This is a genomic window from Lysinibacillus sp. NPDC092081 (genome assembly GCF_044755845.1).
Lineage (GTDB): Bacteria > Bacillota > Bacilli > Bacillales_A > Planococcaceae > Lysinibacillus.
Genome location: NZ_JBIVRU010000007.1, coordinates 77,319 through 134,989, shown reverse-complemented (window position 1 = coordinate 134,989; position 57,671 = coordinate 77,319). Strand labels below are relative to the sequence as shown.

The 57,671-nt window shown below is 34.4% G+C and carries 38 protein-coding genes and 9 pseudogenes (1 of these 47 only partly in view); 34 read left to right on the top strand and 13 right to left on the bottom strand.

Features of this window, described 5'->3' with window-relative positions; genetic code table 11:
• Nucleotides 1-1,069: the end of an NEAT domain-containing protein gene (locus tag ACIQLB_RS12970; protein ID WP_400726178.1), read on the top strand. The gene continues 2,450 nt to the left of window position 1, outside the view; the window shows 1,069 of its 3,519 coding nt (coding positions 2,451-3,519); the start codon falls outside the window, past its left edge; it ends in the stop codon at nt 1,067-1,069.
• 665 nt (nt 1,070-1,734) lie between these two features.
• Here ACIQLB_RS12970 and ACIQLB_RS12965 read toward each other — a convergent pair.
• Complete coding sequence (locus ACIQLB_RS12965) at nt 1,735-2,061, bottom strand: antibiotic biosynthesis monooxygenase (RefSeq protein WP_400726176.1); 327 nt, start codon at nt 2,059-2,061, stop codon at nt 1,735-1,737.
• 210 nt (nt 2,062-2,271) lie between these two features.
• On the opposite strand from ACIQLB_RS12965, the gene ACIQLB_RS12960 reads away from it, so the two are divergent.
• The 4 genes from ACIQLB_RS12960 (at nt 2,272) to ACIQLB_RS12945 (ending at nt 6,213) form a co-directional block, all read left to right on the top strand.
• Nucleotides 2,272-3,246 carry an ABC transporter substrate-binding protein gene (locus ACIQLB_RS12960; protein WP_400726173.1) on the top strand — a complete coding sequence of 325 codons (975 nt, stop codon included), beginning with the start codon at nt 2,272-2,274 and terminating at the stop codon, nt 3,244-3,246.
• A 23-nt stretch (nt 3,247-3,269) separates the two neighbouring features.
• Complete coding sequence (locus tag ACIQLB_RS12955; RefSeq protein WP_400726171.1) at nt 3,270-4,298, top strand: FecCD family ABC transporter permease; 1,029 nt, start codon at nt 3,270-3,272, stop codon at nt 4,296-4,298.
• Complete coding sequence (locus ACIQLB_RS12950; RefSeq protein WP_400726169.1) at nt 4,285-5,076, top strand: ABC transporter ATP-binding protein; 792 nt, start codon at nt 4,285-4,287, stop codon at nt 5,074-5,076. The genes ACIQLB_RS12955 and ACIQLB_RS12950 overlap by 14 nt, the downstream gene beginning before the upstream one ends.
• A 222-nt stretch (nt 5,077-5,298) precedes the next feature.
• The gene (locus ACIQLB_RS12945; RefSeq protein ID WP_400726166.1) at nt 5,299-6,213 is read left to right on the top strand and encodes a ferrochelatase; all 915 of its coding nucleotides are present in this window, start codon (nt 5,299-5,301) and stop codon (nt 6,211-6,213) included.
• Nucleotides 6,214-6,526: 313 nt separating this feature from the next.
• On the opposite strand, the pseudogene ACIQLB_RS12940 reads toward ACIQLB_RS12945, so the two are convergent.
• Nucleotides 6,527-7,453 (bottom strand): annotated as a pseudogene (locus tag ACIQLB_RS12940) (IS30 family transposase).
• A 168-nt stretch (nt 7,454-7,621) separates the two neighbouring features.
• On the opposite strand from ACIQLB_RS12940, the pseudogene ACIQLB_RS12935 reads away from it, so the two are divergent.
• Nucleotides 7,622-8,684 (top strand): annotated as a pseudogene (locus ACIQLB_RS12935) (M42 family metallopeptidase).
• A gap of 72 nt (nt 8,685-8,756) precedes the next feature.
• On the opposite strand, the gene ACIQLB_RS12930 reads toward ACIQLB_RS12935, so the two are convergent.
• The 3 genes and pseudogenes from ACIQLB_RS12930 to ACIQLB_RS12920 all read right to left on the bottom strand — a co-directional run bounded on the left by ACIQLB_RS12930 (nt 8,757) and on the right by ACIQLB_RS12920 (nt 10,428).
• Nucleotides 8,757-9,140 carry a 4'-phosphopantetheinyl transferase family protein gene (locus ACIQLB_RS12930; RefSeq protein WP_400726163.1) on the bottom strand — a complete coding sequence of 128 codons (384 nt, stop codon included), beginning with the start codon at nt 9,138-9,140 and terminating at the stop codon, nt 8,757-8,759.
• 27 nt (nt 9,141-9,167) lie between these two features.
• Nucleotides 9,168-9,422, bottom strand: a pseudogene (locus ACIQLB_RS12925) (4'-phosphopantetheinyl transferase family protein); the annotation flags it as partial.
• A 46-nt stretch (nt 9,423-9,468) separates the two neighbouring features.
• Nucleotides 9,469-10,428, bottom strand: coding sequence for a helix-turn-helix transcriptional regulator (locus ACIQLB_RS12920; RefSeq protein ID WP_400726161.1), 960 nt, complete (start codon nt 10,426-10,428; stop codon nt 9,469-9,471).
• Between the two features lie 171 nt (nt 10,429-10,599).
• Between ACIQLB_RS12920 and ACIQLB_RS12915 the strand changes: the two genes are divergently transcribed.
• The 17 genes and pseudogenes from ACIQLB_RS12915 to ACIQLB_RS12845 all read left to right on the top strand — a co-directional run bounded on the left by ACIQLB_RS12915 (nt 10,600) and on the right by ACIQLB_RS12845 (nt 38,510).
• The gene (locus ACIQLB_RS12915; protein WP_400726158.1) at nt 10,600-11,208 is read left to right on the top strand and encodes an MptD family putative ECF transporter S component; all 609 of its coding nucleotides are present in this window, start codon (nt 10,600-10,602) and stop codon (nt 11,206-11,208) included.
• A gap of 16 nt (nt 11,209-11,224) precedes the next feature.
• Nucleotides 11,225-11,959: an energy-coupling factor transporter transmembrane component T gene (locus ACIQLB_RS12910; protein ID WP_400726156.1), complete on the top strand. Its 735-nt coding sequence runs from the start codon at nt 11,225-11,227 to the stop codon at nt 11,957-11,959.
• Nucleotides 11,953-13,413, top strand: a complete 1,461-nt coding sequence (locus ACIQLB_RS12905) for an ABC transporter ATP-binding protein (protein ID WP_400726154.1) — start codon at nt 11,953-11,955, stop codon at nt 13,411-13,413. The genes ACIQLB_RS12910 and ACIQLB_RS12905 overlap by 7 nt, the downstream gene beginning before the upstream one ends.
• An 87-nt stretch (nt 13,414-13,500) precedes the next feature.
• Nucleotides 13,501-15,252, top strand: coding sequence for an ABC transporter ATP-binding protein (locus ACIQLB_RS12900; RefSeq protein WP_400726151.1), 1,752 nt, complete (start codon nt 13,501-13,503; stop codon nt 15,250-15,252).
• 67 nt (nt 15,253-15,319) lie between these two features.
• Complete coding sequence (locus tag ACIQLB_RS12895; protein ID WP_400726148.1) at nt 15,320-17,032, top strand: ABC transporter ATP-binding protein; 1,713 nt, start codon at nt 15,320-15,322, stop codon at nt 17,030-17,032.
• A 39-nt stretch (nt 17,033-17,071) separates the two neighbouring features.
• A complete protein-coding gene (locus ACIQLB_RS12890) occupies nt 17,072-18,715 on the top strand; it encodes a (2,3-dihydroxybenzoyl)adenylate synthase (RefSeq protein ID WP_400726145.1) in 1,644 nt (547 codons plus the stop codon).
• Nucleotides 18,712-24,621 (top strand): annotated as a pseudogene (locus ACIQLB_RS12885) (amino acid adenylation domain-containing protein); the annotation flags it as partial. The gene ACIQLB_RS12890 and the pseudogene ACIQLB_RS12885, both read left to right, overlap by 4 nt.
• A gap of 45 nt (nt 24,622-24,666) precedes the next feature.
• Nucleotides 24,667-26,184 (top strand): annotated as a pseudogene (locus tag ACIQLB_RS24640) (amino acid adenylation domain-containing protein); the annotation flags it as partial.
• A complete protein-coding gene (locus ACIQLB_RS24635; RefSeq protein ID WP_427495234.1) occupies nt 26,173-26,511 on the top strand; it encodes a phosphopantetheine-binding protein in 339 nt (112 codons plus the stop codon). The pseudogene ACIQLB_RS24640 and the gene ACIQLB_RS24635, both read left to right, overlap by 12 nt.
• The gene (locus ACIQLB_RS12880; RefSeq protein ID WP_400726139.1) at nt 26,508-27,476 is read left to right on the top strand and encodes an ABC transporter substrate-binding protein; all 969 of its coding nucleotides are present in this window, start codon (nt 26,508-26,510) and stop codon (nt 27,474-27,476) included. The genes ACIQLB_RS24635 and ACIQLB_RS12880 overlap by 4 nt, the downstream gene beginning before the upstream one ends.
• A gap of 15 nt (nt 27,477-27,491) precedes the next feature.
• Nucleotides 27,492-28,250, top strand: a complete 759-nt coding sequence (locus ACIQLB_RS12875) for an ABC transporter ATP-binding protein (RefSeq protein WP_400726136.1) — start codon at nt 27,492-27,494, stop codon at nt 28,248-28,250.
• Nucleotides 28,234-28,995 (top strand): ABC transporter permease, encoded by a 762-nt coding sequence (locus ACIQLB_RS12870; protein ID WP_400726133.1) that lies wholly within the window; start codon nt 28,234-28,236, stop codon nt 28,993-28,995. The genes ACIQLB_RS12875 and ACIQLB_RS12870 overlap by 17 nt, the downstream gene beginning before the upstream one ends.
• Nucleotides 28,996-29,009: 14 nt before the next feature.
• Nucleotides 29,010-30,047: a methyltransferase gene (locus ACIQLB_RS12865; RefSeq protein ID WP_400726130.1), complete on the top strand. Its 1,038-nt coding sequence runs from the start codon at nt 29,010-29,012 to the stop codon at nt 30,045-30,047.
• A gap of 1 nt (nt 30,048) precedes the next feature.
• Nucleotides 30,049-35,562 (top strand): amino acid adenylation domain-containing protein, encoded by a 5,514-nt coding sequence (locus ACIQLB_RS12860; protein ID WP_400726127.1) that lies wholly within the window; start codon nt 30,049-30,051, stop codon nt 35,560-35,562.
• The gene (locus ACIQLB_RS12855; RefSeq protein ID WP_400726124.1) at nt 35,546-36,667 is read left to right on the top strand and encodes a saccharopine dehydrogenase NADP-binding domain-containing protein; all 1,122 of its coding nucleotides are present in this window, start codon (nt 35,546-35,548) and stop codon (nt 36,665-36,667) included. The genes ACIQLB_RS12860 and ACIQLB_RS12855 overlap by 17 nt, the downstream gene beginning before the upstream one ends.
• Nucleotides 36,664-37,746 (top strand): Gfo/Idh/MocA family oxidoreductase, encoded by a 1,083-nt coding sequence (locus tag ACIQLB_RS12850; protein ID WP_400726121.1) that lies wholly within the window; start codon nt 36,664-36,666, stop codon nt 37,744-37,746. The genes ACIQLB_RS12855 and ACIQLB_RS12850 overlap by 4 nt, the downstream gene beginning before the upstream one ends.
• Complete coding sequence (locus ACIQLB_RS12845) at nt 37,737-38,510, top strand: thioesterase II family protein (protein WP_400726118.1); 774 nt, start codon at nt 37,737-37,739, stop codon at nt 38,508-38,510. The genes ACIQLB_RS12850 and ACIQLB_RS12845 overlap by 10 nt, the downstream gene beginning before the upstream one ends.
• A gap of 455 nt (nt 38,511-38,965) precedes the next feature.
• On the opposite strand, the gene ACIQLB_RS12840 is transcribed toward ACIQLB_RS12845, so the two are convergent.
• The 5 genes from ACIQLB_RS12840 to ACIQLB_RS12820 all read right to left on the bottom strand — a co-directional run bounded on the left by ACIQLB_RS12840 (nt 38,966) and on the right by ACIQLB_RS12820 (nt 43,812).
• Nucleotides 38,966-39,463: a DUF4358 domain-containing protein gene (locus ACIQLB_RS12840; RefSeq protein WP_400726115.1), complete on the bottom strand. Its 498-nt coding sequence runs from the start codon at nt 39,461-39,463 to the stop codon at nt 38,966-38,968.
• Nucleotides 39,464-39,485: 22 nt separating this feature from the next.
• The gene (locus tag ACIQLB_RS12835; protein WP_400726112.1) at nt 39,486-40,625 is read right to left on the bottom strand and encodes a DHHW family protein; all 1,140 of its coding nucleotides are present in this window, start codon (nt 40,623-40,625) and stop codon (nt 39,486-39,488) included.
• A gap of 52 nt (nt 40,626-40,677) precedes the next feature.
• Nucleotides 40,678-42,084, bottom strand: a complete 1,407-nt coding sequence (locus ACIQLB_RS12830) for an MBOAT family O-acyltransferase (protein WP_400726110.1) — start codon at nt 42,082-42,084, stop codon at nt 40,678-40,680.
• 90 nt (nt 42,085-42,174) lie between these two features.
• Nucleotides 42,175-42,861: a GDSL-type esterase/lipase family protein gene (locus ACIQLB_RS12825; protein ID WP_400726108.1), complete on the bottom strand. Its 687-nt coding sequence runs from the start codon at nt 42,859-42,861 to the stop codon at nt 42,175-42,177.
• Nucleotides 42,862-43,143: 282 nt separating this feature from the next.
• The gene (locus ACIQLB_RS12820) at nt 43,144-43,812 is read right to left on the bottom strand and encodes a GDSL-type esterase/lipase family protein (RefSeq protein ID WP_400726105.1); all 669 of its coding nucleotides are present in this window, start codon (nt 43,810-43,812) and stop codon (nt 43,144-43,146) included.
• Between the two features lie 383 nt (nt 43,813-44,195).
• On the opposite strand from ACIQLB_RS12820, the gene ACIQLB_RS12815 reads away from it, so the two are divergent.
• Both ACIQLB_RS12815 and ACIQLB_RS12810 read left to right on the top strand, forming a co-directional pair.
• Nucleotides 44,196-44,876, top strand: coding sequence for a response regulator transcription factor (locus ACIQLB_RS12815; RefSeq protein WP_400726102.1), 681 nt, complete (start codon nt 44,196-44,198; stop codon nt 44,874-44,876).
• A complete protein-coding gene (locus ACIQLB_RS12810; RefSeq protein ID WP_400726099.1) occupies nt 44,873-46,705 on the top strand; it encodes a sensor histidine kinase in 1,833 nt (610 codons plus the stop codon). Before ACIQLB_RS12815 ends, ACIQLB_RS12810 begins: the two co-directional genes overlap by 4 nt.
• 78 nt (nt 46,706-46,783) lie before the next feature.
• On the opposite strand, the pseudogene ACIQLB_RS12805 reads toward ACIQLB_RS12810, so the two are convergent.
• Nucleotides 46,784-47,431: pseudogene (locus ACIQLB_RS12805) on the bottom strand (N-acetylmuramoyl-L-alanine amidase family protein).
• Nucleotides 47,432-47,774: 343 nt separating this feature from the next.
• Between ACIQLB_RS12805 and ACIQLB_RS12800 the strand changes: the two are divergent.
• The 9 genes and pseudogenes from ACIQLB_RS12800 to ACIQLB_RS12760 all read left to right on the top strand — a co-directional run bounded on the left by ACIQLB_RS12800 (nt 47,775) and on the right by ACIQLB_RS12760 (nt 56,058).
• Nucleotides 47,775-48,608, top strand: coding sequence for a polysaccharide deacetylase family protein (locus ACIQLB_RS12800; RefSeq protein ID WP_400726096.1), 834 nt, complete (start codon nt 47,775-47,777; stop codon nt 48,606-48,608).
• Nucleotides 48,609-48,901: 293 nt separating this feature from the next.
• Complete coding sequence (locus ACIQLB_RS12795) at nt 48,902-49,417, top strand: hypothetical protein (RefSeq protein ID WP_400726093.1); 516 nt, start codon at nt 48,902-48,904, stop codon at nt 49,415-49,417.
• A 473-nt stretch (nt 49,418-49,890) separates the two neighbouring features.
• Nucleotides 49,891-50,025 (top strand): annotated as a pseudogene (locus ACIQLB_RS24630) (6-phospho-beta-glucosidase); the annotation flags it as partial.
• 250 nt (nt 50,026-50,275) lie between these two features.
• Nucleotides 50,276-51,718, top strand: a complete 1,443-nt coding sequence (locus ACIQLB_RS12785) for an ABC transporter permease (protein WP_400726088.1) — start codon at nt 50,276-50,278, stop codon at nt 51,716-51,718.
• 11 nt (nt 51,719-51,729) lie between these two features.
• Entirely contained in the window at nt 51,730-52,461 is a 732-nt protein-coding gene (locus tag ACIQLB_RS12780; protein WP_400726087.1) for an ABC transporter ATP-binding protein, read from the top strand.
• 344 nt (nt 52,462-52,805) lie between these two features.
• A pseudogene (locus ACIQLB_RS12775) lies at nt 52,806-53,118 on the top strand (transposase); the annotation flags it as partial.
• 51 nt (nt 53,119-53,169) lie between these two features.
• Nucleotides 53,170-53,735, top strand: a pseudogene (locus ACIQLB_RS12770) (MFS transporter); the annotation flags it as partial.
• A gap of 517 nt (nt 53,736-54,252) precedes the next feature.
• Nucleotides 54,253-55,794 carry a thiol-activated cytolysin family protein gene (locus ACIQLB_RS12765; protein ID WP_400726085.1) on the top strand — a complete coding sequence of 514 codons (1,542 nt, stop codon included), beginning with the start codon at nt 54,253-54,255 and terminating at the stop codon, nt 55,792-55,794.
• Between the two features lie 9 nt (nt 55,795-55,803).
• Nucleotides 55,804-56,058 (top strand): DinB family protein, encoded by a 255-nt coding sequence (locus ACIQLB_RS12760; RefSeq protein ID WP_400726082.1) that lies wholly within the window; start codon nt 55,804-55,806, stop codon nt 56,056-56,058.
• 131 nt (nt 56,059-56,189) lie between these two features.
• Here ACIQLB_RS12760 and ACIQLB_RS12755 read toward each other — a convergent pair whose 3' ends face one another.
• A complete protein-coding gene (locus ACIQLB_RS12755; protein WP_400726079.1) occupies nt 56,190-56,804 on the bottom strand; it encodes an exosporium glycoprotein BclB-related protein in 615 nt (204 codons plus the stop codon).
• Nucleotides 56,805-57,128: 324 nt separating this feature from the next.
• Nucleotides 57,129-57,671, bottom strand: a 543-nt coding sequence (locus ACIQLB_RS12750) for a hypothetical protein (RefSeq protein WP_400726076.1), incomplete at its 5' end; no start/stop codon positions are given.

Here is a 57,671-nt window from a genome sequence, read left to right as displayed (position 1 = left end):
TGAAACTGATACACTAGATAACCTTGTTTTTGAAGCCGCAACGACGGATAAGGCAATTTCCACAAATGTAACAGCAACGACGACAAAGACAAATGAAAAGAATACTCGTCAGTCAATTACGTATAAAATGAAGGCTGATCCAAACGGTAATATGGCTGATTTTATTACAAACTACCTAGCACCATACTTCACGAAAGCTGAATTAGTTACGATTGACGGTAAACGTTACATTGAAATGACACTAATTGGTAAGGCTTATGGCTTTGAAACGCTTGCTTATATTGATGGAAATGGTAAGCAACAAAATATTGAAGTGATTAGTTCTACAGGTGAAACAATGGATCAAGTACGTGTTGTACGTCTACCATTAGTTCGAGATAGCAATGGCGTAACGAAAATATTTGTCGATTCAGGGAGCTTAGGGTATGGCGCGTACACATTATTCTTTACGTTTGATGTGCCAGCTTTAGAGGAAGAAACAAATAACTCTATTAATTCCAATAACTCTACTGATAATATTAAAAATCCTTTTACAGATATCGATAATGTATTCAGTAAGGATGAAATTTTAGCTTTATACGCTGCTGGGATTACAACAGGTACAACAGCAACAACATTTAGTCCGAATAAAAATATAACTCGTGCACAATTTGCAGTGATGATTGCTCGAGCTCTAAATATTCAATCAGCTAAAGAAACTGCATTTACGGATGTTAAAGGTAAATGGTATGAAAATGAAGTACAAGCACTTGCAGAGGTCGGTATTGTAACAGGTGTAAATTCAACAACATTTAACCCAACGGCAAATATTACACGTCAGCAAGCAGCAGCAATGATATTACGTATGCTTGAATATAAAGGCTATAAAGTAACAGTTGATAAAAATGCTTTTTCGTACAAAGATGCTAGTAAAGTATTTGACTACGCAAAGCAAGCAGTATCGGAATTACAAGCACAAGACATCATGACAGGGTCTAATGGTTATTTAAACCCACAAAATAATTTAACACGTGCTCAAATGGCGAAAATTTTAAAACGATCACTAGAATTAGTAAATTTAATTGATTAATGATTAAAGTAAGGTACTATTACTATCCCATAAACCCTTTTTAAAAGTTGGATGAGGTGACTACGCTTTGTTGTGCTCCTGGAAGTATTCAGCTCAAGATATTGCCATAGGAGTCTTGCACCCGTTGCCTCATCCAATAAAAAATGCAATTCAAGTTGAATTTGAATTGCATTTTTTAAAATTTTTAAACAGCCTATTTTTTTGTGAATTTGGAAAAACCTAAAATCGTACACATAAATTCAAGCGTGTACTTTTCTTGGTTAAGTTTATGGAAAATGCATGTGAGAAATAATTTTTTTATTTGCACCTGTGAAGAGAAGCGTTCTAAACACAAAATTTGACCAATAAGATATCTTGCAAAAGTTGAAAAACGCTTAATTTATTTTGAAATCTTAAGTCCATCAATACTTAAGTAACGCTCAGTTAAAACTGTGTCTTTAAAGAAGGATTCATAATATCTATTGTAGATGGGTTTTATAAGAGAATTTTAAAAGCGTTCTTAAACGCATCGAGTTAGGATATTAGGCCTGTAAACCCGATAAATAACGTCTGAGAACGTGTAGTTATGATTCTTGTATTTTTACTGACATGTGTAATGTTAATCTCAAAGATTTGATTTAGACATTGGAACATCTTCAGCCTTTTAAGAGATTCATATACTGATATTACTTTACTAAAGTAGCAGCAATTTCAGAAATAACAACTCGGTTACCTATTATTGGAGACGATTCGTTGTTTTCTTTGTTACCGATTGCTTCACGGCGGTGTAAATTTTTAAAGTCATCAGATTCGCGCCAAGCTTTGAATTGCTCGACTGTATCCCAGAACATCATAACGTTCATTTCATCGTGATCTTCTGGTTCTGAGCAAACGTTCACTTCAACTTTATTAAATCCTTCCCAGTTCAATAAAGTTTTATCAGATATAAATAATGGTGCCATTTTATTAGCAACGCCTTTTTTTACTAAAAAACGGTTAGTAACTGTAATCATTTATAATTACCCCTTTATGATGTTTTAATTGATATTGATTATCATTATCAATTAAAACATACATTAATTGGCTGTGCAATAAAAAAATATAAAAAAACAATAAAAAACCGTTTGTTGACAATCATTGTTATTTAAAATAGAATCATAAACAATCATATGAGAATGATTATCAATTATAATTTTTAATAAAAAGAAAAGGTTGGTAGTAAAATGAAAAAGTTAAAATTTTTATTAATAGGTGCTTTAGCATTATCATTAGCAGCATGTGGAGAGGAAAGCAAAACAGCAGATGTTAATACTTCAGCAGACCAAGTAGAAATGGAACAACAAACACTTAAAAATGGGGGAACGGTAACATTAATAGATGACCTTGGAAATAAGCATGAGTTTGAAGCAACGCCGGGGTCAGTTGCAACGTTAAATCCAGGAATGATGGATATTTTGCTTGAGTTAGGTGCAAACGTTACTGGTCGCCCAACGATTACATCCGATATGGAGAAAGAAGTAAAAGCTATTCAAGAGATAGGTAACCCACATGAACCATCATTTGAGCAAATTGCTGCATTGAATGCGGAAATACTTATTGTGCCTCCAAGCTTTCAGCAGTTCGCTACAACGGTAGAAGCAACAGGTACGGAAATTGTCTATTCAAACATGAATTCAATAGATAATATTAAAAAAACGATTAAAAAGTATGGTGCGTTATTTAATAACACAGCAACAGCAGAAAAATTAGTTGCACAAATTGATGAGAAAATTGCAGAAGGTGCTACAAAATCAACGTTAGATGCTCTAATAGTTTACGGAGCACCAGGTACATATTTAGCTGCGCTTGATAATTCGTTATACGGAGATATTTTAAATAATGCAGGTGGTAAAAATATCGCAGCTGATTTACCAGCGACAGATAAATATCCAACTTACGCAAATTTAAGTGTAGAGAAAATTGTTGAGCGTAACCCAAAAGTCATCATGTTAATTACACACGCGAATCCAGCAACAGTAAAAGAAGGTTTTGAAAAACAATTGAAAGAAAATGCAGCATGGAAAAATCTTGATGCAGTAAAAAATAATCAAATCATCATTTTACCAGCAGAATTGTTTGACAATCCTGGCACGCAAGTCGTAGAAGCCATTGACTATATGCGTGGCGTTTTAAAGACAGCTGAAGAAGCAGTGAAATAATTTTTTATAGTGGGGAAATAACAATGATAGCAGAAGAGAAAAAATATGCACACCCTCTTGCTAAGAAACGAAGAATGGCGCTAATTGTATTACCAATACTCTTAGTCATAGTGAGTGTCAGTAGCCTTATGATAGGGCAGGTTTCGTTTTCAGTAAGTGAAGTGTTTAGTGGGATTTTTAGTTCAGAAGATACAATGGCACGACGAATCGTATGGGAAATCCGTATGCCCCGTATATTAACGGGTATCATTGTTGGTGTTTGTTTGGCTATTGCAGGTTCGATTTTACAAGGTGTCATGCAAAATCCATTAGCTGATCCGGGGGTTATTGGGATTACTTCTGGTGCTGGAATTATGGCTGTAGCAGTTATGGTTGTGTTTCCTGGCTATACTATCTATTTACCTATTGCAGCTTTTTTAGGTGCTTTTGTAGCTGCAATGATTGTATATTCATTATCGGTGAAAAAAGGCGGTACATCCCCAATGCGAATTATTTTAGTAGGGGTAGCCATTAATGCACTTTGCGGTGCAGGAACAAATGCACTAATGATTCTTTATAGCGATCGTGTACAATCTGTACTGCCATGGTTGTCTGGAGGTTTAACAGGTATTGGTTGGGTGCAATTTGATATGATTATTTACTATGTCATTGTAGCAATTATATTATCAATTTTTGCAATCAAGCATATTCGTATAATGCGTCTAGGAGATGAAATGGCAAGTCTTTTAGGACACAATGTTGAACGAAGTCGATTCTTTTTAATTGTATTGAGTACGTTATTAGCAGGGATTGCAGTAAGTGTTGCTGGTTTAATTGGTTTTGTTGGTTTAGTTGTACCGCATATTTTACGACTGATTATCGGTGGAGATCATAAGTATTTATTACCAGTTTCAGCATTGGCTGGTGGCTTACTTGTTGTTTTCGCTGATACAATTGCGAGAACCGTATTTGATCCTATTGAGGTTCCTGTTGGTATTTTATTAGCATTCATCGGAGGACCATATTTCCTCTATTTAATTCATAGAAAGGGGAATTCCATTGCTACGAACTGAGCACATTAATTATCAACATGAGTTTACCAATTTCCAGTTAGATGATATTACCTTGAAAATTAATGAAGGAGAAGTTGTTAGTTTAATAGGACCGAATGGCTCGGGGAAATCAACCTTATTACGTGTGATATCACGTCTTTTAAAACCGAATAGTGGTACAGTATATTTAGATGAGCGAAACATTCATGAAATGAAGTCTAAAGAAGTGGCTAAAACACTAACGATGCTCCCACAAATGAATAGTCATCAATTAGATTTAACTGTGCGTGAGTTAGTAGAGTTTGGGCGTCATCCGCATAGCGGAGGGAAAACAGTCCTGAAAAAAGAGGATATAGAAATTGTCGATTGGGCAATTGACGTAACTGGGTTGAAACACTTACAAAACCGGGTATTGCCTTCGATGTCTGGAGGAGAACGCCAACGTGCTTGGATTGCAATGACTGTAGCACAGCATCCCAAAGTGTTGCTACTAGATGAACCAACAACATATCTAGATATTGCACACCAATTAGAAGTGATGGAGCTCGTAAAAGAGTTAAATCATAAATACAAGATGACCGTTATAATGGTGTTACATGATATTAACCAAGCTGCACAAAATAGCGAACGTCTGATTGTACTAAAGAAAGGGAAAATACATTATGATGGTTCACCACATCGTGTATTATGTAAAGAAATGTTCCAATCAATTTTTGAAATTGATGCTGAAATTTATATGCAAGGTGGAAATCCAATCTTTACCCCGGTAAAATTGTGCTCAAGTCCTCCTTGTAAATAATGTGTTTCCTACGATCATAGGATGTTTCTATATAGAAATAGTATCCTAAAATCTATTGAACAACTGCAACAAACATCACCTGAATTAAAGTAAAAGCTATTTTAGACAGGTTTATATCCACGAATATAAACGCTACACTAAACAATATTTTTAGTTTATTAAGATGGAATCGAAAAAAAGCTTAAAAATCAACTTATTACAATGAAGTAAAGGAGCATATAAATGATTGGTATAATTTATTACGCGTATGGAGCACCGAAATCTTTAGACGATGTTACACCCTATTTTTCACATATTATGAACGGTAAAACGCCACCACCCCAAATGATTGATAAAATTACAGCACAATTTAAAAAATTAGGTGGTGTTGATCCATTAGCAGCAAATACCAGCCGTATCGCTAAAGGGTTGGAACATGCTTTACAGCACCGCTTAACACAAACTGTAAAAGTATATAACGCATACAAGCATACTGAACCTTACATTCCAGAGGTTGTTGATACAATGCTTGAAGACGGAATCACAACATTCATTACGCTACCTGTGAATCCAATTATGTCTTTGACAGGTGCTGGCGCGTTTTATGATGAAGTAAGTGCGTTACTAGCTTCTCATGATGTTACTGTCATTCATGCGAAAAGTTGGCATTTAAACTCTGAATTACTGGCTGTCTATAAAGATCGCATTCAACGTGCTTACGAATGGATTCCTGCTGAAAAACGAGCTCAGACTCATGTTTTATATACTGTGCATAGTCAGCCAATTAATCCTGAACGTAACGAAATATACGTACGTCAGTTTTCCGAATTATCAGAAGCCATTTCAAAAGCTGCTCAAATAGACAACTGGCATATTACATATCGAAGTGGTCATGGTAAAGTTGACTGGCTTGGCCCAGATGTAAAAGAGATGATTTATACATTATATGAAGAGGGGGCTCAAGGTTTCGTCACATGTGAACTTCTTTCGCTTTCTGCAGATATTGAGTCCTATTTTGAAATCGGAATTGACTGTCTGAAAATTTGTGAAGGATTTCAAGTTGACTTTGCCCAAGCAGAATTTCCAGGTGATAGCTACGATACTATTCAAGCTTTAGCTGCCATTGTCGAATCATTTATTCCAGCAGAAATGCGGTGAAAAGCCCGATCACGTCTGACAGCTGCTTACGAGACCGAAGCAAAAGTAAACAATCATCATTTTTACTCGGGGTACGAAGCGCTCTTGAGGATGTAATGCTTAGCCTAGACGAGATAAAAATGCCCTAGTTTAAAAATGGAGTCCTCCTGTGTGATGATGAGTCAATTGCCGTTGACACTCATGTATCATACAAGAGGACTTTTTTAAACTATATAAAAAATGGTAAACCAGAAATATAAAATGTACCCTATAAGATAGACACTTTTAAAAAGGTTATCTTATAGGGTATTTTTGTTTATAATGAGATGATTTGTCAAATTAAGTGCAACAGTTGCTCATTAAAAGCCTCGTTTACAGTTTTCCAACCAAGACATTTTCTTGGTCGGTTGTTGATATAGTTTAATGCCTCTGTTAGTTCTTCTGGTGATACTTCATCGAAATTTGTTTGCTTAGGGAAAAACTCGCGAAGTAACCCATTTCCATTTTCGTTACTTCCACGTTACCAAGAAGAATAGGCGTCCGCAAAATAAACATCAATTTTTAAGTCTTTTTCTAACACTTTATAGTAGCTAAATTCTTTACCTCTGTCTGTTGTGGCTGTTTTTATAGTGCCTTTTGGTAATTTAGTATGAAGTAGACGTACTGCTCTTTCCATTGATTGAGCTGAGCGATCCGGTATCAAAAAACCAACATACCACCGTGTCATTCGCTCAATAAATGTTGCTACACAACCTTTTGCTTTCCCACGTCCAGATACAACTGTATCTAACTCCCAATGTCCAAAGGTTTCACGTTTACGCACTTCTTTTGGGCGTTTAGAAATTGGTGTACCAATGTTAAATCTTCCTCTTGTTTCGCGGGGCTTCTGGCGCTTTCCTTTTTGACGGAGAACGGTTATAGGCACTTCTAAAATCCAGCGATAGATGGTTTTAAAACTCAGCTGTCCTTGATACAAGCGGGCGACAATTTGTTCAGGCGACCAAGTATCCCGCAACTTTTCTTGAACAGCTTCTTTTACTTCTGGCGTACATTTTGACTTGGCACCACAGTTGGATTTATTTTGGTGATAACGTACTTGCGCTTCGTTAGCCGTGCTACCGGCGTGAAGGCGTTTTATTTCTCTGGAAATCGTAGAAGGTTGACGATTTAAGAGTTTCGCTATTTTACGAATCGGATAATCAAGTTCCAGGTATGTTTCTATTTTTACACGTTCTGATATGGTAAGATGGGTATAGCTCATAATGATTCCTCCATTTGAATGTTGGTGTGGTAACTACATTCTACAAGAGGTCGTTATGGGCTTCCTTTATATTGACTTCTGGGTGTTGCACTTAATATTACAATCCGTCATATAAAAAAGCTGTAGTGTCGTCACTTGCTACTGAAAACAAATGAACAATATGAAGACATTGTCCATCAAGATTTAACAGATGCGAATGGTATTGCAGGTAATGAACGTGCCACCACGCGAGGTCATGAAAAAATACATTGGTCCATATGCAGACTTAGTTGAGACAGATAATTTAGGTAGCGTCATTGCTAAAAAAAGTTGGCGATGAAAATGGTCCAAAAATCATGGTTGCAGTCCACTTAGATGAAGTAGGCTTCATGGTTACTCAAATCGATGACAAGGGCTTTATCAAGTTCCAAACTGTAGGCGGCTGGTGGGGCCAGGTTATGCTTGCACAACGTGTCACAATTACAACACGTAAAGGCGATGAAATTATTGGGGTTATTGGTTCAAAGCCTCCTCATATTTTACCAGTAGATGTGCGTAACAAAGTAGTAGACATTAAAGATATGTTTATTGATGTCGGTGCAGCTTCAAAAGATGAAGTGCTTGAATGGGGCGTACGTCCTGGCGATATGGTAACACCATATTTCGAATTCAATGTGATGAAAAACGAAAAATACTTATTAGCAAAAGCATGAGATAACCGCATTGGTTGTGCAATTGCCATTGATGTTATGAAAGCATTGCAAAATGAAAAGCATCCTAACATCCTTTATTTTGTAGGGAATGTCCAAGAGGAGGTAGGGCTTCGTGGTGCGAAAACTGCTACGCATAAGATCCAACCAGATATTGGCTTTGCTGTCGGTGTAGGTGTAGCAGGAGACACACCAGAACTGCTAAAGAATCAACTAGTAAAATGGGCGCAGGTCCACCAATTGTTGTTTACGATGCATCAATGGTATCACACCGTGGCTTACGTGAATTCGTATTAGATGTGGCTGATGAGCACAATATTCCATATCAATTCGAAGCAATGGCTGGTGGCGGTACAGACGCTGGTTCTATCCACGTAACTGCAAATGGTATACCTGCACTATCAATCGGCATTGCAACACGTTACATCCATTCACATGCAGGTATTTTACATCGTGATGATTATGATAATGCTGTAAAATTAATGGTGGAAGTTATTAAAAAATTAGACCGTGATGCAGTGAATAAAATTATTTTTGACTAAGAAAAGTAAAACAACCCTCAAACGAATAAAGTTTGAGGGTTGTTTTATTATATGAAAAATAAATCATTCATCTTATTGCTGAAAAAAAGTTGCAATAGTATGTAAAGAAATTTGTTCAATAGCATTCGCTTCAATTTGCTCATTGGAACAGCAAGCTATAGAATACTGCTGTTCAACACGGGTGCTTAAAAAATATAGAGAATCCAATTGGTTTGTAGAATATAAATGAATGCCACCACCATTAATTTTAAAAAAGAAGGATTGAAGTGGCAAAGACAAGCCTACACCACAATATTTAATATAGGCTTCCTTCAATGTCCATAGTTTATAAAAATAATCTAATTGATTTCTGTCAGATAAAACTATTAAATCTTGATATTCCTCTGGAGCAAAAATATGTTGAGCGAGGTTGAGATCCAGTATTTTTTGCTTTTCAATATCGACGCCGATTTCCATATTACTGATACCACAAAGAACATAATTTCCTGAATGTGAAATATTAAAAAAGGCGTAAGGTAGATTTTTTACATATGGTTTACCATATGGATTAATGTCAAATTCAATAGCTGATGGGGCTATATTAAAATTTGTTGAAATTAAATATCTAGCTAGTATGTCAGCTAATAAACCTCTCTTATAGTCATCTTTGAAATGGAATCGCTGAAGTTTATTCTGTTTGTCATTTGAAATGAAAGCTGTAAGTTTTGAATGGTATTTATCGAAATACGAATCTGTAATGGACAGTAGAGCAAGTTTTATGATGATCAGTAACCCCCTTTTATGTTTAACCTCTAAATATTTGCTGCCTATATTCCTTTGGTGTTAAATCGGCATAGCGTTTAAATAACTCTGAAAATCTACCTGCACTTTGATAGCCTACTGTTCGAGCAATTTCGTTAATAGGGAGCTCTGTATGAGCTAGTAATTTCTCAGCCTGATGAACACGTTGTTTTTGAATATACTCGGTAATTGTGCAATGATACACTTCTTTAAATAATTTTTTTAATTTTGTAGCACCCATGCAAGCAATTTTAGTTAAATGATCTAAAGTTAGTTGTAGGGCGTAGTACTTTTCTATATGAGTGGCTACATGTTCAATTTGGTGAATATCTTCTTTAGAAATTTGTGAGCAATGACAAGTTTCATTGAAAAGTACACGTTCCATTATAAGGGCTAATGCTTCATATACTTTCCCTTCATAAAAAAGTGCAGAGGTCAGATCAGCACCACGATAAGCCGCTATTTGTCGAAGTAGGATTACCATTTCTGGAAAAGTAGCTGTGGCTTTTAGTGTTGTTAATGCTTGACGTGGATTCACATATTTTTCACCATATTTATGTGCTAGGAATTGATCACAAAAAATAGGGGTAAACTCAATACCGATTGATTGTACTGGAATGTTTTTATGAATAATAGCGCTATATTTTTCTCCTTTTCCCCAATAACTTTTAATATAACCTGGCTTTAATGGATGGTAAGGGTTAAGCTCCTCACCTGAAATAGATTCATAGTATGTGACGGTTAAAAGTTCAGGCATTGTTAATTCTAACTGATAATCCTCAAAAAAATAAAAATCATGAATGAGAATAGAAAACATTTCCTCAAAATGGTATATCCAATAATAACCTTTACCTAAAGTTGGATCGATTGTATATGTAGTACCTACTGAGTTATATTTGCTCATTTGGTCAAATTTTGAAAAACCATTTTCTAATAACAGAGGTTTAAAATGATGAGATGTCATCTGATTTCTCCTTTCCTCAATTAGACTTTCCTCTTCCTTGATTGGACGTAAACGTAGTGTAGTTATTTTTTTATGCACTACTATTTATTATAATAGATAATGATAATCATTATCAATAAAATATAAGAAAATATAGTAATAATTACTACAAAAAGGAAGGTGGATGTAGATATGTATTCTCAAACAATGCAGCAAAAATCTCTAACTATTAAAGATTTAATTACAATCGGTATTTTCTCAGCACTGTTCTTTATATTCATGATGATTGGATCAGCCTTTTTTGCTCCCAATCCTGTATTAACGTTTTTAATGCCAGCTGGCGCAGCTCTATTAACGGGACCTATTTATTTATTAATGATTGCTAAAGTACCAAAATTTGGTCCTATTCTTATTTTAGGAATATTGTTAGCGATTATTACATTTGTTACAGGGATGTACTGGTTATGGTCATTAGCTTGTATAGGAGTAGCTATAATTGGTGAATTAATAGCAGCGATTGGTAAGTATAAAAATATTTCAATAAATATATTAAGCTATATTGTTTTTGCACTTCATCCAATGGGTTCTTACGTAATGTTGTGGTTTAATCAACAAGCGTATAAGGAGTATTTGGTAGGTCAAGGAACAGAACAAGCTTATATGGATACGATGTTAACAACTGCCCAAAATTGGATGTTACCAACAATGTTTGTTGGCACAATGCTATGCGCTTTGATCAGCGGTTTATTGGGAAAAAAATTATTGAGAAAACAGTTTGAAAAATCAGGAGTGCTTGCATAGGTAGGGCGGTGAAATTATGAATAAGGGAGAAGAATTGCAGGACAATATGCATATGCATGTTTTCACCGTCAAACTTGATCCAAGAACGAAAATATATCTACTACTGTTAGTAAATGCAGCGGTTTTTTTGTCACCTTCTTTTCAATTTGAACTCATATTAATGGCCATAATATTTAGTCTTTGCTTTCTATTGGGAATGTTTTCTTTTTCATTGAAAATGATGCTTGGTTACGGGTTAATTTTAGGAGTTCACTTAGTAAGTGAAATGTTTTTGTCAGGTGCGTGGGAGCTAATGTTTGTATCATTTACAATGTTTATTAGGAAAATATTCCCGTGCGTTGTAATGGGTGGATTGTTAGTTGGAACAACAAAAATAAATGAATTTATGACGGCTTTAGGAAAAATAAAAATTTCCAAAAAGGTAATTATTCCATTAGCTGTAATGTTGCGCTATTTTCCAATGATTGGTGAGGATTGGCGATATATAAAGGATGCTATGAAGTTAAGAGGCATCTCACCCTCCATAATAGGTTTTCTAAAAAATCCTGTGCAAACGGTTGAATGTATTTACGTTCCTTTATTGATGGCAGCCTCAAAAATTGCTGATGAATTATCTGCTGCTAGCATAACGAGAGGGATTGAAAACCCGAAAGAGCGTTCTTGCTTTCAACATGTATCATTCCAATTCAGTGATAGTATTGTAATATTTATATTTACATTTTTTGTGTTCGGAGGAGTGTTCATATGTTGAAAGTCGAGCAATATTCATTTCATTATACAGATGAGAAAAGTGAAGGTATAGAAAATATAAATATTCATGTTAAAAAGGGACAGTGCATTTTACTGTGTGGTAAAAGCGGCTGTGGTAAAACAACTATTATCCGAGCAATTAATGGTTTAATTCCTTATTTTTATTCTGGAATGCTTAAAGGGCAAGTGTTGTTAAATAATCAACCTGTAGGAAATAGGAAAATGTATGAATTAAGCGAACAGGTTGGAACGGTTTTCCAAAATCCGAGGTCACAATTCTTTAATGTAGATACTGATAGTGAAATTGTATTTGGAATGGAAAATATGGCATATTCAAAAGAAATGATGGAAGAACGAATGCGGCAAATTACGTCTGAGCTTCGTTTAGAAAGGCTTCGTCGACGCAATATTTTTCATTTATCAGGGGGAGAAAAGCAAAAGATTGCTTTTGCAAGTGTGTATGCTGTAGCACCGGATATTTTTGTATTAGATGAACCTTCCTCTAATTTAGATGCGGCTGCTATTGAGGATTTAAAAGACATGATTGCATTACTAAAAATGCAAGGTAAGACAATTATTGTATCGGAGCATAGACTTTACTATTTAAAAGAATTAATTGATAGAGCCATTGTATTAAATAAGGGACAAATTGTATCAGCATACTCACAAAAGGATTTTTTACAGCTTTCAGATCTTCAACTGAGGCAATTAGGACTCCGCACACTTTATTTAGACAATGTAAAATTTCAACATAAACTGCTGCCTGCTGAACAAAAAGTTCATGAGCTTGTTGTGAAGGATGTCACTATATCGCACAAAAAAAGAAAGGTATTAGAAAATATTCAATTCACAGCAAAAAGCGGAGAAATAATTGCAATCACGGGACATAATGGTGCAGGAAAAACGACCTTTGCTAGAGCGATATGTGGTCTACATAAACTATCATCTGGAAATATTTATTTTAATAAACAAAAACTAACATTGAAAAAACAGGCTCAGCTTTCCTATATGGTAATGCAAGATGTCAATTATCAGTTATTCGCAGAAACGGTTGAAAAAGAATGTGTATTTGGGGTGAAAAATCCCAATCCGAATTTAGTACGAAAAGTATTGGAGGAAATGGATTTATTAGAGCTGGTCAATCGACACCCGAATACATTATCAGGAGGACAAAAACAGAGACTTGCTGTAGCTGCAAGTTTAATAAGTGAAAAAGAAATTATAGTGTTTGATGAACCGACAAGTGGATTAGATTTTGACAGTATGCAAAAGGTTTCTAGTATTTTACAGAACTTAGCGGAGGCTAATAAAATTATTTTTGTCATTACACATGACCTAGAATTTATAGCATCCTGCTGTCATCGTATACTTCGCTTCGGAGATGGAAAGAAGCAAGATGATTATAAGTTAAATAAAGAAAATCATCAGTATACAATTGAAACTTTCACTAGATAGCAGGGAATGGATCTAACGTAACTGACCTGCAATGTGCAGAGAAATGTACAATACAAAATTACGATGCAAGGAAAGGGCTGAACGATAATGGGGAAAGTTGTAAAACAAAATAAAAATCCAATCTTTACGCTTCTTTCTTGGGCTGGAAAGGATAAAAAATTTTTATATTTGTCTGTTTTATGTTCTTTAATTAGTGGTCTTTCGACAATTGTACCTTATTTCATTATTTATCAAATAATTGAGCAAGTCTATCACAATAATTTAACAGAAGCTTTGTTAATTCAAAATTTATTGATTTTGGCTATTTCGATAATTGTTCGATTTGGGCTCTTTGCTATTTCTGGTACTCTATCGCATAAGGGTGCCTATCGAACGTTATTTAAAGTGCGTTGTCAAGTAACAGAGCATATGGCGCAAGTTTCACTAGGTTCTTTAAATGAACGAAATACAGGAGAAATTAAAACACTATTAAATGAAGAAATTGAAAAGCTAGAGTTATTTTTAGCACACCATTTACCAGAATTAGTGTTTTACTTGAGTGGTCCAATTGCTGTCTTCATCTATTTGTGTACAGTTAACGTACCGTTAGCGCTTATTTCGTTTATTCCATTAATTGTTGCAGTGGCAGTAATGGCAATAATGTTTCGAGGGACGAATCAATTAATGGATCGAGGAGCACGTTCCATAGCCAATCTAAATGCAATCATTATCGAATATATTCAAGGAATGCGTTTAATTAAGGCATATAACATGAGTAGTTCATCATTTAAAAAGTTTACAAACGCAGTAGATGATGAATTCAATATCTGGAAAGAAATGTCTTTAAAGATGGGTCCACCATATGCGAGCTTTGTCATTATTATAGAATGTGGCTTACTCCTTATGGTACCTATTGGTGGAATGTGGTTTTTAAATGGTAGTTTAACAGGAAGTGTCTTTATTCTTTTTGCATTTGTAGGCTCATTGTATTTAACAGAATTACGACCTTTACAGGAATTAGGTTCAAACTTTGCACAGGTTTTAAATGCTGTAAAGAAATGCGTAGCCTTTTTAGAAACACCTGTTTTTGGGCAAGGGCAAGCATTTCCGAAGAATTACAATATCGAACTAAGAAATGTCAATTACTCTTATGATGGGCAAAAAGAACATTTAAAGAATGTGAATCTGTCTATTGCTGAAAATGAAAAAATAGCTATTGTAGGTGACTCAGGTTCTGGGAAAAGCACCATTGTACAGTTGATTTCACGCTTTAATGATGTTCAGCAAGGAGAAGTTTTGATTGGTAATCAAAATGTGAAGGATATTGATTATGAGGGATTATTGAAAAATATAACAACAGTATTCCAAAAGACCTTTTTAACAAGTGGTACAGTGTTTGAAAACATTGTCATGGGCTCTAATGCCACACTTGTTGAGGTAAGAAATGCGGCGAAAAAAGCACAAATAGATGATTTTATTATTTCATTACCTGATGGCTACGATACGAGGGTAGGGAGTTTTGGAACTAGATTTTCTGGTGGAGAAAAACAGCGAATTGCTATTGCACGTGCCATTTTAAAAGATGCACCGATTTTAATATTAGATGAAGCAACATCCGCAGCAGACCCAGAAAATCAGGCCGAGATTGATCAAGCCATTGCTGAACTTTGTGTTGGTAAAACAGTAATTATCATTGCACACCGTCTTGGTATTATTAAGCATTGTGATCGAGTGGCAATTGTAGAAAATCAAACACTACAAGCATGTGGAACGCATCAAGAAATGCTAGAAGAAAGCCCTTCATATAAAAAGACTTGGCAGAATTATAGTAAAGCTAGAGAAATTACGTATGAATTTTAACGATGTTGTACTTGTAGAAAAAGAAGGGTCTTTCAAGGGAAAGCCTATTTATGAAGGAGACTTAAGTATGGACAAAAAAAATGCATTTACAAAAAATGCTTCTTTTTATCTTTCTATTATTTTCAATGTCATCGAGGGTATGCTAGCTGGTTTTAATTTTATCGTACTATATTACACGATTAATGCTTTGATAACAGAGCAACTAACGATGAACGTGTTAACTCGAATTCTGTCATTGTTAGGCGCTGTTTTTGTTATTCGTTTAATCATCTACGTGTTTGGTTATACGAGAGGGCAAATCGGAGGTGCCCAGATTAGTAGAATTCTTCGCTTGACACTGGGCGATAAAATGAAAAAAATACCGCTTTCCTCCTTTACGAAGGCACAAACAGGAGAGTACATTAATGCAACGACAACAAGTGTCAATAATTATGAAAATATTTTGACTCATAAAATAGGAGATATTATAAAAAATTCTTCATTTACTTTACTGCTAATTGGCTTTATTTCGACTATTTATATACCTGCTGGAGTAGTTCTGTTATGTCCAGGTTTATTGTTAATACCAACTCTTTACTTGTCTTTTTTAATGGTAAAAAAATACGGAAATCAAAAGAAAAATATTATGACAAGTAATACAAGTGCTGTAGTTGAGTATATAAATGGTATTCAAACGTTGCGATCATTTGGTTTGGGTGGTGTTAAAAATAAAGCAACAACCTCCTCAATGAAGGACTATAGTGATGTTAGTTATTTATATGAGATTAAAGTAATTCCAATTGGTACAACGTTTAGTATTTTGTGTTGGCTAAGTTTACCGATTGTTCTTTATTTAGCAGGACATCAATGGCTGGAAGGGAATTTAGATGCGTCTTCTTTCTTTCTAATTAGCATTTCCCCTTTATTTACATGCAAATTATTTGGCACACTTTTTATTGATTTAACCTCTTATAAAAACTTAATGATTGCAAAAAGACAAATTGAGTGTGTCATAGAAGAGGTGGAGGAGTTATCAAATGAGACTTCTTTTGAACCTGAACAGTATAGTATAGCTTTTCAAAATGTGAATTTCGCTTATAACCAAGGGGAACCTATACTACGAAATGTCAATTTTGAAATTGATTCTGCACAGTTTGTGGCGATTGTTGGACCATCGGGTTCGGGAAAATCAACTATTTTAAATTTATTAACAAAATACTATGAGCCTGAACGCGGTGATATATTAATCGGTCAGCAAGTTATTCAATCGATTGCTTCTGAAAAAGTATTGCAGAAAATTTCACTAGTCGACCAAGATATATTTTTGTTTAATGATACGATTTTAAATAATATTCGCTATGCAAAGCCAGAAGCGACAGAACAAGAAATTATTAATGCTGCGAAAGAAGCAAACTGCCATGATTTTATTGAGAAATTAGAGTATGGCTATGACGCAATTGTTGGAGAAAATGGTAATAAGCTATCGGGCGGTGAAAGACAACGTATATCCATTGCACGTGCTATTTTAAAGGACAGCCCAATACTTTTATTAGATGAAGCAACAGCATCGTTAGATATCGAGAATGAGCTGGCTGTAAAAGAAGCGATTAAAAATCTTTTGAAAAAGAAAAAAACGGTTGTGATGATTGCCCATACGCTTTCCATTATAAAAAATGCAGACAAAATCCTAGTTGTTAATGAAGGACAAATCGTAGAAGAAGGTTCACATGAAAAGCTCATTGCTAAAGAAGGCAAATATGCAGCAATGTGGAGAAAGGAACATCAATTAAGTAGCGTATAACAAATGTATTTTGTAGATGAGAGGATGGGAGCGAAAAGCATGTCTTCACAAATGGATTGGTATTTACATGAGGTTGAACGATATGAGCAATTGGGTTTTTTAAGAAAGAAAACATTAATGGAGGAGCTAGAAATTATCACTGAACAATTTCCTCAAAACATAGCAGTTGTGGAAGGAAATCGACACCTAACTTATCAAGAATTGCTTCAAGAAATTGAGCAATTATCGACAGGCTTTTTATCATTAGGTTGGCGGCAGGGTGATCGGGTTTTATTACAATTACCAAATACAATTGAGTTTATTACTGTATTATTTAGTCTACTAAAAATAGGTGTGCAACCTGTTCTGATGTTACCTTCTCATAGAGAAATAGAAATTGATACAATCGCAAAGATGGTACAGCCAATAGCTTATATATGTTGCAACGCTCATCTTGGTATTCAGTATGAGTGCATGGCTGCACAAATCATCCCTCTGCATAAAAGTATTCGATATATTGTGACGGTTGGTAAATCTACCGTACAGTGGCCAGCAACTTTTACACATGTAACATTAGATCAGCTTAAAGAAAGTAGCTATTCATTAGTGGTTAGTGATTTACCACATTATAGAGATACTGCGTTATATTTATTGTCTGGTGGCACTACAGGTATTCCGAAAATTATTCCGAAAATCCATGAGGCGTATGCTTACAATGCACTAGCCTCTGCTGAAAAATGTGGGATGACTCCTGAAACTGTATACATGGCAGTACTATCTATTTCACATGATTATCCGTTATGCTCTCCAGGCATATTAGGCACTCTTTTTACAGGAGGTAAAGTGGTATTATGTCAAACTTCTAGCTTTGATGAAGCATTTCAAGAAATAGAAAAGGAACGTGTGACACATACCTCAATTGTACCAACAATAGCTAGCTTATGGTTAGAAGCTTTTGAATGGTATGAAGAATTGGATATGTCGAGTTTAGAGGTTGTTTTAATTGGTGCTGCTCACATAGAGCAAAAAACAGCTATTCATTTTATGGATAAATTTCAATGTAAAATACAACAAGGATATGGATTAGGGGAAGGAATAACTTGCTTCACAGCATTAAATGATCCTATAGAAACTGTTACGAGCTGTCAAGGGCGAGCAATTTCTTTAGGTGATGAAATAAAGATTATAGATGAGCTAGGAAGAGAAGTTCCTCAAGGTGAGCTTGGGGAATTGGTGGCAAAAGGACCGTATACATTTGGGGGCTACTATCAAGCACCTGCTTTAAATGCTGATATTTTCACAATAAATTATTTTTTACGTACTGGTGATAAAGCACGTATAACACCAGAGGGGAATATACAAATTGTTGGTAGAGTAAGAGAACAAATTAATCGTGCAGGTGAAAATATTATACCCTCTGAAATCGAAAGCTTTCTACGAGCACATCCAATTATAAAAGATGTAGCTGTTATCGGTTTGCCAGATAAAGAGTTAGGAGAGAGCATTTGTGCATTTTTAGTTACGGATGGACAAAGAATTGAACGAGATGAGATATGTAGTTTTCTAATCCAACTAGGGGTTGCTCAATATAAACTTCCAGATCAAATCATATATGTAGAGCGGTTACCATTTATAAATGTAGGGAAGGTTGATAAGAACAAATTAAAACAGATTACTATAGAAAGAGAGGCGTCAAAGTATTGAGATTAAAGAATGATCTAGATAATATCCAAAGTCTAGCGTTGGAAGTCAATCATCTACTCGGTATACAGAAAGAAATACATGAGGATCAAAATTTATTAGAATTAGGCTTAAACTCCTTACAAGTGATGAAATTAGTTGGCAAACTAAAAAAAGCTGGGGTAACAATTACCTTTAAAGAATTAATATCCGAGCCGTATTTAAGTGCTTGGAATAAATTAATAAATAGAGATTATGTATATACAATTAATAATGATAACGAATTATTAGAAAATCAAGATAAAACAGTAGCTAATATGTATGAACCTTTTCCATTAACAGATGTACAGTATGCTTATTGGGTTGGACGACAAAGCGGTCAATATTTAGGTGGAAATGGCTGTCATGGTTATATGGAAATTGATGGTCGGAATATTGATATAGAGCGGCTTAAAGCAGCATGGGCATTAATAATTCAGCATCATCCTATGCTCCGTGTCAAATATACAGAAGATGGTCAACAGCAAATTTTAAAAGAATCACCTTTTACAACTATTGATGTCCACGATTTTACAACTTGCTCACAAGTCGAGATTAGCAAAAAACTGGAAACTATTCGCGCTAATACCTCACACCGGCTATTGGCAATTGATCAAGGGGAAGTAGCTCGCTTACAGCTATCTCTATTACCAAATGGTAAAACTCGTCTCCATTTTGATATAGACTTACTTGTAGCTGATGTTCAAAGTTTCCAAATCATTTTAAGAGATTTAGCGGCAGCTTATTCTAGACAGCAAAAACCGAAGGCACCTGAAAATTGGAACTTTGCAAAATATCTACATGATAAAGCACTAGCAATTGCCAATGAAGAAAGCTACGCAGAGGCTTATTGGAAAAACAGGTTAACTACTTTGCCATTAGGTCCAAAACTACCGTTATCAAACAATGCTGAGTTGATACAACACACCCCTAAATTTACAAGAAGGGAGCATTTTTTAGAAGAACAATCTTGGAGTAAGCTTAAATTGACTGCCTCACACCATAACGTCACACCTGCAATGGTATTGTTAGCAGCTTATGCCTATACATTAAATAAATGGAGCAGTGAATCTCGTTTTATTATTAATATTCCATTGTTTAACCGAGATACTTTGTCTGAAGAGATAGAGCAAGTTGTAGCTGATTTTACTACGCTACTATTATTGGAAGTCGATAGTGAAAATCGACAACATTTTTTAGCATTTACGAAAAGTTTACAACAGCAATTTCATCAAGATTTAAACTATACCGCTTATTCAGGTGTGAAAATTCAACGGGATATGGCTAAGTATTTCCCAGATGAAAAAGTGTTTGCTCCGATAGTTTTTTCATGTAATTTAGGCGTACCACTTATAAATGAGGAGTTTAAAGATGCATTTGGTACTATTCATTATATGATTTCACAAACGCCACAAGTTTGGTTGGATTTCCAAATGTTTGATATGGATGATGGTTTGTTATGTATTTGGGATGGTTTAGATGAATTATTCCCTTCAGGTTTGTTGGATGACATGTTTGAACTGTTTATCAAAACTATTGATTGGTTAATTGAAGATGAACAGCATTGGCTTCAACAGCCAGCTATCGAAACAAAAGCACAAGAAGTAAGACGTCAATTAATTGATAATGCCACAATAGAAGATCATGCTCAAGGCTTGCACACGTCTTTCTTCGAAAAAGCAAAGCAACAACCACAAGTTATAGCGCTTATAGATGGTATAAGTCATAAAGAAGTTAGTTATGAGACGCTGTCATTACAAGCGGAAAAGGTTGCTGCGGCACTGTTACATAATGGTTTTAAACAAGGTGATCGAGTAGCTATTTCATTGCCAAGAGGATTAGAGCAAATACAAGCGGTTTTAGGAGTACTAGCTATTGGAGGCTGTTATGTTCCTGTACATGTGACACAGCCGATTGAACGTTATAAAAAAATTATTGAGAAGGCAAATGTTTCTTTTATTCTAACAACGTCCTCCTACGAAGAAAAGTACCAAGATATTGAACAAGTACAAGTTATTATGATGGAACAGATACATCAATTTGGTCATGTGAAGTTTCCTAAAGTAGATGTAAACAGTTCTGCTTATATTATTTTCACATCAGGTTCAACGGGAGAACCAAAAGGTGTAGAAATTAGTCATAAGGCCGCTTGGAATACAATTGCAGATATTAATAAAAAATATGATATTAGCAAAGAAGATCGTATTCTAGCATTATCATCATTAGATTTTGATTTATCTATATATGATATATTTGGTCTTTTAAGTGTTGGTGGTAGCCTTGTCCTTATATCAGACGATACGGCTCGAAACGCAGATATTTGGTTAAAGTTAATATGTAATTACCGTATTACATTATGGAATTCAGTACCTGCTTTATTGAAGATGTTATTAATAGAAGCCGAGAGCGTAAAAATGATTTGTCAAAATTTACGTATTGTGATGTTGTCAGGAGATTGGATTAGTTTAGATATTCCTGAGAGACTGTTAAAAGTAGCACCGAAAGGGCTATTAGTAGCAATGGGCGGTGCGACAGAAGCGGCAATTTGGTCCAATTATTATGATGTCAATCATCCAATACCAGCAAGTTGGCGTTCAATCCCTTATGGAAGAACCCTGAAAAATCAGTTTTATAGAATTATTGATACAAATGGGGAAGACTGTCCGAGTTGGAAAGCAGGAGAGCTGTGGATAGGAGGTGCCGGTGTAGCCAAAGGATACGTAGGAGAGCCACAATTAACTACTGAACGCTTTATTGAAGAGAAAGGTATTCGTTGGTATAAGACAGGGGATATCGGTCGATTTTGGAACAACGGCCTTATCGAGTTTTTAGGAAGAAATGATTCACAGGTAAAGGTACGGGGTCACCGTATTGAATTAGGTGAAATCGAAAGCGCTATTAGAAGTTATGAAATAGTTGAGGATGCTGCTGTCACGGTCAGAGGAGAGGAAAACCAATATTTAGCCGCTTATATTGTAAGTAGTTCTGAAAAAGAGCAAGCACAAACTATTAAATATAATAAACCAATGATTGATTGGTCTTATATTGTTCAATTAAAAGAGAATGGGGATTTTACTAAAACTTACAATGAGAATGAAAATCGTTATCGATCGTTAAAGAATTATTGTGAATATCTTACTATGGAAATGATTAGTAAAATAATTTCCAAATTAGGATTTCCGCTAGAAAAAGATGTTCGTTACAATATTTTAAAAATAATAGAGCGAGAAAAAATTAACAGCAGATATCAAAGTTTAATATATCAATGGTTTAGTTTTTTAGAAAAAAACAATTTAGTTTCTTGTGAAGGATCTACTATTCATAATAAACAATGCTTAATCGTTAATAGTGAAGAACAGTTTAGTAGTTTAGAGAAAATGCAAACAACATATATAAGGGCGTTTGTTTCTGACTTTTTTGAAAAAAGCTATGCACTTTTAACGGGTGAACTAGAGCCTTTAGAATTATTGCTTCATCATAACATACATCCTTTAGAACAATTGACTGAAAACATGTCTGATGGAAAAAAACAGCAGGATTTAATAGCGACTCTGATTCAAACAGTTTTAAGTAATCGAACAGAACGCCAAGCACCACTCAAAATATTAGAGGTTGGGGTGCGTCATACGAACACACTTCGTATGCTAGCAGAGACTTTTTCAAAAGATGAGATTCATTATACTGCTACAGATGAGTCCAACTACTTTATAAATCGTGTTCCAAACATAGTAGGTTTACAGCCCAATATCCATTTTAAAGTACTTGATATAAATAAATGTCCAATTTCTCAAGGTTTTATAGATGGTGAATATGATTTGATTGTGGCGTCGCACTCTTTGCATAGAGCAGTCCATATTAGAAATTCACTTAAAGATTTAAAGAAGTTATTAAAGCATGGTGGGCTATTCGTTAATTTAGAAATGACGGAGAATAATCCTCTGCAATTAGTCAGTACAGCATTTTTAGAAGATGGTTTTACACATTATAAGGATGAACGGGAAAAGACATGTCTTCCATTACTATCGGAAGATCGTTGGCTCTCTATTTTTAAAGAAGAGGGCTTTACAAATATTACGCTTCAGTCTATTGATACAGCCTTTACTCAGTATTTATTTGTAGCTCAAGTTGAAAGACAATCATTTTCAGAATTCCAGCTAGAGCCACTTAAACATTATTTAGAAAAACGATTACCAAGTTATATGATTCCTCATGTAATTATTCCATTAGAGGAGTTACCTATTACGGCCAACGGCAAAGTGAATCGAGCAGCATTACCAATCCCTGAAATTGAGCAAGTCAATTTAGCTACAAAAGAATTTATTGCACCAGTAACCCCAATCGAAATAAGGTTAGCAGAAATATGGACCGAAGTATTAGGGGTAGATGCAATTGGCATATGTGATCATTACTTTGAGCTAGGCGGGGATTCATTATTAGCTACTCAGCTTAGTGCAAAAATAAAAGAGCAATTTGCTGTCAAAATTAGCTTAGAAGTAATCTTCAATCAACCTGTTTTTCAACAGATGGCACTGTTATTAGAGGAATTAGTGCTACAAAAGACAAACGAAGAAACGGAGAAAAAGCTACCAACTATAGTGCCTAATGAGCGGGATCGTTTCGAGCCATTTCCATTAACAGAAGTTCAACAAGCATATTGGCTAGGTCGTAGTGGTATTTATGCATACGGTGATGTATCCACTCACTGCTATTTTGAAATGGATTGCCCAGCTCTAAATCATGTAAGAGTGGAACAAATATGGAATCGTCTCATACAACATCATGATATGATGAGGGCCGTCATTTTAAATGATGGACAACACCAACAGGTTCAAGAGTTTGTAGAGTACTATTCTATTGCATCGTACAATCTTACAAATCTTTCAACAGAACAGCAAAAAGAACAGCTTACATTAGTGCGAAGTGAGATGGAGCATCAAACATTTAATCCAAGTGAGTGGCCATTGTTTGATATTCGAATGTCGACTATAAATGAACATAAAACAAGACTACATATTAGTTTTGACAATATTATTTTTGATGGTTTTAGTATGTTCTATTTATTTAAAGAGTGGAAGCGCCTATATGATGATTCTTCTGCAAAACTACAAGTGCTTCAAACTACATTCAGAGATTATATATTGGCTTATGAAAAAATTCGGGAAACAGAAATGTATGAGCAGGATATGCAATATTGGAATCAACGTATTGATAATATGTACCCTGCACCAGATTTACCTCTACTTGATTATAAAGGAGATTTATCTAACTGTAAGTTTACGAGATATGAAGAGAAACTATCTTCACAGCAATGGCTAGCCTTAAAGCAATTAGCTACCAAAATGAACTTGTCTCCAGCATCCTTGTTAATCGCTGCTTATGCTGAAACTTTAGCAAGATGGAGTAGTCAACCAAAATTTACAATAAATCTTACTCGTTTCCATCGTGTGCTATTTGAACCGGATGTAGAACAGCTTATAGGTGACTTTACATCGCTTAATCTTTTGTCTATTGATATGTCAAAAGGAGAATCTTTTTTAGAACGTGCTAGAAATGTTCAAAAGCAACTATTGCAGGATTTAGAGCATCCTTATGTGGGTGGTGTATATGTAGAGCGTGCAATAGCTAAAAAGTGGAATCGTCAAATGGGCATAATGATGCCATTTGTCTTTACGAGTGGATTAGGGCTTGAAAAAAATAATGGGGCAACAACAATGGGTGGCTATTTAGGAGATATTGTATATGGATTATCTCAAACTCCTCAAGTTTGGCTTGATCATCAAGTTTCAGAGCAAAAAGGTGAACTATGGCTAAGCTGGGATGCAATAGAGGAGATTTTCCCACAGCATTTAGTCATTGGCATGTTTGAGGCATACATCAGTATTTTAAAAGAGCTTTCTACGAAGGAAGATTTATGGAAAAAAAGAATTGGAAGTCTTGTGCGTTTACCATCTCAAGAGCAAGTAGGAAAAATTAAAGGGCAGGACACAGAAATATCAAATGAGACGTTGTTAAGTCTTGTTGAAAAACAAATAGCTGAAAATCCTACTAATATCGCAGTGTTCTCAGAAGAAAAAACTATTACGTATCAACAGCTATGTCATTTAAAAAATCATACTGCTCAATCATTACTTGAACGGGATAGTACTAAAGGGAAATTAGTTGCTATTGTTATGGAAAAAGGATGGGAACAAATAGTTGCTGCATTGGGGATTATTAAAGCAGGGAAGGCATATTTACCGATTGATTGTACAATGCCTATTGAACGGATGGAATTTCTTTTAAAAGAAGGAGAAGTTCAATCCATAGTAACACAAGCACATATACTCACACAGCTACCCTTCCTAAATGATTATCATGTGACGGTCGTTGATGCTAAATGGGCACATCAAGAATGTCTAGTCGATAGTCCTGACTTGTTGCCTTCAGATTTAGCGTATGTCATTTATACTTCGGGTTCTACTGGTAAGCCGAAGGGTGTCATGATTGATCATAGAGGTGCAGTAAATACAGTATTAGATATTAATCATCGACTTGCTGTTTGTACGGAGGATCGTATTCTCGCATTATCTAACCTAACGTTTGATTTATCCGTATATGATATTTTTGGCATACTTGCTGCTGGTGGTGGAATTGTTATACCAAAAGCGGAGCATGTAAAAGAACCTGCATATTGGAAAAAATTAATACAAAATCATCACATCTCCATTTGGAATACAGTGCCTGCCTTTATGCAAATGTTAACAAAATATAGTAGGAATATAGAGTCTGCTCAGTATCCAACACTAAGGGCTGTGTTATTGAGTGGTGACTGGATTTCATTAAGCTTGCCTACAGATGTTTGGGAAATTGCGCCAAAGACTCGAATATTGGGATTAGGTGGTGCGACGGAGGCGTCTATATGGTCAAATAGTTTCGATATACAAACAGTAAATAGGGATTGGAAGAGCATACCTTATGGCAAACCTTTAGCCAATCAATATTACTATATACTAAATGATCAAATGGCAGCTTGTCCTGTGAATGTACCAGGGAAATTGTATATCGGAGGATTAGGACTTGCTATGGGGTATTGGAAAAATGAAGAGCGGACAAATGACCAATTTTTACTTCACCCAATTACAAAAGAACGCCTATATGATACAGGAGATTTAGGGCGATATTTACCTGATGGCAATATTGAATTTTTAGGGAGAGCAGATTCACAAATTAAACTAAACGGCTATCGGGTTGAAATAGGTGAAATAGATTATCACCTAGCTAAATTGCCTACTGTGAAGGAAGCGGCAACAATTGTTCATAAACGTAATGGAGCAACAATATTAGTGGCATATGTAGTATTAGAAGATGAACAAAATGGTCTAACTATTGAACAAACCAAAAATTTATTGGCACAAAAATTACCTAATTATTTGTTACCTACTGTGTACAAATATATTGATAAAATGCCACTGTCAGAGAACGGAAAAGTTAACCGTAAACTTTTACAACAGTTACCTCTAGAGCAAGAGGAGTCATCTGAATATAGAGAGCCTTTTACAGAGATGCAAAAAGAAATAGCGAAAATTTGGGAAGAAATATTGTCTTATTCACATCCTGGAATTGATGATGATTTCTTCGCATGTGGAGGTAATTCTTTAATGGCCATTCAAATCATCGGAAAAATAAAGGAGAAATTTAATATAGCGCTTTCTATTCAAACATTATTCACTCATTCACGTCTTGAACAACTAGCAGCATTCGTTGAGGAAAACAGTGTCACTATGGAGGAAGGAGCTCTATGAGACAATATCACCTTTCTCGAATAATTTTTATGATTGTCATTTTGGCTTTCATAAGTGGGTGTAGTGAAGATACAAAAATGACCAAGCATTCTTCACTAAAAATAGGTGTGTTGCGTATCGATGATAGTCTGCCTCTTTATGTTGCAGAGAAGGATCAGCTTTTCCAAAAATATGGTGCCGATGTTGAGCTTATAGAGTTTGGCAGTGCCTCTGATCAATCGAAGGCGATGGAGGCTGGTGAGCTAGATGGCATGATGACTGATATGATCGTTCAAAATTTAATAAAAAAGGGGGGCATTGATGTTAAAACGATTGCATTAGCATTAGGTGCGACGGAGAAGGAAGGAAGATTTTTAGTCGTTTCTTCTCCACATAGCTCTATTGTTGAACCGAAGCAGCTAGTAGGGCAATCTGTCATGATCTCTGAGAATACAATGATGGATTATTTAATGGAGCAATATGAACGACATTTGAAACTAGATTCTTCTGAAATAACGAAAATTCATCTTCCGAATCTTTCATTACGTGTAGATACAGTATTAGCTGGAAAAGAAGCGCAAGCAGCTATATTACCTGAGCCATTGGCAAGCTATACTGTTGCACAAGGTGCAAATATTGTCATTGATGATACAACACTTGGAAAGAACTTTTCCCAATCAGTCATCGTTATGACACAAAAAAACATAACAGAAAATAGAGCTGTGATTGAAAACTTCCTAAGAGCTTACAACGAAGCGATTAAACAGTTAAATCAGCACCCAGAAAAATACTTTGAACTTGCTCTAAAAGTGGCAAACGTACCGGAAATTTTAAAAGGGCATTATGCAGTTCCAGTTTTTACTCCTAATTGTGTGCCAGCACAAGAAAATGTCGAGCGTATATCTGATTGGTTAGTTTCTAGAGGATTATTGGACAAAGCTTTTCCATATGAAGATCTAGTAGAAACGTCATTGGAAGAACAATAAAAAGGGGGATATGTCGTGTATAGAATTCAGCATGTTGACTTAGCGTACAAGACAGCCTCAGGTACGGTTAATGTCCTGCAAAACATTAACCTTCAAATATCTTCTGGTGAATGTGTAGCTATTGTTGGTGTTTCTGGTAGTGGGAAATCCTCTTTATTAAAAATTGTAGCTGGTTTGGAAAAACCGAGTAATGGAACCGTTTATTTTGATGGAAAAGAATTGAAAGGACCACAGCAGGAGATAGCGATTATTTTTCAAAATTACGGCCTGTTCCCATGGAAAAGGGTGAAAGATAATATAGCTCTCCCTTTAAAGCTTGCCAAACGACCTAAGCAGGAACGGGAAAAAGAGACACAATTTATTTTATCACAATTGAATATTCACAATCAGCAGTACAGTTATCCTTTTCAACTATCCGGGGGACAACAGCAAAGGGTTGCGATAGGGAGAGCTTTAATCCAAAAGCCAAAAGTTTTGTTAATGGACGAGCCATTTTCAGCGTTAGATATTTTAACGAAGGAGCAATTAATACAAACATTGCAGAAAATACGTCATGAAAGAAATTTAACGCTACTATTTGTGACACATAACATTGATGAAGCGTTGATGATGAGCGATCGCATAGTCGTATTTCACGCGAATGGAAAAACAATTGCAGGCACCATTGAGAATGGTTATCAGATAGAGGAACGACGTAATCCTGCTTTCATGTATCGTCAACAACAACAAATTAAACAATTGTTAAAGGGAGAGCCGTGTGAAGAAGACATATAGTATAGTCATCGCTACCATCATCATTATTTTATTATGGTATCTATCTAGCATCTCATTGAATAAAGCCTTTTTACCTACACCTTTTGAAGCGGGACAATCATTTTTAACAGTAGTAACTAGTGGTGAATTAACACAGCATTTTTTCATAAGTAGTTATCGAGTAGGTATCGGTATAATCTGTGCTCTCTTTTTCGCGATTCCTACAGGTTTACTTATGGGGTGGAATAAAAAGATAGATCTTTTATTAAGTCCTTTATTATATGTGCTTTATCCTATCCCAAAGGTTGTTTTTTTACCAATTATTCTCGTGCTATTTGGATTAGGGGATGTCCCAAAAATCATGTTAATTGCCTTTGTTCTTTATTTTCAATTGGTAGTAGTTATTCGTGATGCCGCAAAAGGAATTCCTTATGCTCAGAAACAAGTTATTCAATCATTGAACGCTACAAAACTACAAACACTGTGCCATTTGACACTACCCTATTGCTTACCGAGCGTAATGACTTCCTTGCGAGCTTCATTAGGAACAGCATTAGCAATTCTATTTATAGCTGAAACCTTTGCATCATTTAGTGGATTAGGTTATTACATTTTAAATCGAATGGATAGTAGAGATTACTTAGCTATGTATGCAGGTGTAATAGGGCTAGCTTTATTAGGAGGAGGGCTATATGCCCTTATTAATATCGTAGAAAATACTATTTGTAGATGGTATAAATTGATGGCAGATAGCAGCAGTAATTAATAAGGAGATTAACTATGGATATACAAGAAAGTATGATACGTTCAACGATTCAAGGCTTTTCTACTTCTTATTTGCTATACACAGCTTGTGAATTAGGAATATTTGATGCCTTATTCGATGAACGAAAGCATGTAACGTTATTGGCACAGGAATTAGCGCTTGACGAAGAAATGCTCTTTCGTTTTATGCGACCATTAGTAGCTTTGAAATATATGGAGGAAGAAAATAATTATTTTAAATTACTTCCTTTAGGGGAGAAATTATCAGGACAAGCAAGTGATTCATTAAAGGATTTTTTATTATTCACAGGCAGACAGGCAATGCCTTATTGGTCGAAGCTTTATGAAGCGATGAAAACGAAGAAAATCCCTTATCAATTAGTAGAACAACAGTCTTATTTTCAAGCGCAAGTACAGCAAAATGAAAAATTTGAAGTGTTTAATAAGATGATGAGTAAAACAAGTGAACGGCTTCAACTAGAAGCATATTTTGCAGAAAAAAAAGATTGGTACTGCATCAAAAAAATTATCGATGTTGGTGGAGGATCTGGAGAGATAATTGCGAAATTTTTGGAATTTTACCGCAATGCTCAAGGGATTGTAATAGATCTGCAACATGTACAACAAAAGGCAGAAGGAAAATTGGAGCTTTACGGCATCAACAGTCGATGTACATTTCAGGCAGGAGACTTTTTTCAAGAGGTACCTAAATTGGGTGATCTCTATATTTTATCGCGAATCCTCCATGATTGGGAGGATGAAGCAGCAATCACAATTTTACGTAATATCGCTCAAAGTATGGGCGAAAATTCTACACTAACTATCATTGAAAAATTATTACCAGAGGTTATTGAAGGAAATGCCTCGCATTTATATATGACGGATTTAAATATTTGGACGATGTGTGGAGGTAAGGAAAGAACACAATCCCAATTTGAGGTGCTATTTCATCAAAGTGGATTAACGATCAAAGCACTTTATTCATTAAAAGAAGATGACTATCTAATAGAAGTTGTGAAAAAGGACTTCGAATATCAGGAGGGAATATTATAACATGAAAAAATTATTAGAGGAGTATAGCGAGCTGGGAGTGAACCTTTGGGTAGAAGATGGAAAATTACATTTTAAGGCTCCAACTGGTGTACTTACAAATGAACGTAAAGAGCGATTGAAAGAATATAAAGAGCAACTCCTTGATTATTTACAGAAGGAACAACAATCAATTATTCATGATACTGAAAAACGCTATGATTCCTTTCCGCTTACTGATATTCAATCAGCCTATTTAGTAGGTAGAAGCAACAATTATCGTTATGGAGGAGTAGGTTGTAAAGTATATGCAGAACTAGTTGGCACTACTTTTGATCCTACACGGCTTGAAAAGGCATGGCACCAAGTCATAAAGCGACATGATATGCTCCGTGCGATAGTGCATCAGGAGGGTTATCAGCAAGTATTAAAAAACGTAGAGCTCCCAACTATACAAGTTATTGATTTATCAGATGAAGTACCTGAAGTAGCCAATCAACGATTATTACATGTAAGAAATGAGTTATCTGTTAAGCAATATGCTCCTGATAAATGGCCGTTGTATGACCTAGTCCTTACACAGCAAAAAAATCAAAGTGTTATTCATCTATCTATTGATATGTTAATTGCTGACTTTGTCAGTATCAATGTATTAATAGCAGAATTAGAACACTATTACTATACAGAAAATACTCCATTACCAGCTTTAGATATTCAATTTAGAGATGTCATGATACAACAATATGAACAACATGATCGCTCGATTGCCAATGAAAAAGCTAAAAATTATTGGACTAGTCGTTTAGAGACTTTCCCAGAGGCGCCAGAGTTACCCGTTCAAAGCGATAAAATTGATAGCAATAAAATTCGTTTTGAACAATTTAATTTCCTGTTACCTAATCATAAATGGCAATTTTTAAGTCAGAAGGCAAAAGATCATCGGCTAACTCCTTCCAGTATTATTTTAACAGCTTTTGCTGAAATTATTGGCTTATGGTCAAAACAATCTCACTTTTGTATGAATATAACGATGCTTAATCGACCTAATATTCATGCTCAAATTCATGATGTAATTGGAGATTTTACGACCATCAATCTGTTAGAAATACATGCAAAAAGAGATAGAGCATTTTATGAGCATGCGGCTGAAATACAACAGCAGCTATGGACAGACTTAGAGTATCGCGATTTTTCAGGAATTGAAGTATTGCGTGAATTAAAGCGACATCGTAATCGTGATGTTATTATACCGGTAGTTTATACAAGTACATTAGGTGCAGACGCGAATAGTCATATGTCTGAAAATGAGCCTAAGTTGAAATTAGCATATAAAATTAGTCAAACACCTCAAGTATGGATTGATTGTCAAGTATCTGAACAACCGGATGGAATATTAATAAATTGGGATGTACGTGAAGGTATTTTTCCAAGTGGGCTAATCGATTCAGCCTTTCAATTTTTTGTAGATCACTTAACAAAACTTGCAACTAACGAAACAGCATGGACAGAACGTCAATTATTAGGTTTACCTGAAGCAATGCAAAAGATTAGAAATGAAGTAAATAAAACAACGATTGATTTACCTAAGGGGTTACTCTATGACAATGTGCTAGATGCTATTGCACAATATGCTAAAAATATAGCTATTTACGCAGATGGTAAATATTTTACATATGAGGAGCTCGGTCGTTATGTTTATGCCATTCAACAGGCATTGATTAATAAAGGTGTGCGGCAAGGAGATTTTGTAGCAATTGACTTACAAAAGGGTATTTGGCAAATTGCTGCTGTAATAGGAACATTAACAGCAGGTGGCGTGTATTTACCTTTAGATATTGAGCAACCGATTGCTCGTAAAAAAAATATTATAAGTGAATCAAAAACCACTTTTATTTTAGGTCATGCTAGCCATAGTGATTTATACGAACAAGAATCTCTTTCCTTTATTGAAGTCGAGCAATTAAACACTGCTTTAGAAGCACAGTTAATTCCTGTACGTGTAGATGTAGAACAGCCAGCTTATATTATTCATACGTCTGGCAGTACAGGAAAAGCGAAAGGCGTTATTGTTAGTCATAGGGCAGTACTGAATACAATAATGGATATGAATCATCGTTTCCAAGTAACAGAGCATGATCGAGTTTTAGCAATTGCCAATTTAGCTTTTGATTTATCGGTATACGATATTTTTGGATTATTAAGTGTTGGTGGTAGCGTTATATTACCAGAGCATAAACGTCTTAAAGATCCAAAACATTGGTTGGAGCTTTTAACATCTCATCAAGCCACTATTTGGAATTCAGTACCAGCCCAATTGCAACTTCTTCATGCATACATGCAGGATGCGACAACAACTCTTCATAAAAAATTACGTTTAGTATTTTTATCTGGAGATTGGATATCTGTTACATTACCCAAACAAATGGCACATTATTTTGAACAAGCGAAATTTATCAGCCTTGGTGGAGCAACAGAAGCAGCAATCTGGTCTATTTATTATCCAATAGATATAAATACTACCTATAAGAACAGTATTCCTTATGGTAAGCCATTAGCAAATCAATATTTTTATGTGTTGAATAAGGAGCTAGAGTCATGCCCTGATTGGACAATTGGTGATTTATATATTGGGGGAGAGGGGCTTGCCACCGGCTACCTACAGGATGAAAAAAATACTACAGCGAAATTTATTGTCCATCCTTACACTGGAGAGCGTTTATATGCAACTGGAGATATAGGGAGATTCCTACCAGATGGTGTGATTGAGTTTTTAGGGAGAGAGGATACTCAAGTAAAAATTAATGGGCATCGCATTGAGTTAAGTGAAATTGAAAGTTCTATGCAACGTATGCAGCTGATAGAGCATGCAGCGGTTATTGCAAGTAAAGATTTGGCAAGTAAAGAATTTAACATGTCAGCATTCGTGCAAGCAAGGAAAAATGCAAATCAAATAAAAACATTGGTTTCTTCAGAAAGATTAACAACTGTAGTTAAAAACGCTGGAGATCAAGCGACCCATAATGTAGATCGAGAGTTATTTGCACAATGGTCTACAATTTCAAATTGGACAGCCGTACTAGATATTATGAAAACATTCCAAGACTTAGATGTTTTTATAGATGATCGAGAATTTTCTATAAGTGAAATTCAGCAAATAGTCAAAGTACATCCATACTACCATCAGCTACTAAGAAGATGGCTGAATGTTTTATGTAAAGAAAATCTTATAAAGCAAAATCCAGCAACGTCAAACTATTATCTAGTCAATAAAGATTTACCACACAATGCATCAGAAATCTCTTGGCTAAAATGGAGAGACATTGAAGAAAAAATGCAGTATGGAAAAAAACTTGTGGATTACTTTGAAGATTCAAGTAAGCATCTTCTAGGTTTACTTCGCGGGGATATTGATTCATTAGATTTATTTTTCCCTAAAGGAAGCTTTGATATTGCTTTAGCGGCATATAAAGACAACCTAATTAGTCGTTCATTAAATCAAGTTACAATGCAAGCTGTCCATACAATTGTAGATGAATTTAGAAAGGCTTATCCAGAGAAAACGTTCCGAATTTTAGAGGTAGGAGCTGGCGTAGGCGGTGTAAGTTTAGAGTTAATACCAACATTAAATCATAAAAATGTAGAATATGTTTTTACAGATTTATCACAATTCTTTTTAAATGAAGCGCGAAAATCGTTTGAACCTTATAAGTGGGTTACATATGGTTTGTATGATATCAATCAATCCTATTGGTCTCAAGGAATTCAAGCATCTTCCTTTGATTTGATTTTATGTAATAATGTTTTACACAACGCTAAGAAAGCGCCACAAGTGTTACAAACCTTTAAGGAAATGACAGTTGAAGGAGGAGCGTTAATAGTAGCAGATACGACTGGGGAAAACTATTCACTTCTTACATCAATGGAATTTCATGCTGGTCTAAATGATTTTGAAGACTTTAGAAAAAACAATGATCAAGTATTTTTCAATCGTGAACAGTGGCATGAGTTATTTGCAGCAACAGAGGTGGAGATAGCCGGTGTATATCCTACAAAAAATGATCCATTATCCGCTGCAAATCAGGCAGTATTTGTCGGTCAATTTATAGGTGAACGAAAGAGACTTTATGCGAGTGAGGTTCAGCAACATTTAGAAAGACAACTACCAAAATATATGATACCAGCGCATATTGAAGTGCTTCGTGAACTACCGTTATCTGAAAACGGCAAAGTGGATCGAGGTGCATTACAAAGTCGACTAGAAGCATCCAATCCATTTATTGCACAATCCGGTGAATCTCCGCAAGGTGACTTAGAGAAAAGAATCGCAGAAATTTGGGCGAAAGCACTAAATAGAGAAAGTATTTGGCGCAATGAAAACTTCTATCAAGCAGGTGGCGATTCATTACTAGTTGCACAAGTTGTGGCAGCAATGAGAGATACACTTTCAGAAGTGGAGCATTGGGAGTGGGATCAATTAATGGTAGAGATTTTACAAACACCGACGATTGCAGAAATTGCAGAAAAGATAAGTCACTCTCTTGAAAATCATCAAACAGTGCAGGATGAAACTGCCTCAGATACGAAAACATCTTTCGTTATATTAGCTGAAGGAGAAGTTGGCGGAAAAATTAAAGTACTATTCCACGATGGAACAGGAACACTTACACCTTACAATCAATTGCGCCCTTATTTAATAGATGAACCTAATCGCAAAGACACGATAGTAGGATTTATTTTTGGTGATGAAGCAGATTATTTAGCCTATACACCTGAAACACTTATTCAAAATTTAGGGCAAAAATATGCACAACAATTGTTAAAACTAAACGCTTCAAGCTTTGAATTAATAGGGTACTGTATGGGTGGGCTTATTGCTGTTGAAACGGCAAAGGTGTTACTTGCAGAAGGTGTTCAAGTTGAACCAGTCATGACAATAGATACTACGCCTTGTGATGCAAAGCTTCGAAATGATTTATTAATGGAAAGAACATTTGGTTTATTAATAGGCGCTGATCTTGTAAAAAGTGGTCACGATATCGAGGATGAATTACTTAAAAAAGCACTACATGATTTAATCAAAAAAGAAGCGAATACCATTACAATTGAAGATTTATGTAATCTAACCGGAGAGTTTGCACCAATTGCACAATGTTATCAAAAGCTTGCTAGCAAGTCTCCTAAACAGAGATTAGTAGATTTATATACTACCGTTCCAACTTTGCAAGGTGATATTTCAGCTTTTCAAAAGCAACGCATGGTAACGCTATATCAAATCTTCTGTCAAAGCTTTAAAGGTGTTGTATCGTATGGAACCGAGCCTTTCATGGGAGACGTAGTTGCATTTAGTTGTATTGATAAAACATCGTCCTTTTTACCAGTAATGGGTACAAGAAACGAAGAATTTTGGAGAGATATTACATTTGGTCATTTAAATATAATTCCTATAAATGGTAATCATATTACGTGTTTGCAGGAGCCTAATGTGAAAGAGACTGCTCAATTGCTGCTAAAAGGAGTAAGCCATGAACCATCAATTTAAAATAGGAATTATTGGCTACAATGGGGCTGTTGGACAAGCGGCTGTACAATATTTAAAAGATAAATATCCACTACGCTGTGGGAGTAGAAGTGAGCATAAAGAACATTCTCAATTAGACAAATTTATGGAATATATGCAGGTAGATATATATGACCAAATACCGCTAGAGACATTTTGTGCAGGCTGTACAATCGTGTTAAATTGTGCAGGCCCCTCGTATAGTATTATTGATAGAGTGGCTCAAGCTGCCATAAAAGCTGGGGCCCATTATGTCGATGCATTTGGGGCAGATTTGTTGGAGAAGAAATTTATACAACAGGAGCTAACAAATATAATGATTCTTTCAGCAGGAAGTTTTCCCGGTTTATCGGGGACTCTTCCTCGCCTATTAGCTCAAGAAGGATTTGATCAAATAGATAAAATAAGCGGCTATGCAGGAGGAGAAGAAGCATATAGTAAAGGCGCAGCAGCTGATATAATGCTTAGCTCCATCTATGGTTTTGGTACAGCGAATGCCTTTTATAAGGATGAAAAAATAGTACGTGATATAGCACAGACAGAAAAAATAAATGTGACAATTAATGGTGAGGAAAATACAGTATATGCTCAAAGGTATATAACAAATGAAACAATTAGCCTTGCAAAAAAGCTACATATTACCGAAGCACATTGGCATAATATTTATCCAAATAAAGTTGTTTTTTCATTATTACAACAGGCGTGTATACAATTAGCAATGAAAAATACGCCTGAACATTTACATCAAATTGTAGATGATCTGATGGAAAAACTTATCATTTACCCTGTTCGACAAACATGGTACACACTCGTCATAGAAATGATTGGAAAATATAAGGGACAATCGATACGACGACAAGCTCAATTACTTTGTCAAAATAGCTTTACGATTAGTGGAATTATTTGTGCGCTATCTGTAGAAGCCATTATAGAAGGGATAATTCAGGAAAATGGGGTTTATTGGGCTTGCGACATATTGAATCCAAGTAATGTCATGCGAGAATTGCATGAACAGTGTGTAATAGAAGATTTTATCATTACTTCACAGACAGAAAATCACCTAGACTTGGAAGAAGGGATATTATGAGGCCATTAAGAGTAGTCGTTTGTGGTACAAAATTCGGTGCGTATTATTTGAAAGCAATCTTAAATTTACCATCTCATTATAAGCTTGTAGGTATTTTATCTAAGGGTAGTAAACAGTCACAAGAAATCGCCAATACATTGAATGTTCCACTTTACACAACTGTAGAAGATATAACAAATGAGCAGGTGGATGTTGCGTGCGTTGTTGTTAAATCAACGATCGTGGGTGGAGAAGGGACAAGTATAGCACAAGCATTTTTAGAGAAAGGCATACATGTTATACAGGAGCATCCTGTTCATGAAGATGACTATGTAAAGCTAATTAAAAGTGCGAAAGTAGGTAATTGTAAATATCACTTAAATAGTTTTTATCCAAATGTAGATGCTGTACACTCCTTTATACAAGTGGCGAAAACATTAAGAGAAGTTAGTGATATTATTTATTTAGAGGCGGCTTGTAGTATCCAAGTATTATTTCCAATGCTAGATATTATAGGGCAAACCCTTGGTAGTTTACAATCCTGTATATTTGAACCAGTTAATGACCTTACAGAGCATAATCCTTTTTATATGCTATCTGGACAAATACGGGACACCCCTGTGACATTACGTGTTTTCAATCAAATGGATTTAGCTAATCCAGAAAGTAACATTTATTTATTGCATAGAGTGACTTTAGGAACGAATAGAGGAACATTGTATTTACCGGACACGCATGGTTCAGTGCATTGGATGCCGTGTATGAGTTCGTCATTAAACGAATCGCCTATGTTAAATAAGGGAATAGACAATAAATTTCTAAGCTATCCAGTAGAGGAGATTGTCTTTACTGCACAAAACAATAACTTCGAAGATCAATATAAAAAGATATGGCCTAAAAGCGTTGAACGTTCTCTTCTAACATTTTATGAAGATATTTGGAATCGTTCTTACTTTAATCAAACAACACAATATTATTTAACAGCTTGTAAATTATGGAATGATATTGGCAGAAAAATAGGACCCTCTCAAAAAGTTTGCATACGGGAACGAGAACCATTAAGAATGAAGGATATCAAGGAGGATAAAGAATGGGTGTGATAGACGTTAAAAAGTGGTTTCCTTTTGTGGACGAGTTAGATTACGAAAATAGTAATAAGCTTTTCTGCTTCCATCATGCTGGAGGCAGTGCCGCCGCTTTTAGAAATTGGAAAACATGGGAGCAAAACTTAGCTGTATTTCCGATAGAGCTACCTGGTAAATCAACAAGAATAAAAGAACGGTATATTACAGATTATCTTCATGTGATTCCACAAATCGCAGAAGCAATTAACAGAGTAACAAACCAAACGCAAATATATTTTTATGGTCATAGCATGGGAGCTATTCTTGCTTTTAAAACAGCCTGTTTACTAGAAGAAAAATATAAGAAAAAAGTGAATTTATTAATAGTAGCAGGTCGCCATGCACCTCAAGATCATTTCCCTGATGACTATCAAACATATATGGATGATAGTGAATTAGTTAAAGAATTAATACGAGTAGGAGGTACACCGAAAGAGTTATTGGAAAATAAAGAAGTTTTGCAATATATTTTACTAATTGTGAAAAATGATTATCGTTTGAATGAGTCTTTTGATTATCGTAATGAAATATTTCATGGTCCGATTATTGCTCATTGCGGAACTAATGATCTAGACGCACCAGCAAGTAGTATGAAAAATTGGGGAAATGTCACGACAAATTCTTTTAATTTGAAAGAGTTTTCGGGAAGTCACTTTTTCCCATATGAAAATAAACAGGATTATTATAAGAGTTTGGAGCAGAACTGTATACAGAGTTCTGCTAAGATTTGTATTAAGTAAAAAAACTTTTAAAATGAGGGTATCTTAATATTAGAGATACCCCCGTTTTGTATTCATATAAATTATTTATTGAACCTGTAAAAGCTGTAATATATCTTTAGCAATTTGCCCAGGGTTTGTCGCCAATATGGGAGAGCGATAATTTGATAAAACAACCACGCCCGTTTGTTGTGTTTTATCAAACCCTAAATAACTAAAGGTATGAACGTGCTCAAACGGAAATTAGCAATAGGAGAGTATTAAATGAATCAAGAGAAAATTAATAGTCATGCAAAAGCTATATACTTCAAAAAAATTTCTGAGGCATTAACTGGTTATTGGGGTTCAGATAAGTGGGATGTTAGATTATGTCCAGTTTTAAAAGGTATATGGAAGCGTAACAATGTTTTATCCTGTGGTAAGTCCTACATACAAGAAAATAGAGAAGTGAGGAACACTCTCTATTTTAGTCAATTTTATTTAAGGGCTTTATCAAATATTTTTTCTATTTCATCAGAGTCTTTTGAAATAGCTAAGAGAATATAGCTATCTTTTGTTTTCAAGACATGTTTTTCTATTAAGAAATGTTCTTCTGGTAGATAGTCTTTAAAGCTTTTTGATTTTTTTTCGATTCTTTTTGAAATTTTCTCTTTCATGTTGTTTATATTTTTTATATCTTTCACTTTAATCACAGCAATTTCATCAGCTTTAATGTTTGTAGGAGCGGTAAAAAGAACAAAACTTTCAACTTCATCAGAATGTATGTTATATAACTTTTGAAGCTTTTTATTATCTCCTTCTTTCATTTCTTCTACGCTAGTAGTGTGACCAATTTGTAATCCTATTTCTATAGCGGAAGGATTACCAGATGTTTCTTGTTTTCCAGAACAACCACTTAAAACTACTAGAGTAATAGTGTAAAGAATAATAGTTATAATAGATTTTATATTAAAAGATTTTAATAAATTTCTCATAGGTTACAATTCTCCTTGTCGTTTATTCGGATAAATCAGTTATAGATGAATCCTCAAAGAAAGTATTTGCATTGTAAATCAGTAGCATTTCATTGATTTTGTTTTTTTGTATATACACATTTAGGTTATCGTTATAGTATCTAAGATCAATTACATGAATTTCGCTAAAATGTGATAGTAAAAAAGGAAGTAAGGCATTCGCATAAGAATCTTTTACAACTAATAATTTTTTTCCACTCGTATTTTCAGTTGTTATCTTCACTAATGGATGATTTCCGTTGAAAAAGACAGTATATTTATCTTTTTTCTTAATGTTATTCATCTCATAAAGGGATTTAGAGGTTTTATCTTCATCAACATACTCCACTTTGTATTTGACAGCTTCCTTAGGCTCGTATAATTCAATGCTATCAGGATCTATATGTCTAAAACCTGCTTTTGAATATAGTGACCCATAAAAACTATTAGTAATTTTTTTAATGTTGAATGACTCTTTTTGGGTAGGAGTAAATTTCATATTTTTACTTAACTCTAGGTAGGCATAATATGCACCTTTAGTAGTCCAATGATGATCGGTTTTATAATATATATATTCATTCTTTTTCGAACTCAACATAGGATATACATCAATAAAATTGATTTCCTTATTCAAGGATTTTTTTACTTTATCAATATACGTAACCTCATCAACATGAGAAACATAATTAGGAAGTTTATTTTCTAAAATACTAATTGCCGTAGGTACCAACATTACATGTTTTTGCACATTTGGATTTGCAAGATGAAAATCATTTATTGCGTCAATTTTACTTTTCACATCTTGATCTTCAGGTTTATTAAATTTTTGAAGTAAAAAACCATTCTTACCGATATACACTCCGTTATTTTCTTTTTTCCCTATTGTTCGATCTATATCAGATTTCATGCTTATCCAAAAATCTCTAAATGCAAACTGATCAGAAATATATTTTTCATAGTTAGGAGTGAATTTTTTATCTAAAAGATTTTGAACAGAGAACGTTGGTAACTGTTCTAAGTTTCTATTCTCTGAATCTGAAAATGTTTTATTTGGAGTAAATAAATTAATACTGAACATTCCACCTATAAAGAGCGACAACAAACCCGCCATTGTGTATTTGTATATTTTTTCATACCGATTCAAGCAACTCACCTCTTTCAAACTAAATATGATATCTATGTCCTATAGATAAAAATTAAAATCTAAAATATAAGAATGGATTATATGTGTCGTTTACTAAATATGCAGTTGACAGAACTACTAATATTAAATATAAGATTGGTATACAAATAGCACCTGACAATTTCAACTTTTCTCTTAAATATACAAGTGCCTTTTTTGGGAGTGGTGTTGAACAAATTGCTAAGATACAAAATAGTGTAAAATTAGTTGTTAGATAATAGAGTGTATTATTATCCAAAAAAGCAGTTTGATTAAAGCCAAACATTGTTCCAATGAAACTTATTGCTACTGATAAGTTATCAAATTCAAAAAATACCCATCCAATTAATACGATGATAAGTGTGTATACATGTGCAATAACACGCATTCTATTTTTAAGCCATTTTAAAAGAAATAGCTTTTCTAGTGTTACGAATAATCCAAAATACAGCCCCCAAACAACAAAATTCCAGCTCGCACCATGCCATAATCCTGTTAAGAACCAAACAATAAACAAATTTCTAAGCTGTTTGAGTAATCCTGCCCGATTTCCCCCGAGAGGAATGTATACATATTCTCTAAACCAAGAGCCTAATGAAATGTGCCATCTACGCCAAAACTCGGTGACACTTTTGGATATATAGGGATAGTTAAAGTTTTCTGGAAAATCAAAACCAAACATTTTCCCTAAGCCTTGAGCCATAGCTGAGTATCCTCTAAAATCAAAATAAATTTGGAAGGCAAAAGCAATAATCCCAAGCCATGCTGTTAGAATAGTAAGTTCTGACATAGAAGTTGATTTAACACTTGTCCAAAGAAGTCCTATATTATTAGCTAAAAGTACTTTTAGTGCAAGACCTCTAATAAATAGTTCCATTCCTTCGCCAAAACAATCTAATGTTATTTTTCTATCTTGTAGTTGATTATCAATATCACTGTATTTTATAATTGGCCCTGCGACAAGTTGTGGGAACATCGTTACATAAGTACCGAAAGAAATAATGTTTCTTTGTGCAGGTACTTTTCCTAAATAAACGTCTATCACATAAGACATGGTTTGAAATGTATAGAAAGAGATACCAATTGGCAGAGGGAGAGTCTCAACGTGAATATTTAAGTTAAAAATAGTATTGATGTTGTCCACTACGAAACCATAATATTTGAAGAATCCAAGTATTCCTAAATTTATTATGATTGAGTTAATGAATATAGCTTTTGTAATACCCTTGTGACTTCTATATTTGTCTATAAGTACCCCATTCACATAGTCAAACAGGGTGGAGAATATCATAATCACTATATAAACTGGTTCACCCCATGCATAAAAAATTAGACTGACTACAACTAATACAAAGTTCCGAAGAACCTTAGGGGATATATAATATAAAAGAATTGCTAAGGGTAAAAATAGAAAAACAAAAATTAAACTACTGAATACCAAGATTTGTCACCTCCTAAATAGTTAAACTTTACTTTTTATAAAATTTACAGTCCCTCCATATAGAACTGAAAATTTTTTTAAATATGGACACTACTTAACAGAAGGTTTTAAAAGGTCGAGTAGCTGCGTATAATAATTAGCTTTAAAGTGTACTCCATCTTCATCATGTAAATCTAAATCTTTATCAAAAATTGGAGATAAATTGACATATTCTGCTTTTTCAGCTTTTGCTAATTCTTTAAGTTTCACATTATATTCATCAATGTGTTTATATTGTGCAAACTCCTGTAATGCTTTTTCAGTAACAGGTGTTACAGATAAAATGTGTATTTTTACATTAGGAAGCTTTTCCTTCACTTTCTGTACTAGTTTTGAATAATTATCTATTGAATACTCGACTGGGTTATCGATTGGATTTCCTTTAAGATCCATTCGCATCAGTAAATCATTAATACCAAAACTCATAAAAATGTGTTCAGGGTTTTTTTCTACTACTTTTTCAACATCTTCTTCTACGGCCATAACTGTGACTTTACCTGCATCAGCGATAACATTTGTATCATCGATTAATTCTTGGTAGCTAATTCCTTCTGTAATAGAATCTCCAAAAAATAAACTATTTTTAAAAATAGATTTATATTTGTGTTCCGATTTTTTATCATCTGCTGTATTTTGTGTGACTGTATTCGAAGCTTTTTCAGTCCCTTTACCTACACAGGCTGCGGAGCTAAGTGCAATAGCCCCCATCATTAGAAAAATAGATACTTTTTTAAACATTTTATTCTTCCTTTCAAATCATATTTTTTGTAAGCAATAGTCGCTTGCATAAGCATCTGTCGTTTACAAAATATAGATTAATTGTTATGGATAAAGATAAGATGCAGATAAGATAAAAATCATTTAAAGAATAGACAAAGTGAAGGAAAGGAACTTTAAAAAATTAATATTGCTATCACTAAATAATTATTCGGAAGCTAATTCAAATTAGAGAAAATGTGTTTCGATAAATAAAAAGGAAGCGAATTGTTGCTTGTAGCAATAGTTCGCTTCCTTTAGGGTTTATTTCAATTGATTTTTTAAGTAATCCAACCAAATTGAGTAAAATTCAGGCTTAAAATGTATGCCGTCCTTCACATAAAGATCTTTATTATTTTTGAATATCGGAGATAAGTCGATGAAATTTACTCGTTCGTTTTTCGCTAACGTTTTAAAACCTTCATTAAAATCAATAATATTTTGATAGCGCACTTCTTTCTGCGCCCGTTCCAGTGTAACGGGTGTAATCGATAGGATATTTATCTTTGTGTCAGGTAATTTTTCTTTTATTTCTTGAAGCAGTTGAGTGTATTGAGCTATTGCAGATTCTTTTGTATCGATAAGATTACATAGTCCAAGCAAAATAAATATATTTTTCGGCTTTTGGTTAACTACTTGCTCAACATCTTTATGAGCATCTCCAATTGATTTCCCCATAGCGCTTACTACATTTGCCTCGTCCAATAAATCAAGATCATGAAGTCCCTCCGTAATAGAATCTCCTAAAAATACACTTGTTTTAAAAACAGATCTAAATGTAGAAGTATCTATATTAGACACAGGGGAGGATTCTTTTTCAAACATTGTAGAAGAATAATCTAATTTAGCGATTTGTTTCTCACTATCGAGATTTCCGCAAGCCGAGAAGACGGTAGTTCCTAACAATGGGATTGCGATTAGTTTTTTTATCATAGACAGTTTCCTTTCGTATTATGTTATTGTCTAGGACTTTGCATATAAAATGTTTTGCAAATCGTTCTGAATATAAGTTAATAGATGGAGATAAAGATAAAATGCAGATTAGATCGAGGTAAATTAAAGAATAAAAAATAAGGTAGTTTTAACTATTAGAAGAATCAATATTTTCTATAGAATATGAATGTGTTAATTGAATCGTTAGCCAGTAAATCAGTACAACCATGATGATAATAATTGGCCTCAGAAGAAGAAAAGACGTATCGTACAGTGTCTACCTGATATGAAGATTAGATAAAGATATAGCAATGTCGTTGATTCTACTTGCTTACTCGCTTAATATGAACTTAAAACATAAAATAATGGAGCAGGGGATAAAAATGATAGGTCCAATATTAATTATAGAAGATGAGGATATTTTACGAGAAATTCTTAAAGATTATTTTCTGAACGCAGGTTATTCGGTATTAGAAGCTAAAGATGGTGAAGAGGCACTAAAGGTATTTCAAGAAAATGAGCTTAGTTTAATTATATTAGATATTATGCTACCTAAATTGGATGGATGGACTATTTGCCGACGAATTAGAAATACTTCCAATATCCCGATTATTATGTTGACTGCTCGTACAGATGAAGATGATACATTATTAGGTTTTGAATTAGGAGCCGATGATTATGTAACGAAACCTTACAATCCATTAGTTTTATTAGCACGTGCCAAAAGGTTATTACATCAGCGAGGACAGAAAAATGATGTAGTAGGTGATTATCTAGAAAGTGGTGGCATCAAAATTCATATTCCGTCTAGGACTGTAAAAGTAAATAATGAAGAGAGTTCTTTAACGCATACAGAATATGAAATGCTACTGTATTTTATGGAAAATAAAGGGATAGTTATAACTAGAGATCAGCTTATAACAAAAGTATGGGGTTATGAACATATTGGAGATGACCGAACGATTAATAGTCACATGCGAAACTTGCGAAACAAATTAGGTGACCATTCCACATGTATAAAAACGATTGTTCGAACAGGCTATAAATTCGAGGATATACGATGAAAAGAGGAATTGTATTTAAGTTGTTTTTATTAACAACTATGCTTTGTGTACTTATTTTGGCTACCATTTTTGTAGGACAAACAATATTCTTCAAACAATTTTATATGAATAAAAAAGTAGAAGATTTAGAATCTAATTTGACTGTATTTGAAAAAGAGTATCGAAAAAATAGTAACGACATTGCAAAAGTTCAGCAGCTAGAAAGAGATTTTGCTGAAGGAAATAATGCTTGGATTACAATATTGGATCAGTATGGTCATTTAAAGCATGAGGATGATTTCTACATTGAAATCCAATTAAATGAGTATTATCAAACACTACTTGGTATGAAAACAACTAAAGTTCCTTTATATATGATTGATGATGATAATTCGGTCCCGCTGTCGGAATCATTATTGAAGAATAGTCAAGTATATGTAATTGGAATCTTGAAAGAGTCGCAAATAACTCCAGTCGAAATAATGATAGAACCAGCCGAAATAAATATTGAAAATGATGTGTATAGTAGAAATCAAAATAAATCTTTTACTTTCAGAAACAAAATGCTCTATGAAAAAATGGGAATAACTAGGGAGAATTTAAAAGAAATATATATATCTAATAAAAATGATTTGGTTAATCTAGGAGGGGAAGTTATTAATATTCAACTTCCACAAAGTAATGATTTATCCAACGTCATTTATTCTAATTCATTATTTTTAGAGCAAATTAAAGATTTTCAAAATAAGCTATTATTAGATGAACTAGATTTTCCTAATTCCACTACAACACTAATTAATTATGAACAAAATGATATTAAATACAAGATTTTAATAGCAAAATCAGATGAAACGAATTCATATATATTTTCAATGACTTCACTACAGCCAGTTGATGAAGCTGTGCAAATGATTGAAGAATATTATATTTACATTGTTGCTTTCGTTTCTTTATTAATAATATTGGCATCTTATTACTATTCAATAAAAATTGCAAAGCCATTATTAAGGATTAATCGTACAACGGAGAAAATAGCGAATTTAGATTTTTCTGAGACAATTGCTGTTCAGTCAAATGATGAAATTGGAGACTTATCGAGGAATATCAACTTACTTTCGAACGGGTTAAGTAAGTATATTGAACAGCTACAGCAAGACATTGAAAAGGAAAAAAAACTAGAAAATACGCGTAAAGAGTTTATTTCTGGTGTATCACATGAATTAAAAACACCTTTAAGCATTATGAAAAGCTGTATAACGATATTGAGAGGGAATGTTGCAAACCATAAGAAAGAGTATTATTTCAATGCATTGGAAAAAGAAGTCGATAAGATGGATTTATTGATTATCGATATGCTTGAATTAGCAAAGTATGAATCGGGTACGTATAAAATGCAAATGGATTCTTTTAATATCCATTCACTATTAGAAGAGATTTGCGAAAAACTAATGCCTGAAATACAGCAAAAACAATTGCAAGTTGAGACACATTTATCACAGATTGAAGTAGTAGCCAACCAACGCCGTATCGAACAGGTTCTTACGAATTTTTTGACGAATGCTATTCGATATTCGCCTTCGCAAGAAAGAATAATTTTGGCGTTAGAGGTGAAAGGAGAACTGGTGAAAATAAGTGTGGAGAATAAAGGTGCTCATATTGAAAAAGAACATCTAGAGAAAATTTGGGAGCGCTTTTATCGGATTGATGCTTCTAGAAAAAGGTCAGACGGTGGTACTGGTTTAGGACTGGCAATTTCGAAAAATATATTAATGCTACATGGAGTAGAATACGGTGTTTGCAATACAAAAAATGGCGTACAGTTTTATTTTTATCTACCAATTAAAGAGTGAAAAACAGCTCATGCAAATGGTTTTATAAACCATTCGTATGAGCTGTTTTTTATAGAGCTACATAATTTCATAATGATTTTATTTTGCAAAGAATTCGATAATCCCATCTATGATAGATATAGCGGTTTTGCTTTGAAAATCTTTAGAAACCATTCGGATTTCATCTTCTTTATTTGACGTAAAGCCCAGTTCTAGTAATACTGCAGGAGCAGAATTGTTCTTTAAAACATAAAAATCACTGTCTTTTACACCACGATTTTTGGCATCAATACTTTGCTTAAAGATAGATGCTAGCAGGATTTAAGCTAAATTTTCACCCTTATTTTGATGTGAACTGTAATGAACAGTTATTCCTTTAACACTAGGATCGGTAAAAGCGTCGTGATGAATACTAATATACAAATCAGCTGAAGCAACATCGGCAATCTGAATTCTTTTTTGTAAAGCTTCTAGTTGATTACGCCCTAAATCTATATCTTTATCACGTGTTAGGATGACTGTTGCGGCTGTTCTTTTTTCAAGCTCCTGCTTAATATTTTGTGCTACTGTAAGATTTACCTCTTTTTCTCTTGTTCCATAGGTTAAGCCAGTTGTGCCAATATCAACGCCGCCATGACCAGGATCAATCACAATGTTTTTTCCTGCTAATAAATCAATGGTATTACTTTCTACTATAGTATTATCAATTTCAATTATCTCAGCACGATTACCTTGAGTAACATACATCAGATAAACAATACTAGCACAACTAAAAGATACTAAAAGATACTCCAACTATCTTTCTTCATTTTTTCATACTCCAAACTATTAAATTCGTTGCTTAACGTGAACCAATAGTAAGATACCTAGATAAAGATAAAATGAAGAAAAGATAAATATGAAGTAAAACTAATTCCTGACCGTGCATTATGTTCATAGATAAACCAATGAACCGTTGAGAAAGTAAAGTTACCATACACTATTCAATTAAATGAGTCAGTAATCTTCTTTAATTTAACTCGACACAATCTGCATTTTATCTTTATATTGTTCAATTAAACTAGCTTTTGAATAGGAGAGGTTGAACAATATGAAAACAAAAACATCACGAAAAACTATCACGAAAAGTTGGATAGTAATAATGGGAATGGTTCTAACTACTATTCTAATGTTCCATATGAGAGAGAAAGCCGAAGCACCATCTGTCAAAATAATTGCAACGGAACAAAGTAAACAAATAGCATCAAAGGAGCAAAGTGAAGTCATAAAAGAGGAGCCCAAAGTAGAGAATAAACTATCGATTAGACCCATAGGAAAAGTTGTATATCTAACATTTGATGATGGTCCTAGTCAATTGACGGGACAATTTTTAGATGTTTTAAAAGAACATGATGTAAAAGCAACTTTTTTTATGCAAGGGGTTAATTTACAGAATAAGAATTTACAAGACAATGTAAGACGAGCTACGACTGAAGGGCATTATGTAGGAGCACATAGTATGACACATAATAGGAAAAGTTTATACACAGATGGTAAGTTTGTACAAGAAATGAATGAAACAATTGCTATAATTCATGATATTACAGGTGAAAACCCTAAATTAGTTAGAGCTCCATACGGTTCAGTACCAGGCTTAGATAATGAACAACTTCGCAATCAAATTGTAGAAGCGAATATTAAAGTATGGGATTGGACAATTGATTCTTTAGACTGGAAATTGAAAAATAACCCATATCAAATTGTAGAAAATATAAAAAATGGAACTACAAGAGATATAGAAGTTGTACTCATGCATGAAGTACGTCAAACACTTCAAGTACTTCCAAACATTATTTCTTTTTATAAGGAAAGAGGGTATAAGTTTGGGGTTTATAATGACTTTCTTCATTTCCCTTTAAATTTCCACAACGATAAACGATTGTGAAAAATGTAGGTGGATGTATTATGAAATCAAAAAAATTGAGAATACGAGAGGACGTGTCTAACTAGTGGGTCAAAAAAGTATAATAAAGAATTTAAACAAACGGTAGTTAAGGACAATTCATAAAAGCGATCTCGCATTCTAATTTGCGATTAGGTGAATTGGGTATTGTTTTGGATACATTTTTTTGAATTCTGTAGAAGATTTCATTCCGAATTCACCTAATCTGATTTTATCTTTACATTGTTCAGCAATAGTTGTTTATGTAATACATATAAATGCAAAGAGGAATTAAGATGAGTAAAAAGAATTTAATCATTGCACTTGGTATTTCAACAGCATTTTTAGTAGGCGGTGGGCATACTTACGCTAAACAAATTCTGAAAGATGAGTCAGTGAAACCCGTACAAATAGTTAACACAAAAACGGATGAAACAACAAAACAAGAAAGTAAAGAGTTACCAACTCAAGAAAGTAAAGAACTACCAACTCAATATAGTTTTACTGATGAGGCTTTGTTTACAACAGATGGTCAGCCGGATTACTTTGCAAATGCGTTTTTAAATAATCAGGACCTATTTTCTTTATTAAAAATGAATGCAACAGAATTAAAACAAGAATTGGCAACTGGTAAATCGGTTGTAGAAATTGCATCATCTAAGAATGTATCTACACAAGAAGTGATTGAAGTTATTGCAAAAGCACAAAAAGAGGTGCAGTTTAAAGGAGGAGAAACGGAAGAAATGATAGAAGAATATTCTAAATGTATCGAATTAAAAGTATTACAAGTAATTGAGTACAAAAGTAATTAAGTACAAATAAACGGTGAAAAATATTTTTACCACTTTAAAAACATGTCAAACTGTTGATATATCATTTTTTATATAATTAGTAAGAATACAGATTATACAAATGGTTCTGTTAACCATTCGTATGATCTTTTCTTTTTTATAAACTTACATGAACTCATGTAAGTTTTATCTGGCTACTGGAGCAAAAATGTGTGCTTCAGAGCAAAATAATCACTGTCTCTTCCATTAAATTATACCTTTAGATGGGAACCCTATTTCGAAGGGTACTTTTTGTTCAAATGAAACTAAAGCTTTTGCCACTCAATAAGTTATTTTGGTCTGTATTACTCATGAGAATTGGATGAACTACAAGAGTTAAATGTAGGGATAGCAACGAACTTATTATTAAAGGAAATGAAGAATAGTATAATGATGAAATATGCATTGTGTAATTTTAAGTATAAATGACTTAATACAAATACTTGCTATTATTTGCTTTCGGTACGTTTCAACCGGCTGAAAGAGGATGGCTGCAAGTAATGAAAACTATGGAACTATGTGTAGAAGAAACAGAAGTAATCGGTGATTACGGATTTGCATTACAAGCCTTTATAATAAACCCATTAATAGGGAATATCTCAAATCAATCACCAGAAGAAAAAGTGGATTACAACAATATGATGTTATGATTGCACATTGAATGAACAAAAAGGGAATAACATCCAACTAAGTAAATATTTATTTAAAAAGAAAAAATAATTGGGTAATAAAATTGACTCCATACAATCTCCTGAATAACTCCATACGAACTCCTGGATAACTTCATACAAACTCCAGATAGCATATATAGAATAACAACTATCAAGGAGGTTAGGAAAAATGAATTTTATAAAACGCGCAATTCTTAGTATGAAAAAAAGAGTAGGAACATCATTAATTTTGATGGCGGTATTCCTTATCGTTACAAATTTGGTACTGGGAGGATTCGCAATCCAAAATGCATCACAAAAAGCTGCTGATTCAGCAAGAAAAAAACTGGGTGCAGATGTTACTTTAGGTCTTGATTTTGATAAATTAGGAAAACAAGCAAGGGAAACTGGCGAAATGCCTATTGTGCCAGATCTCAACATAAAAGAAGCAGAGCAGTTAGCGAAGTCCCAGTATGTAAAAGACTATAATTATATAACCGGTACTTTGGGAATTTCGGAGGGGCTTAAATTAGTAGGAGCTCCAGAAGAAGGAGAAGACGACGAAGGAGCAGGCCGTGCGGCAATGGCGGGTGTAGCAGGAGGATCAGGTTCAGCTATAGAAATAGATATGAATTCTTTTTTTAATATAGAAGGAGTTCGGAAGACTTCATTACAAGAAAGCTTTAAAAATGGGAAAAGTAAAATCATTGATGGAAAACCAATTACAGAAAAGATGGAAGATCAGAATGTAGCTTTAATGGAAAAAAGATTAGCGGAACAAAACAAAATAAAAGTAGGAGATAAAGTTAAAATTCAATCAGGGGATAAGAAGAAAACTCTTGAAGTTGAAATTATTGGTATTTACGAAACGGAAGAACAAGGAATGATTCAAAACCCCCCTCCTATGATGGATCCAGCTAATAAGCTATATATGCCTTACTCTACTTTAAAAAAATTAGAAGCAGATGAAGGTAATATGAGTAGCATTCAAGTTGTGTATTTCTTGAACGATCCACTAGACATTGATGCATTTAAAAAAGAAGCAAAACAATCTGATATTGATTTTAAGTATTTTAAGTTAGATGCACATGATTCGTTGTACAAACAAATGATTGGTCCTATCGAAAATATCTCTTCTACTTCTCAAATGATTATCTATATTGTATCTATTGCAGGTGCTATTATCTTAGGATTAATCATTATGTTATCGATTAAAGCACGTCGTAAGGAAATGGGGATATTATTGTCTATCGGAGAGAAAAAATGGAAACTGATGGCGCAGTTTGTAGTAGAAGTAGTATGTATCGCTATTTTAGCGTTTGGAGTATCCCTAACAACAGGAGCTAAAGTTTCTCAATTTATAGGGAATAGTTTACTTTCTAATGAAATTGCTACGGCAAGCGAAGAAGAAGACAATCCACAAAATGGTGGTGTAGTTATGGTGTCTGGACCTGGTGGTACTTTACAAAACGAAACAGAGGATCCAATTGATAAAATTGATGTAAGTGTAACAGGTGAGGATTTAGGAAAAATGGGGGGAATTGGACTAGTCATTGCTATATTAGCTGCTCTTCTTCCGGCATTATCTATTCTACGGTTAAATCCAAAACAAATTCTTTTAAAAGATGAATAAGGAGGCTCGATATGGAGACGATTTTACAATTTAAAAACTTAGATTATTATTATGAAAGTAACGGGAAAAAAGTAACGATACTAGATAATGTTAATTTTTCTTTTCAAAAAGGGCTTTTCTACACGATTTTAGGGCCATCTGGATCTGGTAAAACTACAACTCTTAGCTTAGGTTGTGGGCTGGATTTACCTAAGCAGGGTCATGTACTTTATAATGGCAAGGATATTCGAAAAATTGGTTTGGTTCGATACCGTAATCAGCATGTATCCGTGATTTTCCAAGCCTATAATTTGATTACCTATATGACTGCTCTTCAGAATGTACTAACGGCAATGGAAATTACAGGTGTGAAGGTACAAAATAAAAAAGCGAGAGCATTAGAATTATTAGAGAAGGTAGGACTCACAGAAGTAGAAGCGAAACGCAACGTCTTACAACTAAGTGGTGGACAACAACAACGTGTAGCAATTGCTCGAGCACTATCTTGCAATGTAGATTTACTTATTGCTGATGAACCAACAGGAAACCTTGATGGAGAAACAGCAAAAGAGATTATTGAGTTGTTTCAGGAGCTCGCCCATCAAGAGAATAAATGCGTAATTGTTGTTACGCATTCACAAGAAGTTGCAAAACAATCGGATCGAGCAGTTTATTTAAGCAAAAAGAAATTAGAAGTAAAAGATATGAATAATCCCACTAAAGAAAAATCGAAAAATATAAACTGCAACCCTATAATAAAATAAAATTTAAAGTGACCTGGAAAAGTTAGAAATGGTTATTTCATATGAAGTTTGCTCAAAATGAGTCCGGTATTACACGGACTCTTCAAGCTTTTAGTATTATCTTTCCAGGTTCTTGTTTAAAATGATATATATTCCAGGTATTCCTTTGTTGGCGTTCGGTACTCTGAGTTTCGGCAGACATGTAATTTGTATGTAAATCGAGGTATAGGTTCGACTAGAGTGCCTATACGGTTTTGGAGTAAGACAGAACTTTTTGTTTTTTATTAAAAAATTGATGATACACGTGAGATTTCCTTTTCATCTGATCTAGGAGAATAAATAAGAAGAGGTTTGGACATAACCTCAATAAAATTCGAATAATGTGGTTAGCTCAAGGTTTGAAGTGAGCTATCAAACAATTAATCGTTTTCGTGTTCATCCAGAGGTGAAGGAACTATTACGCCATTGCTTTGTTCAATTTCGTTGTCAGCTTGTACAAGAAATGCTTATTGAGAATGCAGTGATTTTTATCACGGAGCAAAGGTTGAAGCGAACGCAGATAAATTCACATTAGAATGGAAGAAATCCGTTGAAAAATATAGCACGCCCCCTGTGGAAAAATCAAATCAACTATATGACAAACTGTTAGATAAAGAAATCATCCCAGTAATGGAAAGATAAAATTCAAGCGAATTCTCGGTTGAAGACCTAAGCATTTATCTTAGCAGGTCAGGTCTTGTGCTCTTTATTATGTTACGCCCCGATCCGTTAGAAATTGCAAAAATGATAGAAGCGGACGACGAGAGAAAGAATACGGAAATATGACGGAATCCTATAGTGAAAAAGCTATCAATAAAAGAGGTCTTACAGTCGGTGCAACGGTTATGGTACTTACTCAAATTGTAATGGTTGCTATCATGACGATGACACCAGTACATATGAAACATCATGGACATGGTTTATCGGAAGTAGGAATTGTTATAGGTTTTCATGTGGGTTCCATGTATCTTCCGTCGCTTGTAACAGGTATTCTTGTTGATAAAATTGGACGAACAGCCATGAGTATTGCTTCAGGAGTGACTTTGTTATGTGCTGGTTTATTAGCGGCATTCGTACCAAACGATTCTATGGTTCTATTAATCGTAGCTCTTTCTTTACTTGGGTTAGGCTGGAACTTTGGCTTAATTAGTGGTACTGCACAAATAGTTGATTCGACTGAACCTTCCACACGTGCAAAAACGCAAGGGAAAATAGATGTTTTAGTTGCATTAGCAGGGGCATCTGGTGGTGCTATTTAGATGCTTTTACCATATATGATTTAATAATGGAAATATTTGTGGTGGCATTATTGAAGGCTATGGAGAAATTGCATAGGAAGGGAAATTTAATTACTGTACATCGTGAGTAAAATAATAAATAAGGTAATCCACTTCTTGTTACGAATATCCAAAAATTTATGAGAAATCATATTTAAATTATCTGAGTGCTTTAGTTAAAAATTCGGTTTGCGAAATATAAAAACAAAAAGACAAAGTTCATTCTCTACACATTTTGTAGATTTAATCTGTCTTTATGTTTTAATAGCAACAATCTTTTAGAAAACAGCCTTATTTAATTAACGGAACAATTTAGTTTAAAAATGCTGTACTCTCATTGGAGGGTATTACAGTAAGTGTTGCGACTATAGTGATTAAAGTTGATAATTGAAATATGTTATATTAACTATTCATTTGTTCTTCAACAAGCCAAACATGATACTAAACTACTGTATTTGAATTAAATATTTTCATGGTATAATTTCCTAAAAGAGGAGTGGTTTTTTTGGGAATTCGAAATTATTTTAAAGTAATAAAATTTCTAGTATGTTTATCTGTTAGTTTATGCATCATAAATTATCCGATTATTTCCTTTGCTGAAACACTTGATACTAATTTAGCTAGTGAAAAAAGTAAATCTAATGACATTGATACTGGTATAGCAAACTTGAACTACAATAACAGCGAAGTTTTAGCAGTGAATGGTGACAAGGTTGATAGTTTTGTCCCAAAAGAAGGTATTAACTCAAATAATAAATTTATAGTGGTTGAACGTAACAAAAAATCACTTACAACTTCACCGGTAGATATTTCAATTATCGATTCTATGGCGAATCGTACATATCCAGGAGCATTACAACTTGCAAACAAAGCTTTTGCAGACAATCAACCTAGTTTATTGGTGGCCAAAAGAAAACCGCTAAATATTAGCATAGATTTACCTGGCATGAAAAGGGAAAATACCACGATTGTGGATAATCCAACATATGGTAATGTGTCTGGGGCGGTAGATGAATTAGTATCTACTTGGAGTGAAAAATATTCAACAACCCATACTTTACCCGCAAGACTACAGTATTCAGAATCTATGGTTTATAGCAAATCTCAAATAGCAAGCGCTATGAATGTTAACGCCCAAGTTCTTGACAATTCACTAGGAATTGACTTTAATGCGATTGCGAGTGGAGAGAAAAAAGTGATGGTTGCGGCATATAAACAAATATTTTATACCGTAAGTGCAGAACTACCTAACAATCCATCAGACCTTTTTGATGATAGTGTTCATTTTGAAGAGTTAACCCGTAAAGGGGTAAGTAATGATGCCCCTCCCGTTATGGTGTCAAATGTGGCGTATGGCAGAACAATTTATGTGAAATTAGAAACAAGCTCTAAGAGCAAGGATGTACAAGCTGCTTTTAAAGCCTTACTAAAAGATGTCAATACCAATGTAGAAACTAGTGGTCAGTACAAAGATATTTTTGAAGAAAGTTCCTTTACTGCTGTAGTATTAGGCGGAGATTCACAAAAGCATAATCAGGTTGTCTCAAAAGACTTTAATGATATTAGAAAAATAATTCAAGATAATGCAGAATTTAGCCTTAAAAACCCAGCATACCCAATATCATATACAAGTGTTTTCTTAAAGGATAATTCAATTGCTGCTATTCATAACAATACAGATTATATCGAGACGACAGCTACAGAATATTCTAAAGGCAGCATCATCCTTGATCATTATGGTGCATATGTTGCTCAATTTGAAGTAGCCTGGGACGAATTTTCATATGATGAAAATGGGAAAGAAGTACTATCCCATAAAACTTGGGATGGAAACTGGAAAGACAAAACAGCTCATTTCTCTACAGTAATACCACTTCTACCTAATTCAAAAAATATAAGAATTTATGCAAGAGAATGTACAGGTCTTGCATGGGATTGGTGGAGAACAATTATTGATGAATACAATGTTCCATTATCTAATGAAATAAAAGTTTCAATTGGAGGAACTACATTATACCCATCAGGTAATATTAATTAGGTATTAGTGATGAGAGGTACTTTTTCAAAGGCTATGGTCCTGATTCGAAAATACTGTCTCAACATCTTAATGATTGAGAGCTTACATGAACGTTCGGTTTATTTGCTAACAAGCTTAACAGCAGAGCAATTACAACGAGCATTTAATCATCCTGATTCAGGATTAATGACACTTGAAAAAGCTGTAGCCTTATATGCTTGGCATGGAAAGCATCATCTCACTCATTTTCAAAGGCTTTGGCGAAATTATAACTATATTTTTTAATCGAAAAGTAGGCGAATTCCCGATTATGGGAAAATGCCTACTTTATTTGCATTTGATTTCAAGTGATTTTCGTATTATACATGGATAATAATACTGTATGGTAGCTTTAATCTAACTTATGAACATATCTTTTATACAATATTAATTCCTGCACTTGCGTTACCAGTAATAGTAGTAACAATCCCTGAGGAAGTAACGGAGAACACCATTAATAAACGATCACCAGCAGCTACTGGCACTGGTGCAACGTTTGCGGTACCAGATGTAATAGTACCTATTGCTATTGTTGACAGAGCTGGTGCTAAATCAACAAATGCTGTTGTAGGGCTGAAAACATTACTTCCCGCAACCGCGCGGTAAATTTGTGCTCTGACTGTTGCTGTCCCTGTAAGGGTTAATGCAACTGTTGCGGACAAGGACGCAGAAATAGATGTAATAGTACCAGCACGTGGAACTGAAAAGGCTTCCGTTCCTGTAACAGCTGTTAAATCTATATTTGTACCAGTAAGAGTTACCCCTGGAATAGACGTGCCGAATCCTACAAGACTTACTGTATCGATTAAGCCACTAGCAAGTGATACTAAAACAACAGGAACTATTCCTGAAGAGAATGGGATGATGGAGCCTGTTGCTGGTGGAGTAGTAATACATGCAGCTTCTATAGCTTCAAAAGGACCAAGTGCAGTACACTCATTATTTTGATTTGCGCAGCTGCCGCACGCTGAATTCATACAATTCATACACATTTTTACACCCCCTTTCTTCATTATTCTATTCAGCTAAGATTATAGGGTTTGGGGCAATTAACTCTATTGCAATTTTTATATGCGGAAATATTGAGGTTCTTTAGAGGCGTTTTTGTCAATGGCAAGTATTCTCTAATGAATTTGACGTTCTGCCAATTTGCTAACTTCTTTCAGCATGTGTCTTTTGTACCGAAAGCGTAGCGACAACGGCAATTATGCCGAGGCATAATTGATTTGACAGAAAAAAGTCCAATATGTATTTTCATACGTATTGGACGGATTTATCGTAAAATCTCCATAGACTCTGTGCACCACAACTTTAAACTAACTCCACTTGCGAAAGAAATTAAAAAATAAAGAACTCTTATCTTTTTTCTGGCTTTCTTTAGGTGATTCGTCTTTTTGCTCAGGTTGCTTGTTTACCTCTTCAATAATTTGTACTTGGGTTTCATATATTTCCCCTGATATAGGTTCAGAATTTTCACATTCATAATTTTTAAAAATAGGGGATCTATTTGCGTTCTCTTGCTCGTTAACAACTTTAGCTACTTCCAGAACGACAGGTTCATTAACCGTTTCAACAGCTTCCAGAACGACAGGTTCATTAACAGTTTCAACAGCTTCCAGAACGACAGGTTCATTAACCGTTTCAACAGCTTCCAGAACGACAGGTTCATTAACCGTTTCAACAGCTTCCAGAACGACAGGTTCATTAACCGTTTCAACAGCTTCCAGAACGACAGGTTCATTAACAGTTTCATCTGATTCTAGAACGACAGGTTCATTAACCGTTTCAACAGCTTCCAGAACGACAGGTTCATTAACAGTTTCATCTGATTCTAGAACGACAGGTTCATTAACCGTTTC

Coding starts and splice junctions, on each gene's coding strand:
- ACIQLB_RS12965 (WP_400726176.1), bottom strand. CDS start 2,061: ATGATTACAGTTACTAACCGTTTTTTAGTAAAAAAAGGCGTTGCTAAT.
- ACIQLB_RS12960 (WP_400726173.1), top strand. CDS start 2,272: ATGAAAAAGTTAAAATTTTTATTAATAGGTGCTTTAGCATTATCATTA.
- ACIQLB_RS12955 (WP_400726171.1), top strand. CDS start 3,270: ATGATAGCAGAAGAGAAAAAATATGCACACCCTCTTGCTAAGAAACGA.
- ACIQLB_RS12945 (WP_400726166.1), top strand. CDS start 5,299: ATGATTGGTATAATTTATTACGCGTATGGAGCACCGAAATCTTTAGAC.
- ACIQLB_RS12930 (WP_400726163.1), bottom strand. CDS start 9,140: ATGGAAATCGGCGTCGATATTGAAAAGCAAAAAATACTGGATCTCAAC.
- ACIQLB_RS12920 (WP_400726161.1), bottom strand. CDS start 10,428: ATGACATCTCATCATTTTAAACCTCTGTTATTAGAAAATGGTTTTTCA.
- ACIQLB_RS12915 (WP_400726158.1), top strand. CDS start 10,600: ATGTATTCTCAAACAATGCAGCAAAAATCTCTAACTATTAAAGATTTA.
- ACIQLB_RS12910 (WP_400726156.1), top strand. CDS start 11,225: ATGAATAAGGGAGAAGAATTGCAGGACAATATGCATATGCATGTTTTC.
- ACIQLB_RS12905 (WP_400726154.1), top strand. CDS start 11,953: ATGTTGAAAGTCGAGCAATATTCATTTCATTATACAGATGAGAAAAGT.
- ACIQLB_RS12900 (WP_400726151.1), top strand. CDS start 13,501: ATGGGGAAAGTTGTAAAACAAAATAAAAATCCAATCTTTACGCTTCTT.
- ACIQLB_RS12895 (WP_400726148.1), top strand. CDS start 15,320: ATGGACAAAAAAAATGCATTTACAAAAAATGCTTCTTTTTATCTTTCT.
- ACIQLB_RS12890 (WP_400726145.1), top strand. CDS start 17,072: ATGTCTTCACAAATGGATTGGTATTTACATGAGGTTGAACGATATGAG.
- ACIQLB_RS24635 (WP_427495234.1), top strand. CDS start 26,173: ATGCCACTGTCAGAGAACGGAAAAGTTAACCGTAAACTTTTACAACAG.
- ACIQLB_RS12880 (WP_400726139.1), top strand. CDS start 26,508: ATGAGACAATATCACCTTTCTCGAATAATTTTTATGATTGTCATTTTG.
- ACIQLB_RS12865 (WP_400726130.1), top strand. CDS start 29,010: ATGGATATACAAGAAAGTATGATACGTTCAACGATTCAAGGCTTTTCT.
- ACIQLB_RS12860 (WP_400726127.1), top strand. CDS start 30,049: ATGAAAAAATTATTAGAGGAGTATAGCGAGCTGGGAGTGAACCTTTGG.
- ACIQLB_RS12855 (WP_400726124.1), top strand. CDS start 35,546: ATGAACCATCAATTTAAAATAGGAATTATTGGCTACAATGGGGCTGTT.
- ACIQLB_RS12850 (WP_400726121.1), top strand. CDS start 36,664: ATGAGGCCATTAAGAGTAGTCGTTTGTGGTACAAAATTCGGTGCGTAT.
- ACIQLB_RS12845 (WP_400726118.1), top strand. CDS start 37,737: ATGGGTGTGATAGACGTTAAAAAGTGGTTTCCTTTTGTGGACGAGTTA.
- ACIQLB_RS12840 (WP_400726115.1), bottom strand. CDS start 39,463: ATGAGAAATTTATTAAAATCTTTTAATATAAAATCTATTATAACTATT.
- ACIQLB_RS12825 (WP_400726108.1), bottom strand. CDS start 42,861: ATGTTTAAAAAAGTATCTATTTTTCTAATGATGGGGGCTATTGCACTT.
- ACIQLB_RS12820 (WP_400726105.1), bottom strand. CDS start 43,812: ATGATAAAAAAACTAATCGCAATCCCATTGTTAGGAACTACCGTCTTC.
- ACIQLB_RS12815 (WP_400726102.1), top strand. CDS start 44,196: ATGATAGGTCCAATATTAATTATAGAAGATGAGGATATTTTACGAGAA.
- ACIQLB_RS12810 (WP_400726099.1), top strand. CDS start 44,873: ATGAAAAGAGGAATTGTATTTAAGTTGTTTTTATTAACAACTATGCTT.
- ACIQLB_RS12800 (WP_400726096.1), top strand. CDS start 47,775: ATGAAAACAAAAACATCACGAAAAACTATCACGAAAAGTTGGATAGTA.
- ACIQLB_RS12795 (WP_400726093.1), top strand. CDS start 48,902: ATGAGTAAAAAGAATTTAATCATTGCACTTGGTATTTCAACAGCATTT.
- ACIQLB_RS12785 (WP_400726088.1), top strand. CDS start 50,276: ATGAATTTTATAAAACGCGCAATTCTTAGTATGAAAAAAAGAGTAGGA.
- ACIQLB_RS12780 (WP_400726087.1), top strand. CDS start 51,730: ATGGAGACGATTTTACAATTTAAAAACTTAGATTATTATTATGAAAGT.
- ACIQLB_RS12760 (WP_400726082.1), top strand. CDS start 55,804: ATGAGAGGTACTTTTTCAAAGGCTATGGTCCTGATTCGAAAATACTGT.
- ACIQLB_RS12755 (WP_400726079.1), bottom strand. CDS start 56,804: ATGTGTATGAATTGTATGAATTCAGCGTGCGGCAGCTGCGCAAATCAA.